The organism is Sphingomonas sp. BLHR8 (assembly GCF_056821725.1).
Window position 1 is genome coordinate 1 of the sequence record NZ_JBPDIM010000001.1, and the last position, 55,663, is coordinate 55,663.

Annotated in this window: 54 protein-coding genes, 2 tRNA genes and 3 pseudogenes (1 of these 59 cut by a window edge); 35 read left to right on the top strand and 24 right to left on the bottom strand. The window is 67.3% G+C overall.

The annotated features are described in order from the left end of the window. From ACRYJK_RS00005 to ACRYJK_RS00050, 10 genes and pseudogenes are all read left to right on the top strand, one after another. Positions 1-577: pseudogene (locus ACRYJK_RS00005) on the top strand (3'-5' exonuclease); the annotation flags it as partial. 81 nt (positions 578-658) lie between these two features. Further along, positions 659-1,504, top strand: a complete 846-nt coding sequence (locus tag ACRYJK_RS00010; protein WP_482665554.1) for a 3'-5' exonuclease family protein — start codon at positions 659-661, stop codon at positions 1,502-1,504. Between the two features lie 61 nt (positions 1,505-1,565). After that, on the top strand, positions 1,566-1,769 hold the full coding sequence (locus tag ACRYJK_RS00015) for a hypothetical protein (protein WP_482665555.1): 204 nt from the start codon (positions 1,566-1,568) through the stop codon (positions 1,767-1,769). A 516-nt stretch (positions 1,770-2,285) separates the two neighbouring features. Then, positions 2,286-2,747, top strand: coding sequence for a hypothetical protein (locus tag ACRYJK_RS00020; protein WP_482665556.1), 462 nt, complete (start codon positions 2,286-2,288; stop codon positions 2,745-2,747). A 203-nt stretch (positions 2,748-2,950) separates the two neighbouring features. Beyond that, the gene (locus ACRYJK_RS00025; protein WP_482665557.1) at positions 2,951-5,974 is read left to right on the top strand and encodes a BPTD_3080 family restriction endonuclease; all 3,024 of its coding nucleotides are present in this window, start codon (positions 2,951-2,953) and stop codon (positions 5,972-5,974) included. Continuing rightward, positions 5,971-6,879, top strand: a complete 909-nt coding sequence (locus ACRYJK_RS00030; protein ID WP_482665558.1) for a hypothetical protein — start codon at positions 5,971-5,973, stop codon at positions 6,877-6,879. Before ACRYJK_RS00025 ends, ACRYJK_RS00030 begins: the two co-directional genes overlap by 4 nt. Next, entirely contained in the window at positions 6,879-7,844 is a 966-nt protein-coding gene (locus tag ACRYJK_RS00035; RefSeq protein WP_482665559.1) for a PGN_0703 family putative restriction endonuclease, read from the top strand. Before ACRYJK_RS00030 ends, ACRYJK_RS00035 begins: the two co-directional genes overlap by 1 nt. Then, the gene (locus ACRYJK_RS00040; RefSeq protein WP_482665560.1) at positions 7,844-10,777 is read left to right on the top strand and encodes a site-specific DNA-methyltransferase; all 2,934 of its coding nucleotides are present in this window, start codon (positions 7,844-7,846) and stop codon (positions 10,775-10,777) included. Before ACRYJK_RS00035 ends, ACRYJK_RS00040 begins: the two co-directional genes overlap by 1 nt. Before the next feature lie 12 nt (positions 10,778-10,789). Beyond that, on the top strand, positions 10,790-11,227 hold the full coding sequence (locus ACRYJK_RS00045; RefSeq protein ID WP_482665561.1) for a hypothetical protein: 438 nt from the start codon (positions 10,790-10,792) through the stop codon (positions 11,225-11,227). Beyond that, the gene (locus ACRYJK_RS00050; protein WP_482665562.1) at positions 11,224-13,284 is read left to right on the top strand and encodes a 3'-5' exonuclease; all 2,061 of its coding nucleotides are present in this window, start codon (positions 11,224-11,226) and stop codon (positions 13,282-13,284) included. Before ACRYJK_RS00045 ends, ACRYJK_RS00050 begins: the two co-directional genes overlap by 4 nt. 269 nt (positions 13,285-13,553) lie before the next feature. On the opposite strand, the gene ACRYJK_RS00055 is transcribed toward ACRYJK_RS00050, so the two are convergent. From ACRYJK_RS00055 to ACRYJK_RS00075, 5 genes are all read right to left on the bottom strand, one after another. Continuing rightward, positions 13,554-14,783, bottom strand: a complete 1,230-nt coding sequence (locus tag ACRYJK_RS00055; protein WP_482665563.1) for a CHAT domain-containing protein — start codon at positions 14,781-14,783, stop codon at positions 13,554-13,556. A gap of 97 nt (positions 14,784-14,880) precedes the next feature. Next, on the bottom strand, positions 14,881-15,453 hold the full coding sequence (locus ACRYJK_RS00060; RefSeq protein WP_482665564.1) for an RNA polymerase sigma factor: 573 nt from the start codon (positions 15,451-15,453) through the stop codon (positions 14,881-14,883). Then, positions 15,450-15,893, bottom strand: a complete 444-nt coding sequence (locus ACRYJK_RS00065; RefSeq protein ID WP_482665565.1) for a periplasmic heavy metal sensor — start codon at positions 15,891-15,893, stop codon at positions 15,450-15,452. Before ACRYJK_RS00065 ends, ACRYJK_RS00060 begins: the two co-directional genes overlap by 4 nt. Next, on the bottom strand, positions 15,890-16,165 hold the full coding sequence (locus ACRYJK_RS00070; protein ID WP_482665566.1) for a hypothetical protein: 276 nt from the start codon (positions 16,163-16,165) through the stop codon (positions 15,890-15,892). Before ACRYJK_RS00070 ends, ACRYJK_RS00065 begins: the two co-directional genes overlap by 4 nt. Positions 16,166-16,316: 151 nt before the next feature. Then, positions 16,317-16,730 carry a four-helix bundle copper-binding protein gene (locus ACRYJK_RS00075; protein WP_482665567.1) on the bottom strand — a complete coding sequence of 138 codons (414 nt, stop codon included), beginning with the start codon at positions 16,728-16,730 and terminating at the stop codon, positions 16,317-16,319. 182 nt (positions 16,731-16,912) lie between these two features. Between ACRYJK_RS00075 and ACRYJK_RS00080 the strand changes: the two genes are divergently transcribed. The 4 genes from ACRYJK_RS00080 (at position 16,913) to ACRYJK_RS00095 (ending at position 19,821) form a co-directional block, all read left to right on the top strand. Further along, positions 16,913-17,461 (top strand): DUF411 domain-containing protein, encoded by a 549-nt coding sequence (locus ACRYJK_RS00080; protein ID WP_482665568.1) that lies wholly within the window; start codon positions 16,913-16,915, stop codon positions 17,459-17,461. A gap of 54 nt (positions 17,462-17,515) precedes the next feature. Then, positions 17,516-18,007 (top strand): DUF305 domain-containing protein, encoded by a 492-nt coding sequence (locus ACRYJK_RS00085; RefSeq protein WP_482665569.1) that lies wholly within the window; start codon positions 17,516-17,518, stop codon positions 18,005-18,007. Between the two features lie 93 nt (positions 18,008-18,100). Next, positions 18,101-18,835 carry a DUF4198 domain-containing protein gene (locus tag ACRYJK_RS00090; RefSeq protein ID WP_482665570.1) on the top strand — a complete coding sequence of 245 codons (735 nt, stop codon included), beginning with the start codon at positions 18,101-18,103 and terminating at the stop codon, positions 18,833-18,835. Positions 18,836-19,140: 305 nt separating this feature from the next. Continuing rightward, positions 19,141-19,821: a hypothetical protein gene (locus tag ACRYJK_RS00095; RefSeq protein ID WP_482665571.1), complete on the top strand. Its 681-nt coding sequence runs from the start codon at positions 19,141-19,143 to the stop codon at positions 19,819-19,821. Between the two features lie 89 nt (positions 19,822-19,910). Here the strand turns inward: ACRYJK_RS00095 and ACRYJK_RS00100 are convergent, their stop codons facing one another. The 8 genes from ACRYJK_RS00100 to ACRYJK_RS00135 form a co-directional block, all read right to left on the bottom strand. Further along, a complete protein-coding gene (locus tag ACRYJK_RS00100; RefSeq protein ID WP_482665572.1) occupies positions 19,911-20,792 on the bottom strand; it encodes a DUF305 domain-containing protein in 882 nt (293 codons plus the stop codon). 49 nt (positions 20,793-20,841) lie between these two features. Then, positions 20,842-21,477 carry a DUF2231 domain-containing protein gene (locus tag ACRYJK_RS00105; protein ID WP_482665573.1) on the bottom strand — a complete coding sequence of 212 codons (636 nt, stop codon included), beginning with the start codon at positions 21,475-21,477 and terminating at the stop codon, positions 20,842-20,844. Beyond that, positions 21,468-22,265 (bottom strand): copper resistance protein B, encoded by a 798-nt coding sequence (locus ACRYJK_RS00110; protein WP_482665574.1) that lies wholly within the window; start codon positions 22,263-22,265, stop codon positions 21,468-21,470. The genes ACRYJK_RS00105 and ACRYJK_RS00110 overlap by 10 nt, the downstream gene beginning before the upstream one ends. A gap of 629 nt (positions 22,266-22,894) precedes the next feature. Further along, on the bottom strand, positions 22,895-24,721 hold the full coding sequence (locus ACRYJK_RS00115) for a copper resistance system multicopper oxidase (protein ID WP_482665575.1): 1,827 nt from the start codon (positions 24,719-24,721) through the stop codon (positions 22,895-22,897). Positions 24,722-24,807: 86 nt separating this feature from the next. Beyond that, positions 24,808-25,173, bottom strand: coding sequence for a hypothetical protein (locus tag ACRYJK_RS00120; protein ID WP_482665576.1), 366 nt, complete (start codon positions 25,171-25,173; stop codon positions 24,808-24,810). A 29-nt stretch (positions 25,174-25,202) separates the two neighbouring features. Next, positions 25,203-25,604, bottom strand: coding sequence for a hypothetical protein (locus tag ACRYJK_RS00125; RefSeq protein WP_482665577.1), 402 nt, complete (start codon positions 25,602-25,604; stop codon positions 25,203-25,205). Next, a complete protein-coding gene (gene cueR, locus ACRYJK_RS00130; RefSeq protein WP_482665578.1) occupies positions 25,597-26,001 on the bottom strand; it encodes a Cu(I)-responsive transcriptional regulator in 405 nt (134 codons plus the stop codon). The genes ACRYJK_RS00125 and cueR overlap by 8 nt, the downstream gene beginning before the upstream one ends. Next, on the bottom strand, positions 25,998-28,466 hold the full coding sequence (locus tag ACRYJK_RS00135) for a heavy metal translocating P-type ATPase (RefSeq protein WP_482665579.1): 2,469 nt from the start codon (positions 28,464-28,466) through the stop codon (positions 25,998-26,000). Before ACRYJK_RS00135 ends, cueR begins: the two co-directional genes overlap by 4 nt. 151 nt (positions 28,467-28,617) lie before the next feature. Here ACRYJK_RS00135 and ACRYJK_RS00140 point away from each other — a divergent pair, with 151 nt between their 5' ends. The 4 genes and pseudogenes from ACRYJK_RS00140 to ACRYJK_RS00155 all read left to right on the top strand — a co-directional run bounded on the left by ACRYJK_RS00140 (position 28,618) and on the right by ACRYJK_RS00155 (position 31,669). Next, complete coding sequence (locus tag ACRYJK_RS00140) at positions 28,618-29,199, top strand: DUF4396 domain-containing protein (protein ID WP_482665580.1); 582 nt, start codon at positions 28,618-28,620, stop codon at positions 29,197-29,199. 380 nt (positions 29,200-29,579) lie between these two features. Then, positions 29,580-29,684, top strand: a complete 105-nt coding sequence (locus ACRYJK_RS00145) for a hypothetical protein (protein ID WP_482667353.1) — start codon at positions 29,580-29,582, stop codon at positions 29,682-29,684. Beyond that, positions 29,675-30,205 (top strand): annotated as a pseudogene (locus ACRYJK_RS00150) (DNA cytosine methyltransferase); the annotation flags it as partial. The gene ACRYJK_RS00145 and the pseudogene ACRYJK_RS00150, both read left to right, overlap by 10 nt. Before the next feature lie 78 nt (positions 30,206-30,283). Continuing rightward, positions 30,284-31,669, top strand: coding sequence for an META domain-containing protein (locus ACRYJK_RS00155; protein ID WP_482665581.1), 1,386 nt, complete (start codon positions 30,284-30,286; stop codon positions 31,667-31,669). A 171-nt stretch (positions 31,670-31,840) separates the two neighbouring features. On the opposite strand, the gene ACRYJK_RS00160 is transcribed toward ACRYJK_RS00155, so the two are convergent. Beyond that, positions 31,841-33,772, bottom strand: a complete 1,932-nt coding sequence (locus tag ACRYJK_RS00160) for an FTR1 family protein (RefSeq protein ID WP_482665582.1) — start codon at positions 33,770-33,772, stop codon at positions 31,841-31,843. After that, a complete protein-coding gene (locus tag ACRYJK_RS00165) occupies positions 33,769-34,407 on the bottom strand; it encodes a cation efflux transmembrane domain-containing protein (protein ID WP_394270821.1) in 639 nt (212 codons plus the stop codon). Before ACRYJK_RS00165 ends, ACRYJK_RS00160 begins: the two co-directional genes overlap by 4 nt. A 48-nt stretch (positions 34,408-34,455) precedes the next feature. Here ACRYJK_RS00165 and ACRYJK_RS00170 point away from each other — a divergent pair, with 48 nt between their 5' ends. Continuing rightward, a complete protein-coding gene (locus ACRYJK_RS00170; RefSeq protein ID WP_066764977.1) occupies positions 34,456-34,863 on the top strand; it encodes a MerR family transcriptional regulator in 408 nt (135 codons plus the stop codon). A 370-nt stretch (positions 34,864-35,233) separates the two neighbouring features. On the opposite strand, the gene ACRYJK_RS00175 is transcribed toward ACRYJK_RS00170, so the two are convergent. The 3 genes from ACRYJK_RS00175 to ACRYJK_RS00185 all read right to left on the bottom strand — a co-directional run bounded on the left by ACRYJK_RS00175 (position 35,234) and on the right by ACRYJK_RS00185 (position 37,480). Continuing rightward, positions 35,234-35,767, bottom strand: a complete 534-nt coding sequence (locus ACRYJK_RS00175; protein WP_482665583.1) for a site-specific integrase — start codon at positions 35,765-35,767, stop codon at positions 35,234-35,236. A gap of 102 nt (positions 35,768-35,869) precedes the next feature. Further along, positions 35,870-37,078, bottom strand: coding sequence for a hypothetical protein (locus ACRYJK_RS00180; RefSeq protein ID WP_482665584.1), 1,209 nt, complete (start codon positions 37,076-37,078; stop codon positions 35,870-35,872). Positions 37,079-37,405: 327 nt separating this feature from the next. Continuing rightward, positions 37,406-37,480 (bottom strand) — tRNA-Gln (locus ACRYJK_RS00185). Positions 37,481-37,570: 90 nt separating this feature from the next. Here ACRYJK_RS00185 and ACRYJK_RS00190 point away from each other — a divergent pair. Further along, the gene (locus ACRYJK_RS00190; protein ID WP_482665585.1) at positions 37,571-38,110 is read left to right on the top strand and encodes a retropepsin-like aspartic protease family protein; all 540 of its coding nucleotides are present in this window, start codon (positions 37,571-37,573) and stop codon (positions 38,108-38,110) included. A gap of 36 nt (positions 38,111-38,146) precedes the next feature. Further along, the gene (locus ACRYJK_RS00195) at positions 38,147-38,833 is read left to right on the top strand and encodes an MBL fold metallo-hydrolase (RefSeq protein ID WP_482665586.1); all 687 of its coding nucleotides are present in this window, start codon (positions 38,147-38,149) and stop codon (positions 38,831-38,833) included. Here the strand turns inward: ACRYJK_RS00195 and ACRYJK_RS00200 are convergent. Next, complete coding sequence (locus ACRYJK_RS00200; RefSeq protein ID WP_482665587.1) at positions 38,830-39,252, bottom strand: MAPEG family protein; 423 nt, start codon at positions 39,250-39,252, stop codon at positions 38,830-38,832. The two genes, ACRYJK_RS00195 and ACRYJK_RS00200, sit on opposite strands and share 4 nt — an antisense overlap. 278 nt (positions 39,253-39,530) lie before the next feature. Here ACRYJK_RS00200 and rpmF point away from each other — a divergent pair, with 278 nt between their 5' ends. The 10 genes and pseudogenes from rpmF to ACRYJK_RS00250 form a co-directional block, all read left to right on the top strand. Then, a complete protein-coding gene (rpmF, locus tag ACRYJK_RS00205; protein WP_482665588.1) occupies positions 39,531-39,710 on the top strand; it encodes a 50S ribosomal protein L32 in 180 nt (59 codons plus the stop codon). Positions 39,711-39,749: 39 nt separating this feature from the next. Then, positions 39,750-40,784 (top strand): phosphate acyltransferase PlsX, encoded by a 1,035-nt coding sequence (gene plsX, locus ACRYJK_RS00210; RefSeq protein WP_482665589.1) that lies wholly within the window; start codon positions 39,750-39,752, stop codon positions 40,782-40,784. Beyond that, positions 40,781-41,794, top strand: a complete 1,014-nt coding sequence (locus ACRYJK_RS00215) for a beta-ketoacyl-ACP synthase III (protein WP_482665590.1) — start codon at positions 40,781-40,783, stop codon at positions 41,792-41,794. The genes plsX and ACRYJK_RS00215 overlap by 4 nt, the downstream gene beginning before the upstream one ends. A gap of 114 nt (positions 41,795-41,908) precedes the next feature. After that, complete coding sequence (locus tag ACRYJK_RS00220) at positions 41,909-42,205, top strand: integration host factor subunit alpha (protein WP_482665591.1); 297 nt, start codon at positions 41,909-41,911, stop codon at positions 42,203-42,205. Beyond that, the gene (locus ACRYJK_RS00225) at positions 42,205-42,660 is read left to right on the top strand and encodes a MerR family transcriptional regulator (RefSeq protein WP_482665592.1); all 456 of its coding nucleotides are present in this window, start codon (positions 42,205-42,207) and stop codon (positions 42,658-42,660) included. Before ACRYJK_RS00220 ends, ACRYJK_RS00225 begins: the two co-directional genes overlap by 1 nt. A 142-nt stretch (positions 42,661-42,802) precedes the next feature. After that, the gene (locus ACRYJK_RS00230; RefSeq protein ID WP_482665593.1) at positions 42,803-42,970 is read left to right on the top strand and encodes a hypothetical protein; all 168 of its coding nucleotides are present in this window, start codon (positions 42,803-42,805) and stop codon (positions 42,968-42,970) included. A gap of 25 nt (positions 42,971-42,995) precedes the next feature. Then, complete coding sequence (locus ACRYJK_RS00235) at positions 42,996-43,538, top strand: hypothetical protein (protein ID WP_482665594.1); 543 nt, start codon at positions 42,996-42,998, stop codon at positions 43,536-43,538. Then, positions 43,492-43,749 (top strand): hypothetical protein, encoded by a 258-nt coding sequence (locus ACRYJK_RS00240; RefSeq protein WP_482665595.1) that lies wholly within the window; start codon positions 43,492-43,494, stop codon positions 43,747-43,749. The genes ACRYJK_RS00235 and ACRYJK_RS00240 overlap by 47 nt, the downstream gene beginning before the upstream one ends. Before the next feature lie 41 nt (positions 43,750-43,790). Then, complete coding sequence (locus ACRYJK_RS00245; protein ID WP_482665596.1) at positions 43,791-44,294, top strand: CarD family transcriptional regulator; 504 nt, start codon at positions 43,791-43,793, stop codon at positions 44,292-44,294. Positions 44,295-44,385: 91 nt separating this feature from the next. Beyond that, positions 44,386-44,751: pseudogene (locus tag ACRYJK_RS00250) on the top strand (DEAD/DEAH box helicase); the annotation flags it as partial. Positions 44,752-44,765: 14 nt separating this feature from the next. Here ACRYJK_RS00250 and ACRYJK_RS00255 read toward each other — a convergent pair. The 3 genes from ACRYJK_RS00255 to ACRYJK_RS00265 form a co-directional block, all read right to left on the bottom strand. Further along, entirely contained in the window at positions 44,766-45,722 is a 957-nt protein-coding gene (locus ACRYJK_RS00255; protein ID WP_482665597.1) for a helicase-related protein, read from the bottom strand. Positions 45,723-45,803: 81 nt separating this feature from the next. Then, the gene (locus tag ACRYJK_RS00260) at positions 45,804-46,343 is read right to left on the bottom strand and encodes a SixA phosphatase family protein (RefSeq protein ID WP_482665598.1); all 540 of its coding nucleotides are present in this window, start codon (positions 46,341-46,343) and stop codon (positions 45,804-45,806) included. Continuing rightward, positions 46,340-49,099: an ATP-dependent DNA helicase gene (locus ACRYJK_RS00265; RefSeq protein ID WP_482665599.1), complete on the bottom strand. Its 2,760-nt coding sequence runs from the start codon at positions 49,097-49,099 to the stop codon at positions 46,340-46,342. Before ACRYJK_RS00265 ends, ACRYJK_RS00260 begins: the two co-directional genes overlap by 4 nt. An 89-nt stretch (positions 49,100-49,188) precedes the next feature. Here ACRYJK_RS00265 and ACRYJK_RS00270 point away from each other — a divergent pair, with 89 nt between their 5' ends. After that, on the top strand, positions 49,189-49,530 hold the full coding sequence (locus tag ACRYJK_RS00270) for a hypothetical protein (protein WP_482665600.1): 342 nt from the start codon (positions 49,189-49,191) through the stop codon (positions 49,528-49,530). Positions 49,531-49,550: 20 nt separating this feature from the next. Here the strand turns inward: ACRYJK_RS00270 and ACRYJK_RS00275 are convergent. Continuing rightward, positions 49,551-49,625: transfer RNA gene (locus ACRYJK_RS00275), tRNA-Gly, on the bottom strand. A gap of 209 nt (positions 49,626-49,834) precedes the next feature. On the opposite strand from ACRYJK_RS00275, the gene ACRYJK_RS00280 reads away from it, so the two are divergent. Next, the gene (locus ACRYJK_RS00280; RefSeq protein ID WP_482665601.1) at positions 49,835-50,746 is read left to right on the top strand and encodes a tetratricopeptide repeat protein; all 912 of its coding nucleotides are present in this window, start codon (positions 49,835-49,837) and stop codon (positions 50,744-50,746) included. Continuing rightward, positions 50,746-51,393, top strand: a complete 648-nt coding sequence (locus ACRYJK_RS00285; protein WP_482665602.1) for an LON peptidase substrate-binding domain-containing protein — start codon at positions 50,746-50,748, stop codon at positions 51,391-51,393. Before ACRYJK_RS00280 ends, ACRYJK_RS00285 begins: the two co-directional genes overlap by 1 nt. 6 nt (positions 51,394-51,399) lie before the next feature. Here ACRYJK_RS00285 and ACRYJK_RS00290 read toward each other — a convergent pair whose 3' ends face one another. After that, the gene (locus tag ACRYJK_RS00290) at positions 51,400-52,680 is read right to left on the bottom strand and encodes an FAD-dependent monooxygenase (RefSeq protein WP_482665603.1); all 1,281 of its coding nucleotides are present in this window, start codon (positions 52,678-52,680) and stop codon (positions 51,400-51,402) included. Positions 52,681-52,793: 113 nt separating this feature from the next. Here ACRYJK_RS00290 and ACRYJK_RS00295 point away from each other — a divergent pair, with 113 nt between their 5' ends. After that, positions 52,794-55,663 carry the 5' portion of a TonB-dependent receptor domain-containing protein gene (locus ACRYJK_RS00295; RefSeq protein ID WP_482665604.1) on the top strand. The gene runs 193 nt beyond the window's last position, so the window shows 2,870 of its 3,063 coding nt (coding positions 1-2,870); the start codon lies at positions 52,794-52,796; the stop codon falls past the right edge of the window.

A 55,663-nucleotide genomic window follows, 5' to 3' on the forward strand; every position in this document is an offset into this window, starting at 1 on the left:
GGCGGGGCAGAAGATCGACGATGATGAGGTCGCCGCGGTGCTCGCCGACGTCGATCTGATCGTGGTGCACAATGCCGCGTACGATCGCCCGATCTTCGAGCGGCGCTTCCCCTCGCTGTTCGGGCGGGCGTGGGCCTGCTCGATGACCTCGATCGACTGGTCGCGGCGAGGGCTAGAAGGTCGACGGCTCGGCGACCTCCTCGCCCAGGTTGGATACTTCACCAACACCCACCGCGCCGGTGACGACGTCTGGGCGCTGATGCACCTGATCTGGGACGCCCAGGCCTGGCCCGAGCTCCTCGCCCGAGCCGAGCAGCCGAGCTACCGGGTTGAGGCAACCGGGGCGCCCTACGCGAAGAAGGACGCGCTGCGCCTCGGCGGCTTCCGCTGGGACGCGCATCGCCGCGTATGGTTCGCGCTGTGCGAGGAGCATGGGCTCGAACCCTTCGTGGCCCGCGCGATCAACGCCGGCTCGCGCGACCCGGCGGTGTTCGAGCTCACCGCCTGCCACCGTTACCGCGAGCTGCGCGAGCACGAGTTCGACAGCCTGCGCGTCCCCGCACCCCGGTTCGACTGATCGAACCCGACCACAGCAACACAACCAACCTCGAAGCGGCCCGCCCTCATCGGCGGGCTGCTTCGTTTCAGGAGCAGTAGAATGAACGACAACAACCTCTTCGACGACGTCTACCAGCAGCTCGAGCGAGACGCCGCCGAGTTCTTTCGCGAGCCGGGCCGTGCGCCAAGCGATGGGCTGCGCTCGTGGACCATCTTCGATCTCGAGTTCGCTTGGGATCGATCGGCGCACGAGGCCTACACGGTCGCCGAGGGCGCCTCGGCTCAACCGGGCCATCCGCGCTGGCCGTTCGACCGGGTTGCCGCGGTCGCCTGGCTCACCCTGACCGAGCAACCGGGAAGGGCGCTGCCGATCGTCACGCCGCCGGTGGTCATGACCGCGGAGCAGCACGACGAACGCGCCATGGTTTCGGCGCTGTTCGATGCGCTTGTCGAACACCGCTCCATCGCCACCACCTGGGGCGGTGAAGCGCGCGACCGTGCCGTGCTGCGGCGGGCAGCGATGCGTCACGGCCTGCTGCTGCCGCCGCAGCTGCGGAACCTGGTGCCCTTCGCTCCCCGCAAGCTCGACCTGTGCCACGCGCTTTCAGTGAAGGCCGGAACGGTGCATCTGCCCGAGCTTGCGGCGGCACTGTCGATCCCGTGCAAGCCCAGCCCCTCGACCAGCATCGGCCGCCTGGTCGAGAACGGCGAGTGGGGCCGTGTGCGCGAGCAGGTGTTGGCGGATATTCTCACCACCACCGTCGTCGCGCTCGAAACCCTGTCCATGACGGGCGAGGTCTCGTGGCAACCGACTGCTTCGACCGCTGAGGTCGCCGACGTCGCAGCTGCAGCGATGCCGCACAGCAGGTTCGTCGCGCAGACGTTCCATCCGTGGGCGACGAACCTTTTCAAGGCCAAGCACGACTTGCAGCGGAAGGCGGCGTGATGAAGTCACGACCGCGCTCAAAGCTGATCAGCCGCTCGCCGACGGCAAACGCGGCTTCGCCATGGTCACCTGCGACCCCAACGAGCTCGTCGCTCCGATCCACCCCAAGGCGATGATCACCGTGCTCGAGCGCGCCGATCACGAACGCTGGATGACCGGTGGCTTAGACGACGTCATCGCGCTCCAGCGACCCTACAACGCCGCGCGGATGACCGTGCGGGGGCCGGAATTTCTGACCCGAAAGGGCGCGAAGGCGCGGGAGTAGTAACACCGTTCCGAGCGTGCGGGCGTAAGGGAGTGTGTGCGATCAGCGGACGGTAACCCTAGAGACGTTTAACCGACAACACACCGTATCTCTCAACGCTTTATCCATCGCTGCCTGCGAGTGCACGTGGCGAGCGTACAAAGCGTGGATCCTCGATCCAGCGTCTGCGGCCCCGGTCTACGGGCGTTCCTGCCGAGAGTGGACGAGCCACGGATTCGGCCCCCCAACAACAATCTGACGACCGAACGCGAAGTCCAACGGACAGCGGGCGATCACAACGCAAGGGCGGCTGACATGTCCGATCGTACCAATCCACCAATGCGCCACAGCAAGAAAATTCGGACATCGTGTCCGAATATGAGCGCCACGGCGCATTGTGCTAATGAAGCCGATGCTGCCGCACGAAACGATCAAGCAACGCTGGCTGTGCTCGAACAGCGCTTTCGCGATCCGACGGGCTTGCGAGCGATGGCGAACCATCACGCACGCCGTTGCGGTGCCGACGCCGATGACCTGTTGAGCGACGCGATGGTACGCGCGCTGCGTTTGCCCAACTGGTCGCATGGCGTCGACAGCCGGCTTGAGGGTGTCCTCTCCAGCGCCGCTTCCGGCATCAACCGCGCACGCGCGCGGCGTCGCGCCGCTGGCATCATCATCGTTCCCGCGAACGATGAAACTGTCCTAGATCGCTGGGCGCCGGTCTCCCGAAACGCAGAGCAGGAGCTCGAGCACGAGGCGCGGCGCGCTGCCGCCGCAGAAGCCCTGGAGGAACTCGCGGGCGGTGATCCCCTCATGACAGCGCTGGTCGATGGTATCGGCAAGGGGCTGTGCGGGTCGGCCCTTCGCTGCGAGTTGGGGGTGAGCGAACTGAAGCTGGCGTCGCTTCGCAGGAAGCTCAAGCGCCGAGCGGCCGCGGTGAGGATCGATCTCGACCTGCATCTCACTGGCACGCTCAAAGGCGGCGGCAACGCGGCCTGACCGCTCGCAAATATTATCGTACCGCCTCTGGATGTCCGATGTAAGGCTTGGAGTGCCAGACCGGGTGGCGTGATGCTGGCTTACGGGCCGGCTGGGGCTGGGGGCACCGCGCGACACCACAGCCGAACTAATCTTCAAACCTGCCACCCTTTGACAAAGCGGCAGCGCGTCGAACATGAAGACGTTCAGGGGAGATGGGGCGCTTGAGTACGAGCTTTTACGGACGGCCGATTCTGAACTCGCCCTACGCGCCGCCGTCTTTGTATCATCGGCTCGACGACACAGGGCAGCCGATCGAAGGAGAGCCGATCAGGGGACGGCGCCCGTCCAAGTTCATCGTGCCGGTGCCAGCGTCGCGGAAGAAGGCCGCCGCCACACAGGCGTCTCTCGATCTCGAGACCTACACCGAGAATGCGAAGATCAACGAAATCCGCGGCTACGTGGATGCGTGGCGTGGTGTGCCTAATCCGACCGACTGGGGCGTGACTCCGGCAACGCAGCGGCTGCTGGAACACTGGCGACGGCCGAAGGAGCAATGGGCCGGGCCCCGCCCCTTCTTCTGCCAGATCGAGGCGGTCGAGACGATGATCTGGCTGACCGAGGTCGCGCCCCGCAGGGCGGCGACGCGGGGACTGCTCGATCAGATCGCCAGGGACAACGAGGAGGCAAATCCGGCGCTGTTCCGCCTTGCCATGAAGATGGCGACGGGCAGCGGCAAGACGACCGTGATGGCGATGCTGATCGCCTGGCAGGCGATCAACGCAGGCCGCAAGGAGACCAAGGACTTCTCACGCGCGTTCCTGATCGTCGCGCCCGGCATCACGATCAAGGACCGGTTGCGGGTGCTTCAGCCGAGCGAACCGGGCAACTACTACGACACCCGCGAGATCGTGCCGCCCGAGATGCTGCCCGAGATCCGCCGGGCCGAGATCGTCATCACCAACTATCACAGCTTCCAGCACCGCGAGACGCTGGCGATGCCGAAGGCGGCCCGCAGCTTCCTCCAGGGCAACGATCCCGAGCCGGTCCGGACGATCGAGACCGACGCACAGATGCTGGACCGGGCGTGCGGCAAGCTGCTGCGGTTCGAGCGCGTCAACGTGATCAACGACGAGGCGCACCATTGCTACCGCCACAAGGTGGGTGGTGATGCCGAGGGCGCGCTGACCGGCGACGAGAAGAAGGAAGCGGAAGCGAACGAGGAGGCGGCCCGGCTGTGGATCAACGGCATCGAGGCGCTCGACCGCCAGCTGAGAAAGGGCAAGCGCACCGGCGGCGTGCGCGCGGTCTATGATCTCTCCGCCACCCCCTTCTTCTTGCGCGGCTCAGGCTATCAGGAGGGGACGCTGTTCCCCTGGGTCGTGTCCGACTTCAGCCTGATGGACGCGATCGAGAGCGGCATCGTCAAGCTGCCGCGGGTGCCGGTCACCGACAACCTCGTCCAGACCGACACGGTCGTCTACCGTGACCTGTGGAAACACATCGGCAAGTCGATGCCGAAGTCGACCGCGAGCGCGAACAAGCTCAGCCCGTTCGACCTCAACCCGCTCCTGCTGACGGCCCTCAACTCGCTCTACAGCCACTATGCCAGCGAGTTTGACCGTTGGCAGAAGGTCGGCATTGGCGTGCCGCCGGTATTCATCGTCGTGTGCCAAAACACCGCCATCTCCAAGCTGGTATTCGAATGGATCGCCGGCTTCGAGCGCGGCGACGCCGAGGCGGGCGAGCGCGCCGCCTTCCACGCCGGCCATCTCGAGCTGTTTCGCAATTACGACGAGCATGGCGGCCGCCTGCCCAAACCGCGTACCTTGCTAATCGATTCCCGTCAGCTCGAAGCGGGCGAGGCGCTCGACAAGGGGTTCAAGGAGGCTGCTTTCGCCGAGATCGAGCAGTTCAAGCGCGAGCTCGCCGCCCGTGAAGGCGCCGGCGCGCTCAAGGGTGACGTTGGCGAAGGTGACCTGCTGCGCGAGGTGATGAACACGGTCGGCCGCCCCGGCCGGCTCGGCGAGCAGATCCGCTGTGTGGTGTCTGTATCCATGCTGACGGAGGGTTGGGATACCAACACGGTCACGCACATCCTGGGCGTCCGCGCCTTCGGCACCCAGCTGCTGTGCGAGCAGGTCGTCGGCCGCGGGCTGCGCCGCCAGTCATACGAGCTCAACAAGGATGGCCTGTTCGACGTCGAGTACGCCGACATCATGGGCATCCCGTTCGACTTCGCGCGTTCGCCGCAGAAGGTCGATCCTAAGCCGCCAAAGCCGGTCACCCGCGTCCACGCCATCGCCGAACGCGCCGATCTGGAAATCCGCTTCCCGCGGGTCAGCGGTTACCGCCGCGAGCTGCCGTCGGAGCGGCTGAACGCCGAGTTCGGCGAGGACAGCCGCCTGGTCATCACGCCCGAGGACATCGGCCCGACGTCGGTGACGATGGAGGGCATCGTCGGTGCCGGCGTCACCATCACGCCCGAGGTGCTGGCCGCCCTGCGTCCGTCCGAGATCAGCTTTAACCTCGCCAAGCACCTGCTCTACACACACTTCCGCGACCAGGACGGCTTCCCCAAGCAGCACCTGTTCCCGCAGATCCAGCGGCTCGCCCGGCGGTGGATCGATGAGGGCCACCTTGTCACCAAGGGCGTGCCGATCGGTGCAATCCTGTATCAGGAGCAGCTGGCTCGCGCGGCCGAGAAGATCGACATCGCCTGCACACGCGGTGGCGGCGGGCACGTCGTGGCCGTCCTCGACCCCTACAATCCGAGCGGCTCGACCCGGCACGTCAACTTCATCACCTCGAAGGAATGCTGGAAGACGGGCGCGCAGCCGCCCCGGTCGCAGATCAGCCACGTGGTGAAGGACTCGAGCTGGGAGGTCGCGCTGGCGCAGGCACTGGAGGGTCACCCGCGTGTGCTCGCCTATGCCAAGAACCAGGCGCTCGGCTTCGAGATCCCCTATCTCGATGGCGGTGCCATGCGGCGCTACCTGCCCGACTTCCTGGTCCGCCTAGACAGCGGCGACGACGCCAACCCGCTCCACCTCGTGCTGGAGATGAAGGGTCAGCGCGACGAGAGCGACAAGGCCAAGGCGCAGACCGCGAGCGACATGTGGGTGCCGGGCGTCAACGCGCTCGGCGGCTACGGGCAATGGGCGTTCGCCGAGTTCACCGACCCCTACACCACGGAGGATGAGCTCGCCGGGCTGGTGACGAAGCTGATCGACGGGGCGACGGCATGACGGAGCCGGTCTTCGCCGCGCTCGCCGACGTGCCGCTGCGCGACGCCTGGGCTCATGAGGCGCACCGCTTCACGCCTTGGCTTGCGGCCAACCTAGACCGGCTGTCCGAAGTGATCGGCATACCGCTGGAACTGGCCGGGACGGAGATCCGGGTCGGCACCTTCAGCGCCGACATCCTCGCGCGCAACGCCGCGGACGACAGCGTCGTGCTGGTCGAGAACCAGCTGGAGGGCTCGGACCACACCCACCTGGGTCAGATCATGACCTATCTGGCGGGGCTGGAGGCGCAGACGATGGTCTGGGTCGCACCCTTTTTCCGAGACGAGCACCTGTCGGCGATCCGCTGGCTGAACGAGCACACGGTTGATCCCTTCGCCTTCTTCGCTGTGCGACTGCGTGTCGTCCGTATCGCCGAATCGCCCTATGCGCCCCTATTCGAGGTGGTGGAGCGGCCCAACAACTGGGATCGCCAAGTTTCCGAGAGGAAGCGGGCGGTCGAGGGCGACCTGACCGAGTTGGGACAGCACCGGCTCGCGTTCTGGACGCACGTCTGTGGCCGTCATCCCCGATTTGGGAAGCCGGACGCGGCGAGCTCGCATTGGGCCGATCTGCCGGGGACGGACGCGGTGGTGGTGCAATACCTGTCCAAGAACGGTGTGGGCGTCTTCGTGCGACCGCGACGGGGCCGCTCCATGGACGAGCTGGCCGGCGAGCTCCAGCCAAGCCTCCAGCAACTTGCGGATGAACTTGGCGCACCGGCCGGTGGGGACAGCAGTTTTCTCTCGCAATCGCTGAAGGCGGACCCGCACGATCCCGCACAATGGGATCGGTTGGCCGACTGGCTGGATGAGCGCACCACCGTATATCAGGCGGCGTTCGCCCGACTTGGCGGGAGCCAGACGTGATGCCCGGCACCTTCGACACACGGCAGCGCACAGAACAGGGTGCCTGGTTCGAGGCGAACCTCGCCCCGCACCATGGCTATCGCGGCGCGGCCTACCGCGTCGCGCCCGAGCACCGCGCCGCCAACCTGGCCCCGGCTATTCGCGACACGGCCGAGCGTCTGTTCGACGCCGACCCGTCCATCCAATGGCACCAGCACGCGAACCACGGGCTCTCCTCGCAGGTCTGCTGTGTCAACTTCCTGCTGCCTTTCGCCGACAAGCCGGCGTTGCTTTCCCGGTGGATCGCGCACGTCACCGGTGATGACGTCGCCGAGGTGCTGCCCGTAGAGCGTGGACGCGCCGGCCAGGACTGGTTCGTCACCTTCGAGTGGATCGGTGAGGTAGACCACCTCAACGAAGCCAAGGTGGGCACGCTTCGCAAGCGCGGAGCGAACGCCACGGCGGCCGACGCGGCCATCCTCTATCGCACAGTCGCGGGCGTCACGAATCTGCTGCTGATCGAGTGGAAGTATACCGAGCGCTACGGCCAGCCGCTCGACCCTAAGGGAAACGACACGCGCCGGGCCCGCTATGACGCGATCTGGCGCGCCCCGAACGGGCCGATCCGCGCGGATGCGGACGTCACGCTCGACGATTTCTTCTGGGAGCCCTTTTACCAGATGCTGCGACAACAGATGCTCGCCTGGCACACCGAGCGAGCCGACTCTGCGGTCGACCGCGCGCGTGTCCTGCACCTCTCGCCTGCCGGCAACACTCCCTTGCACACAGTGACCTCGCCGGCGCTGCGGCGGTTCGGTGACGACGCTTTCGCAGTGTTTCGCAGCCTGCTGACCGACCCAGCCGACTTTCGGTCGATGTCGATCGAGGACGCGTTCGCGCCCTTGGCCGACTGGCCAGAGGCTGAATCGTACCGCTGGCTACGCGACCGCTATCCGACCTTGTGTGCAGTGGCGGAGACCGCCTGATGGCGCGCAAGCCCGGCACCCCCAAGCAGGTCGACGCGCTGCGCCACGGTGATGCGTCGCGGCGGAACATCCCGACGGCGGAATTGCAGTCCTTCTTCCTGCGCGAGGAGGACACGCACCCGCTGCCGCCCAAACACTATCCCCGCGCCCGGCCGCTGGCCGAGGGCGAGACACGAACCGAAGAGGAAGTCAGCGTGCCCGAGATCATCTGGAACGGGGCGCGGATCACGATCACCGAGGCGCAGCAGGCCGAGCTGGCCGAGACCGGCACGCTGACGCTGTCCGACGCGCAGCTCGTCTGGCGCGGCAAGGATCGGCAGGACTGGTCCGATCTCGTCGTCAACGTGCCGCCCCTCTACATCCAGGAGAAGATCCACCCCAAAGCGATCATCGACGACCTGAAGCGCCGGACAGCGCAGTCGCGCGAGGCGACCACCGACGCGCCGGACCTGTTCGCCGACTTCAACGGCATCGAGCCTGATCAGCGCGCCGAATTCTACCAGCACGACCAGCATTGGTCGAACCGGATGATCCTGGGCGACAGCCTGCAGGTGATGGCCAGCCTGTCCGAGCGCGAGAGCCTGAAGGGCAAGGTGCAGTGCATCTATTTCGACCCGCCCTACGGCATCAAGTTCAACTCGAACTGGCAGGTCTCGACTCAGAACCTTGAGGTTAAGGACGGAAAGCAAACAGATATCAGTCGCGAGCCCGAACAGGTTAAGGCGTTTCGCGACACCTGGAAGGACAATATTCACAGCTATCTAACGTATTTGCGTGACCGCCTTACGGCGATGCGAGACCTGTTGACTGAGAGCGGGTCGGTATTTGTGCAAATTGGCGATGAAAACGTTCACCGGGTTCGTGCGGTGATGGACGAGGTTTTCGGAGCAGGAAATTGCGTGAGCGAGATAGTCGTGCAGAAGACATATGGTTTTTCTGCTGACGCAATCTCCAACGTTTCTGACTTTATCCTATGGTATGCAAAGCATAGGCCAAGCCTAAAATGGCGCTCTCTCTATCAACCCAAGCCTTACACGCTTGGAGAAGGCAATGCCACGTGGCTTATGTTACCGGATTTCACATATCGTGGTGTTTCCTCGAGCGAAAAAGTAGCGCAGACGCTCCCCGAAGGCGCCAAGCCATACAACCCTGACAATATGATATCTCAGGGGCGCGCGTCCGAACGCCAGCCCCTATCTTTGCGTGGTGTTCATAGTGATCCTTGGCTTAAGAATTCACACTGGAAGGCCAATTATCCTGTTGGTGTGAACAGGCTGGTTAAAAGCGAACGCGTGCACGTGGCTACGAATAGCTTCCGCTACAGGCGTTTTCACAACGATTTTGCTGTGCAACCGTATTCGAATATCTGGACCGACACCGGCACTGGCAACTTCACGGAAAGTAAGATTTATATTGTCCAGTCTGGCACAAAGACCGTTGAACGCTGTCTCCTGATGGCCACCGATCCAGGTGATCTCGTGCTGGACCCGACCTGCGGCTCTGGAACGACGGCTTTTGTGGCAGAGCAATGGGGTCGCCGCTGGATCACGATCGACACAAGCCGTGTAGCGCTCACTCTGGCTCGAACTCGCCTCGCCGCCGCACGCTATCCTTGGTATATCCTCGCAGACAGCAAGGAGGGTCGAGCCAAGGAAGCAGCACTGACCCAGGCGCCACCTCCGGCGACACCTGTCAATCAAGATATCCGTCAAGGTTTTGTCTACGAACGTGAAGCGCGTGTGACCCTCGGTGACATTGCTCGCAATCCGCTGATCGACGAAATCTGGGAGAAGTGGCAGGCGGTGCTCGAACCGCTGCGCGCCGACCTCAACGCCGCGACCGGAGAGGCGTGGGAGGAATGGCAAATCCCGCGCGAGCTGCCCGCCTCCGCGCAGTCCACCGCCGCCGAGCCGCACGCCAAATGGTGGGAAGCGCGTATCGCCCGGCAGCGCGAGATCGACGCCAGCATCGCCGCGCGCGCCGACGTCGAGTATCTCTACGACAAGCCCTACACCGATCCCGCGCGCGTCCGCGTCGCCGGGCCGTTCACGGTCGAGAGCCTGTCGCCGCACCGCGTCCTCCCCGCCAGCGACGACGAGCTGATCGAGACGCTCGACGCCGCCGACGGCGCGCGCTCGCCCGCCGACGCCGACCTCGCCGGACAGGACTTCGCCGCGATCGTCATCGATTATCTGAAGGCGGAAGGCGTCAGGCAGCAGGCCAAGGGCGATCGCATCACTTTCGAGAGCATTGCGCCCTGGCCCGGCAATTTCGTCGGCGCCGCCGCGACCTTCATCGAAGGGGAGAATGGTCCCGAGCGCCGCGCCGCGATTCTGATTGGCCCCGAATACGGCACCGTCGGCCGGCAGGACCTGGTCGCCGCCGCACGCGAGGCGGTGGACAACCGCTTTGACGTGCTGATCGCCTGCGCCTTCAACTTCGACGCGCATTCGTCCGAGCTCGACAGGCTCGGCAGCCTCACCATCCTGAAGGCGCGCATCAACCCCGACATGCATATGTCGGACGAGCTGAAGAACACCGGCCGCGGCAACATGTTCGTCGTCTTTGGCGAGCCCGACGTCGAGGTGCTGGACGACGGCGGGCCCTGCATCCGCGTGAAGGTGAACGGCGTCGACGTGTTCGATCCCAACACCGGCGACATTCGCTCCAGCGACACCAAAGGCATCGCCGCCTGGTTCATCGACACCGATTACAACGAAGAAAGCTTCTTCGTCCGCCACGCTTATTTCCTCGGCGCGAACGACCCCTACAAAAGCCTCAAGACCGCACTCCGCGCCGAGATCGACGAGGATGCGTGGGCGACACTCTATTCGGACATCTCCCGCCCGTTCGAGCGGCCGGCAGGCGGGAAGATCGCGGTGAAAGTCATCAACCACTTCGGCGACGAGGTGATGAAGGTGTTTGGGGTTTAGGCTGTGGCGGTCTTGGTCGAAGGCATCTCCGTCATCATCCGCGCCGACCGCCTCCTCGAGACGTTTGCCGGCGATTTGGACCGGTTCAAGAGTCTTGTTCCAAACAACACACTCTGCACGGATGGCGAACTGGTTCGCGTCGGCTTTCTGTCACCTTCTGAAACGGAGCGCTTCTGCAACACCTTGGAGCACAGTGGACTATTCCTCAGGGAGGGAGACGGGCAGGCAAAGGACTTCACGGTGTGCGATCAGCAGAAGGGCATGATGGTTCCCACCCGCTGGGCGTCATTCGGTCACATAAGCTGGCAAGGGGCCACCACGAAGAGGGTGGCCGGGTGCCAGCTTGAGGGCAGCTCGTTGAAGCAGCTCGTGACACCCGACGGATGGGTATTTGAAGGTTCACTGACGAAAGATTTCCGTTTCCTCCCGATACCGCCGCGACCCCAATGAACTTCCTGATCGCCGATACATTCACGGCTGCCTTCAATCGCCTGTCCGGGCAGGACCAGAAGGCGGTGAAGGCCAGCGTGTTCGACCTGCAGATGGACCCGACCGGCAATGGGCTTCAGCTGCACCGGATCGACAACAGCAAGGACCCGAACTTCTGGTCCGCGCGGGTCAATCGCGATGTGCGGCTGATCGTCCACAAAACCGGACAGTCAACGCTGGTTGCCTATGTCGATCACCACGACGATGCCTACGCCTGGGCGGAGCGCCGCAGGATCGAGGCTCACCCCCGCACCGGTGCCGTCCAGATCGTCGAGGTGCGTGAGCGGGTCGAGAACGTCGCCCCTCCCGAGCGGTTCGACTTCGTCATGCCCGCCGCCAGCGCGCCGGCCACGACGCCGCCGCAGCTCTTCGCAACACTAGATGACGAGGCCCTGCTGTCTATCGGCGTGCCGACGGACTGGCTCGCCGACGTGCGTGCGGCAACCGAGGAGGGGTTCTTCGTCCTCGCCGAGCATCTGCCGGCCGAGGCTAGCGAGGCGCTGCTGGAGTACGCCGCGACCGGCCGGCTGTCCGCGCCTGCTGCGACGTCCGGCGCCGACCCTTTCACCCACCCCGACGCGCTGCGTCGTATTCGACCGATAGCCGATCAGGAAGAGCTGGAGCAGGCGCTGGCCTTCCCTTGGGAACGCTGGGGGGTGTTCCTCCACCCCTCACAGCGCGACCTGACCGACCGCACATTCGCCGGGCCGGCGCGGGTCGCGGGTTCCGCCGGCACGGGCAAGACGATCGTGGCGATCCACCGAGCGGTTCGGCTCGCGCGCGCGAACCCGGACGCGCGCATCCTGCTCGCCAGCTTCTCGCAGCCGTTGGCGGACGCGATGGCCAAGAAGCTGCTGGTGCTGGCGCCCGAGACAGGAGGCGTGGTCCCGCGCATCACGACCGCCTCATTCCAGGGCGTCGCCGAGCAGCTGTACCAGCTGGAGCACGGTGTTCGCCCCCGCATCGCGACAAATACAATCTTGCGCGATCGGCTTGCCGCATCGGCCAAGTCGGCGCTGCTGAAGGGCTTCTCCGACCGGTTCCTGCTGTCCGAGTGGATCAACGTCATCGACGCCTGGGGCATGACCTCGGCTGAAGCCTATGCGACCGTTCAGCGGATGGGTCGCAAGAGCAGGCTGGGTCCAAACCAGCGTGAGCGGCTTTGGCCGGTGTTCGCCAGCGTTCGCGCGGCGCTGGCGGCCGAGCGATTCACGACCTGGGCGCAGGTCTTCAACGAACTGGCCGACCGGCTTGCCGGCAAGACGCGCAAGCCGTTCGACCACGTCATCCTGGACGAAGCGCAGGACCTCGCGCCGGCCGAGCTGCGCTTCTTCGCAGCGCTGTCGCCCGCTGGCGCCGATGCGCTTTTCCTGGCCGGCGACATGGGTCAGCGCATCTTCCAGCACCCCTTCTCCTGGGCGCAGCTCGGCGTCGACGTGCGCGGCCGCTCGCACACCCTGAAGGTTTGTTACCGCACGTCGCAGCAGATCCGGCGCGCCGCCGACCACCTGCTGCCGCCGGTTCTTCGCGACGTCGACGGCGTCGAGGACGAGCGGCGCGGTATTGTGTCGGTGTTCGACGGCCCCGCGCCCACCGTGACGACCGCCGGCACGGTGGAGGAAGAGGCGAAGACAGTGGCCACCACTGTTGCCAGCTGGCTGGCCGAAGGGATCGCGCCCGCCGAGATCGGCATCTTCGTCCGCACACCGGACCTGGTCGCCCGCGCCCGCGCGGCGCTTGCGGGTATCGGAGACGCCGACATGATCACCACCGCGCCGATGCACCTAGCCAAGGGTCTGGAGTTCCGTGGAGTGGTGGTGATGGCCTGCGACCAAGGCATCCTTCCGCTAGACGTCCGCATCGCTGACGCGGCCGACGAAGCTGAGCTGGACGAAATCTACGAAACCGAGCGCCGCCTGCTCTATGTTGCCGCCACCCGCGCCCGTGAGCATCTTGTTTTGACAGGGGTGTCACCCGAGTCCGAGTACCTTTGTGATTTTCAGCACTGGCATCGGTGATCGGCTAATGGTGGCCGCGGCGGGTGCTTATGAGCCGATTGCGGAATGGCGGCTTGCAGAGTCTAGGTTGGTCGAAGTTGACATGACCGGATTGCGATGCCCGGACGGTTTCGACTTCGCCCAGCAGAAGGCGATGCCGATTGCGGCCAGCCATTCTTTCCGGGTCTGCTGTACATGTCGTGACGAGCGATAGCCGGGGCCTTCTGGCCGGGTGCGCGGTGAAAGATCATGAGCGGCCCGTCGTGTGGCCCGCGGCCCAAGGCGTCCTGCTAATCCCGGCGCAGGCGGGAAATTTGATGGGGATTCAGACCCTTCGTCTGAACACTAAGTATCCTTTCATCATAAGCTTCATCAACCGACCTGCCTGCCGCCACCGCGTCGTAAAAGCCAGTGGCAAAGGCAATTGCCTCCTCGTCATCGATCTCGTCCATCATGCCGACAATGACCGCTGCGAACGGCTCCGTGATGCCTTCCATTGTATGACACGCGTTCAGCAGGACGCACTGGACGGTCTTCTGCCGCCTGATAAGTTCGGCGAGGGGGTCGTAGGTCATCACGACCTCGTTCCCGATTTCGTCCAGCAGGGAAATTCCCTCCAGGTCAGCATGGCCGGCAAAGTGGACGATATCGAAACGCTGGCCGGACAACGCTCTGCGGAAGTCGTCGATGGTCGCCGCCATCAGCGGTTCGACATGAACGCTTCCGGGAGACTGTTTGAACGCCTCGCGGATGGCCCGAATCTCGCGGTCAATCTTGAGGGCCGGTCTAGAGTCCCGCTCCGGATTCGCAGTAACGACGAGAATCCGCTTTTCGAGCAGATGCGAGATATCGCCCGAGGTTTTGCCCTCGTCACGGATTTCCTGCCTCACACCCGTGTCGAGCTCGCCCCATGCCTGCTGCAGCAGGGCCATGACCGGGGTCGCGCCGCCCTCGCGCGACGCCGTGCCGCGTTCGGCGCGTCCGATTTCCGTTGCTTGTCCGCGAAGCAGACCGGCAAGCTCACGGTTGGTCTCGTCAAGGGCATTTGCCAGTCGAAATGACAACTGGGTGGCGCGACATTGAGGTCGCCCCCTGATCTCGAAGGGAACCTCGTCGAGCAGCTCGACGGTGACGATCGGCCGGGGACCGTTGAACCGCTCCTGCGCGATGCGGCGGATGTCCGCTTCGGTCGGCCTCGGGAGGCGCTCGAGGCTGCGGGCGTCCAGCGCCACCTCCCCCTGCGCACCGGCTGCGATGTAGACGTCGCGCCCAAGCACGTGCTGCATCCGCACGCCGGTCGTGCCCGGCACGGCGCGCGCCGCCAGCAGCGGGTCGCCCAGCGCGGCCGCGTCCAGCGACCGAGGCGGCTCCTCGCGGACGAGATGGTCGCCGTGGATGAAGTCCAGGTCGATGGCGACCATGTAGAAGCCTGACAGCGTCCAGACCATCGCCTGAACGCCCACCACGAGGGCGAGCCACTTGTGCAGACGCCGCGCGAGAAGCGGCAACCTGGTCTTCAACTCGCGTCCCCCTTCCGCGCGCAGCCCGATCGCATGTTCGCTCCTGGACCCGGCTCCTGCGCCCGAGCAACGGCGTCGTGGGCCCTTTGCTCGCCCGTTAGTCCACATCCGGTTCGCGCGAACCCGCCAGCTGCCTGCGCGCCCGATAGACTCTCGTCTCCACCGCCTTCTCGCTGATCCGGAGGACCGACGCGACCTCGGCCTGCGACAGTCCGTCGATCGTCCTGAGGATCAGCGGCTCCTTGAGGCTGCGCGGCAGCGCCGCGATGGCCTGCCACAGCCGCTCCAGATCCTGCTTGTCGGCCGCGGCCTTGTCGAGGAGGGGCGCCAGGTCGGGAACCCCGTCCTGATCCGGCATCGGATCCGAGGAGAACAGGTAGCGGCGGACGGCGCGCCGACGCGCCCAGTCTCGGCACTTGTTGATCGCGATGCGGGCCAGCCAGGCGCGCAGCGGCCGCGACTGGTCGTAGCTGTCGAGCCGCCTGTAGGCGGACACGAAGCTCTCCTGGACGAGGTCGAGCGCGTCCTCCGGGTTCCCGACATGGCCCCTGATCATCCGGTAGAGCGGCGCCTGGTGGCGTCTCATGATCTCGGTGAACGCCTCCTGCTTCCCCGCGATGGTGAGGGCGGCCAGCTCGCCGTCGCTGCATTCCGCCGGAACGCACCTCATTCCGCCTCAGCGGTCAGGGTCCTCACCACCGCCTGGTCGAACCTCTCGGCCTGATCCGGCCGCAGCACCGTCCGCATGGCGAAGATGTGCTCCAGCGTCGCCTTCTGGAGCTCGCCCATGATCTGGTGGGACCGCTCGATCTCGGCGGTGACGCGCGGGCCGTAGCCGCGCTCCGCCTGGATGGCGGCGGCGAGGCGGGCGTTCTCGGCGCGGATTTCGGCTTCGAGCGCTCGGCGTCTGGCCGCGAAGGTCGCCTCCAGCTCCTCGATCTGCGCGAGCTGCCGCTCGTCGAGCCCGAGCTCTTCGTGCAGGAGCTCATGCAGCGCGCTCGACTGCTCCGGCGCCCGTTCCGATATTCCGCGCCCGATGAGCACCCCCGCCAGCGCTGCGAGGAAGGCGACCGCGGCGAGGACGAGGAGACGGCGGAGTGCCGGCCTCACGGGCGGCCGACCAGCAGCGTCGACGGCGCAAGGTCCGCGGGCTCGCCGAAGGGAGCGACGCGGGCACTTCCGCGATCGCCCCCCTGCGGCAGCATCCCGCCGGCGAGGCCCATCAGGAGCGCCAACGCTATCGCGCCGGCACGGTAGCGGAGCGGCTCCTGCTCGAAGCTGTGGCCACGGACCCTGTCGAGGACCTTGTCCTCCAAGGTTGAGAGCCGGTCCGGCGCTTGCTCCTCGCCGAGGCGCCGCAACAGATGATCGAGATCAGGCAATTCCCTCTCCTCCCCGCGTGCCGATATACGCGGCAGGTGCGGCCAGCCCTCATGATGAGCGCGGAAGCCACTCGCCCGCAAGCCGGCGGGGAGAAGCCGCGTGGCGGGTCCTGACGGCTCCCGCCACGCGCTCCGGTTCACGCTGGCTGGATCAGGCTCTGGTTCCCGAGCGGGCTCCGGTGCCGATCGACTGGATCGCCTCGCGGCAGGCCTGCTCGCAGCGGCGGCAGGATTCGGCGCAGATGCGGCAGTGCTCGTGCATGCTCGCATGGTGCTCGCACTCCTCGGCGCAGAGCGCGCAGGCCTGCGCGCACGCCTCCAGGGTGGCGAGGATCACCTGCTCGTTGCTGCCGGTCCTGCGGGTGCCGATGGTGCCCGAGGCCAGGCAGATGTCGGCGCAGTCGAGGTTCAGCCGGATGCACTGACGCAGGTCGGCGACCATCTCCTCCGCGAGGCATGCGTCGGCGCAGGACGTGCAGCTTTGGGCGCAGCTGAAGCACTCCTCGATGCAGCGGATGAGCGAATCGTTGGTGTTGCCGCGGACGTCGGGATGTGCGGCGATCATGTCTCGCAAGTGGTGCATATCGGGTCTCCGTGGTCGGTGTCGTGATGCCCCCGCTCCTGGATCTCTACGCACGCGGACCACCTTTCCCTTCACGATGCTCCGGCCATTTCGGGTGAATCGCCCCGATGCTGAGGGGAGGCGCGGTCGCCTGCGTATCGGCAGGGGAGGAGGACGTCCGATCCATGCGCAACGTCCACGTCGGAAGCCTGAGCCGTCGGAGCGTGCTCGCGGGCGGCTGCGCCTTCGCCGGCCTGCTCGTCGCCGGGTGCTCCCGCGACGCGCCGGGCGAGAGCGAACAGCCTGCTGCTCCGGAACGGGCGACCGCCGCCGCGCGTCCGGCGATGGTCGTGCACAAGGACCCGAACTGCGGATGCTGCCAGAGCTGGGCGGACATCGCCCGGCGCGCCGGCTATCCGGTTGAGGTCGTGAACGAGGTGGACATGGCGGCCGTGAAGGCGCGGCTCGGCGTCCCGGAGGAGCTCGGTTCATGCCACACGACGGAGGTGGCCGGGCTGACCGTCGAGGGGCACGTCCCCATTGAGGCCGTCGAGCGGATGCTTCGCGAGCGTCCACAGGGTCTGCGCGGGATCGCCGTTCCCGGCATGCCGGCCGGCTCGCCCGGCATGGAGACCTCTGACGGCCGGCGCGATCCGTTCCAGGTCATGGCCTTCTTCGCTGACGGCCGGACGGCCGTCTACGCATCTTCGCCGCCGAGTGGCGGACCCGCTTGACCCTGACACGGTGTTAAAGGCGACTTGCCTCCGCGACCAAGAGGAGATCACCAGATGACCGATACGCCGACGCCGCACCGCCACGGCGGCCACAAGGCCATGGGCAGGCACTACGTGATGCTCGGCATCAACCTCACGATCAGCACGATCATCATGTATTTTGTGATGTTCAGCATGATCGACGGGACGGGGAGCTTCTTCCACAACATCAACATGTTCTACATGGCGCTGACGATGGTCGCGCCGATGGCGATCCTCATGCTGCTGATGATGGGTAGCATGTATGGCAACAAGCGGCTGAACCTCGTCCTGCACGCCGGCTTCGCCGTCCTGTTCGTCGCCGCGTTCATGGCGATCCGGACGCAGGCCGCAGTCGGCGACGTCCAGTTCGTGCGATCCATGATCCCCCACCATTCCGGCGCCATCCTGATGTGTCAGGAGGCACGGCTGGAAGACGCCGAGCTTCGCCAATTGTGCGGCGAGATCGTCGAGGCGCAGCGCACCGAGATCGAGCAGATGAAGGGCATCTTGGCTCGCCTGGACTGACATGGAGGATGGAAGATGGCTGTTGCAGGACGGGTGCGGACTTCGAGCTGGAGGTTTCCTGGCAGGCGAGTCCGCCTCGCCCTGCTGGCGGGAGTGGTCTCGTGGGCACCGGCCGTCGATGCACACGACTTTTTCCTCCTTCCCGGCAGCTTCGTGACGACCGGAACGCGCGTTCCGACGATCCAGGCGACGGTCGGCTCCTCCTCTGCGGCGGGAGAGACAGCCCTGACTGTCGACCGCATCGAGCGGCTCTACGCGCGCGGCCCGGGCGCACCGCGCCTGCAGGCGGGGGCCGTGGGCGCGAACGCGCTCAACCTGACGTTGACGGGGGCTAGGCCAGGCACCGTCGTCGCCGCGGTCAAGGTGCGCGACCGCGAGGTCGAATATGGCGAGGACCGCATCCCGCTGATCCTCGAGGAGTATCGCGTCAGCCGCGACGCGCAGGCCGCGGTCGAGGCGCTGTCGCGCCCGAGGACGCTGCGCGTCCTGTCCCGCCGGTTCGCCAAGACGATCATGTGCGTGCGCACCTGCAAGAGGAGCTCGGAGGCGGCGCAACCTGTCGGAGTGGCGCTGGAGTTCGTGGCGACCGGGAGTGGACCCGACCGCTACCGGCTCCTCGGCATGGGGCGTCCGCTGCCGGACTATCCCGTCGACGTCGTTACCTCGGACGGACAAAGGCGCCACATGGCCACGGACCGCGCCGGCGTCGTTCACGTGCCGGCCGACGCGCGAGGTCCCACCATGCTGTTCGCGGCGGTGATGACGCCGCCGGCGGATGGCGGGCGGTTCACCCTCGACCTGACCACGCTGACCCTGGCCAGGCAATAGACGGAGAACCGGCGCGAGCCCGGCGCGTCGCCCGGGTTAGGTCCGCAGCTCATCCTCGGCAGCGCTTCGGCCGTCGCGAGGGGCGCCGCCGCCCGCTGCGTATCATGGGCGAAGGGGGCACGGATGATCCTGCACGAGCGTCACTGCGGCCGGCTCCGGACCCGGGCACGGCTGGTCAGCGCGGCGACACGCCGCACGACCCGCCAGATCCTGGATGGCGAATGAGCAGGAGGCGTTCCGCTCCTCCGGGCTCCATCATGTCACGTGCCCTGCGCGCGCTGCGACGCCTCGGTCCAGGCGGCTTCGTGGCGCTCCTGGTCGCCAACCTCCGGCTCCTCGTGTCCGGCCGCTACGGGGAGCACCGCTATGCCTATGACCGCTCATTCGACCGGGAGCACGGCGTCGACACGTCCGGAACGGTTCCGCCGGAGGAGTTCGACGTCCCGGATGGGCTGAAGAGGGGCGCCGTGCGGTATGAGCCGGTCGAGCCCGACTTCTTCGACCACGTGGTCGAGCGCGCGTCCATCGCCGATCGTTCGAAGACGCTCTTCATAGATCTTGGGTCGGGAAAGGGCCGCGGCCTCCTCCTGGCGGCGAGGGCGGGCTTCAGGAAGGTGGTCGGCGTCGAACTGGACCCTCTCCTCGACGCCACGGCCCGTCGCAACATCGACGTGTTCGGCCGCCGCCATCCGGACGTGGAGTTCACGCAGGTGAACGGCGATGCGACGCAGTTCCAGTTCCCGTCCGCTCCGACGGTCCTATTCCTCAACAACCCATTCGACGAGCCGCTCCTGGGCAAGGTGCTCGACAACGCGGAGCGCAGCCACCGGGAGGCGACCGCTGACCTCGTGCTACTCTATCTTCACTCCAACCACGAGCAGATGATCCGCTCGCGCGCCGGGTGGGAGCATGTCGAAAGCGGGACCTTCCGCACCAGGAGGCAATTTTACGCCATCTTCCGGTGGCGCGGCGCGAAGAGGGGCTGACGGCGCCACGGCCCAGCCAGCGCGGGCCGGACGGGTCCGGCCGTCCGACGGCTCCACGCCACCGGCCACCCGGACCACCAGACGCCGCCTCAGCAGTGACCCAGGGCCCGATGCTCGGGCGCGCACGTCGGCGTGGGCGGCGGCGACTGCTTCGGCGCCGACCCGGAGGGAGCCTGCTCGCGCTGCGCGGGCCGCTGCGCCGGGCGCTCCGGCGCTCTCGTCTTGGGAGCGGCATCCGCCTCGCGGGCCGCCGGCGCCGAGCTGTTGCGGGACGCCTCCTTCGGCGCCCCGGCGGGGGCGGAAGGCGCTGCACCAGCCGTGGGCATCGCCTCGCCGCGCAGCATGGCCTCGAGGTGGGCGATCTCGCGGCGCTGATCCTCAGCGGTCTTCCGAGCCATGGCCAGCACCTCGGGATCGCCGCCCTGTCGGATCAGCGTCTCCGACATGTCGATGGCGCCCTGGTGGTGGGCGATCATCTTCCGCGCCCAGGTCTCGGAGATGTTGGCGCCGCTCGCCGCCGTCATCCGCTGATGCATGCCCTGCTCGACCGGTCCGAACGGGTTCGCCTCGCCCGATCCGCCGCTAATGCCGCCCGCGAGCATCCGCTCGAGTTCGCCGATCTCGCGCTGCTGCTTCTCTGCTCCCATCCGCGCCATCTCGACGTAACGCGGCTCGCCGCCCTGCTCGATCAGGATCTGCGACATCGCCACGGCGCCGCGGTGATGCTCGATCATCTTCCTGGTCCAGGTCTCGGACGCGTTGGCTCCCGTGGCGGCCATCATCCGCTCGTTCATCTGCATCTCGGCCTGTGAGAAGGGGCTGGAGGGCATGCTGTGGGCGCTCCCGTTCACCGCCGGCTGCTGGTTGTTCGCCTGAGCCGTCTGGTTGTTGTCGCCGCCTCCGCCGCCGCAGGCGGCGAGAAGTGCCAGGAGCGACGTGCCCAGCAACGTGTGCTTCAGTCTTCGAGTCATTCCATTTTCCTTCGCTTCAGCCGCCCCGCTCGTCCCCCGGAGATGGATTTCAGAACATCATGTGCTCTATGCCGTGCGTCACCGACGCGCCGAGGAAGCCCTGGACGAGAAGCAGCGCGACCACGGCGCCCAGGGCGACGACCATTCCCCGGCCGTGCACCGAAGCCCGCCGCCGCCACGCCCACGTCGCGAGGATGCCGCCGATCACCCCGAGAGCGGTGCCGAGCCATCGGTGCAGCATCAGCACCTGGTCTGCGTCCTGGATGGTCAGTCCGCCGTTGAGCCACCCCAGCGCGGCGGCGATCACCGAGCCGATCCCCGCCACCACGATCAGGGATCGGATCAGCTCCACCGTCTCTCCCCGTCGGCGCGCGAGGACGAGGGCGACGAGGGCAACCGGGAACAGCGCGATCGGGAAGTGGACGGCGAACGGATGCATCCGGCCGAACCAGTCGAACAGCCGCTCGGGGAAGCTCTTGGGCTCCTGAGCCGCCATCTCCTCCATGTGCGCCTCCATCTGCTGCTGCATCTCGGAGGGCGGCAAGGCTCGGCCCGGGGAATGGGCCTGGACTTGGGCGGCCGCGGCCTTCGTCTTCTCGTGGTCCTTGTGCGCCGCTGCCGGCGAGAGGATGGCAAGCGTCGCCAGCGCGCCGAGGAGGATGAGGACGGACCGGATCAGAACCACAGCCTGATACCTGCCAGGAAGCGCACGCCGCCGGCGTCCTCGCCCGCTGCCACCCTGTAGCCCCGGGTTCCGCCCCAAGCCTGCTCATACTCAACCCCAACATAGGGGGCGATGACGGCCGGGCCGCCGTCGGGGAAGAACTCGTAGCGAAGGCGCGCACCGAGCTCCGTCGTGGTGAGGCCCGACCCGAGGCCGAGCTCCGGCACGTCCTGCAGCGAGAAGTTCACCTCCACCAGCGGCTGCAGGATCAGCTGCTGCGTCAGCCGAAGATCGTATTCCGCCTCGAAACGCGCAGTGACCTCGCCCTCGGTGGAAAGGAAGACCGCGCCGTCCACCTCGAACCAGTAGGGAGCGAGCCCCTGCACGCCGAGGACGAGGTGCGTGCGGTCCGGTCCGGCGTTCAGGTCCTGGCGGACGCCCGCCTGCAGGTCGAACCAAGGGTCGATCGCGTGGCTCCACAGCGCCTGGACCTCAGCGCCCTCGAGCTCCTCCCCGAACTCACCTTCCCCTTCGGTCTTCACCCACAACTTGTCGATGTCGCCGCCATACCAGAATTGGGCATCCCAGGCGTAAGCCTCCGGGCCCTCGCCGACCGTTACCTCGAGCTGATCGACGAGGAACTTGTAGGCCTCCATTCCCCCATGCTCTTCCGCAAGTTCGGCGCGCGATCGTGCCGCCTCGGCGGGATTGAAGAACAGGTCCTGGGCATGGGCCGGGCCGCTCAGCGCCTCGAGCGGGGGCGGTCCGACCGGCACCTCGACCGCCGTGGACGGCGTGCAGTGACCCATCGCTGCGTGCTCCGGCGCGCAGGCGGCCGCACTCTGGGGTGCAGCGTGTTGAGCCGACGTCGCGTGACCCGCATGAGGGTCGGCTCCGAACGGCGGAGACGTCGACTGTGCGGGCAAGGTGCAGTGGCCCATAGCGGCATGCTCCGGCGTGCATGTCGCCGCCCGGGTCGGCGAAGGCGCGACCGGCGGGGCGGGGCGCGCAGCCGGCATTTGGCAATGGCCCATCGCGGCGTGTTCGGGGGTGCAGGTCTGCGCTGGAGCCGGACCGGGCGACGGCGTTGGCGTCGCGGTAGCTGCGGGCATGGTGCAGTGGCCCAAGACTGCGTGCTCGGGGGTGCACGTCGTCGCGGGTGCAGGTGCGGGCGCCGGACCTTGAGCCGGTATCGTGCAGTGACCCATGGCAGCGTGTTCCGGCGTGCAGGTCGCCGCGGGCGCGGGCGCAGGTGCGGGAGCTGCGGGTCGAGCCGGCATCGTGCAGTGCCCCATTGCCGCGTGCTCGGGCGTGCAGGTCGCCGCGGGCGCAGCGGGCGCCGTCGCCGTCGGCGCCGCGGCTGGTTGGCCATGGCCGCTATGCTGCGCGAGCGCGGGGGTAGCGGCGGTCGTCGCCAACAAGGCGAGGATCATCCGGTTCATGCTGCGTCTCCATCAAGCGGACGGACCGTGACGACGCGCATCATCCCCGCATGCATGTGGTAGAGAAGGTGGCAGTGGAACGCCCAGTCGCCGGGCGCGTCGGCGGTCAGGTCGAGATCAACGAAGCCGCCGGGCATCACCTTCACCGTATGCTTCATCGGCTGACTGGCGCCATGGCCATTGACGATCTCGAAGAAGTGGCCGTGCAGGTGCATCGGGTGGGTCATCATCGTGTCGTTGATCAGCCTGAGCCGAACCCGCTCGTTGCGCGCGAAGCGATAGGGCTCCGGGTTTTCGCTCAGCTGTTCGCCGTCCATCGACCACATGAACCGCTCCATGTTGCCGGTCAGGTGGATGTCGATCCGCCGCGTCGGCGTGCGCGTGTCGCGGTTGGGGGTCAGCTGGATCATGTCCCTATAGGTGAGCACGCGGTGCCCCACGTTCTCGAGGCCGATGCCCGGGTGCCCGGTGCGGTCGATCGGGTTGGGCGCGATCATGTCGACGCCCACGCCGACCGGGAAATTCACCTTGGACTCGTCGCGCATGTCCATGTTGGAGTGGTCCATGCCCGCCATGCCGCCGGCCGGAGCCCCCGACGGCGTCGACGGCCCGTGCCCCATTGCACTGTGGTCCATGCCAGCCATGCCGCCCGAGGCGGCTCCCGCCGCCGTTCCGGCGCCGGCTCCATGACCCATTGCGCCGTGATCCATGCCGCCCATGCCCATGTCGACCATGTTGAGAGTGGGGCGCTCGCGGAGAGGCGGAACGGCCGAGACCATGCCCATGCGCGGCGCCAGCGTCGCGCGCGCCATGGCCGAACGGTCGATGCTCTCGGCAACGATCGTGTAAGCCTGGTCGGCCGGCTGGACGATGAAGTCGTAGGTCTCGGCGTTTCCAATCTGGAACTCGTCCACCTCCACTGGCCGCATGTTGATCCCATCGGTGGCGACGAACGTCATCGGTAGGCCAGGAATGCGGAAGTTGAAGGTCGTCTGCGCGGCCGCGTTGATGATTCGAAGGCGCACCCGCTCGCCGGGTCGGAACAGGCCAGTCCAGTTCTCCCGGGGACTATGGCCGTTGATCAGCAGCGTGTAGGCCGCCTCGGTCACGTCCGAGATGTCGGTGGGGTCCATCCGCATCCGGGCGAACATCTGCCGGTCTTCCTGGCTCAGCTCCTCGCTGCGCTGGCCGAACAAGGTCTCTTTCTGCCGATTGAAGAAGCCGCCCTCCTGTTTCATCCGCATGAAGATCTGATGCGGGTGGAGGAAGCTCCAGTCGGAAAGCACGATCACATGCTCGCGGTCGTAGGCGACGGGATCGGCACCGGCCGGGTCGATGATCATCGGCCCATAATGGCCGAGCTGCTCCTGCAGCCCCGAGTGGCTGTGATACCAATAGGTGCCCGACTGCCTGAGCGGGAACTCGTAGGTGAAGGTCGAACGCGCGCGGATGCCGGGAAAACTGATACCCGGCACGCCGTCCATCTGAAAGGGCACGATCAGGCCATGCCAGTGGATGGACGTGTCCTCGTCGAGCGTGTTCTCAACAATGAGGCGCACGTTCTGACCTTCGCGCAAACGGATCAGCGGCGCGGGGATGGTCCCGTTGATGGCCAGCGCGTGGCCGTTACGACCGTCGATGTCGAACATGGTGTTCGCCACGCGCAGCCGGATTTCCTCGCCCGTGAGGGTGGCGCCGGCCTTGCTGGCGAGGCCGTGGCTGCCATTCTGGGCCCACGCCGGGAACAAGCCCGACAGTCCCACGCCCGCGGCGCCGAGTGCGCCGGCCTTGAGCAGGGAACGCCGGCCGATAATCTGGTTCATTGAGAATTCCTTCGGGCGGGGCATGCGCCACCGCCATCGTCTCGACAGGTCGGGAGACGGCGCTGGGCGTCGCCTCCCTCCTGAGCTCAGTTCTGGTTAGGTCCGTGCCCCGCATGAGCGCCACCGCTCATGTCGTGGCCGGCATGCGGGTCGGCCGCCTGGCCTTGCTGACGCTGCCCGGCACAGCAGCCGCGGCCGTTGCCGCTCGCCATGCCCTCGCAACAGGCCATTCGCCCGTTGGCGTCACGACGGCAGCAGTCCGCCATGGCGTGACCGGCGTGCGGATCGGCCTGGCCGGACTGGGCCGTCGGAGCGCCGTGCCCGGCGTGCTGGCCCTGGGCCTGCTGGGCCGAGTGCCCGGCATGGCTCGTGTGGGTATTGGCGGGGGCCGCGGTCTGCGCGACCGCGGGAGCAGCGGTCGCCATCGCGACCGCAATGAGAAACAGCTTCATCATTGATCTCCAGAAATCTCGAGTTCGCGTCAGATCTCTGGACGAATACGCGGCGGGGGCGTCTCTCCCTCAGGGTGAATGCCGGAAAGGAGCTGATCGCCGAGCAAGGCCGGCGGCAGGACATCGTGCGGCAGCCGTTCCGCACTGAACGGCTCCGTCGCGGGAACGGCGGCGCAGGCGACGGCGCAGCCCGCCTCCATTCCGGGCGCGCTTTTCTCGTGCTCGGTCGCCGGAGCCTTCTCGGTGCAATGGCCAGCCGCCGGCGCCGCCTGCGGGGTCGCGGCATGCGCCGGACCGACGCCGCCGATCATGGCCAGCGGCGAAAGCAGCAGGGCAAACGCCAGAAGCAGGGAGGACAGAAGCCGGGGCATGCGCCGCCAGACATAGTGCGAGCCGGATCGACCGGCAATGAACGGTGCCCTGTCACGCATGGCTTGCGTCCTCCGCCGCGAGATCGGCCAAGATCGGGCAATCGGGACGGTCGTCGCCGTGACAATGGCGGGCAAGGTCCTCGAGCGTCCTGCGCATCGCGCGGATCTCGTCCTCCTTGCGCTTCAGCTCTTCGGCGCGTGCGGTGGCAAGGGCCTTGACGTCGGCGCTGGCGCGGCTCCGGTCCTGCCACAGCGCCAGCAGCCGGCCGATCTCCTCGATCGGAAAGCCGAGGTCGCGCGCGCGGCGGATGAAGCGCAGCGTGTGGACGTCGCGGTCGTCGTAATCGCGGTAGCCGGAGTCGCGCCGCGCCGCCTTCGGGATTAGCCCTATGCCCTCATAGTGGCGGATCATTCGCTGGCTGACGCCGCTGCGCTTGGAGGCTTGGCCGATGTTCATGGCTCCAGGCTCACACTCGCAGCGGGGCGCCAGCGGCGCAAGGTAAGAGCGTTGCCAACCACACTGACGCTGGAGAGCGCCATGGCGGCGCCCGCTATCACGGGGCTGAGGTAGCCGAGCGCGGCCAGCGGGATGCCGATCACGTTGTAGATGAACGCCCAGAACAGCCCCTGGCGGATCTTGGAATAGGTCCGCCTGGAGATCTCCACGGCATCTGCGACGAGACGGGGGTCACCCCGCATCAGCGTGACGCCCGCCGTGTGCATCGCGACGTCGGTGCCGGTCGACATGGCGATGCCGACATCGGCCGCCGCGAGAGCTGGCGCGTCGTTCACCCCATCGCCGACCATCGCGACCGTGCCGCCCTCGTGCCTAAGGCGGGACACCGCCTGAGCCTTGTCCTCTGGCAGAATGTTGGCGATCGCCTCGTCGATGCCGAGGCGGCGAGCGACGGCGTTTGCGCTCCCTTCATTGTCGCCGGTCAGCATGACCGTGCGAATGCCACGGGCGTGTAGAGCCTTAACGGCGGCCTCGGCGGCCGGCTTGGGCTCGTCGCCAAAGCCCATCAGCCCGAGCAGGCGCTTGTCGTCGCCAGTCTGCGCAATCCATGACACGGACCGGCCATCATGCTCCAGTTCGCGAGCTCGGCGATGAAGCGCCGTCAGCCCAATACCGTTCTCCTCCATCAGCCGCGTGCTGCCGAGGATGAGGCTGCGGCCCTCGACCGTTGCGGCGATGCCGCGGCCTGGCAGGGCGCGAAGGTCGGCGGCGGGACGGGCGCGGACCGACTGCTCCTCGGCCGCCGTGACAACGGCGCGGGCCAGCGGATGCTCGCTTCCGCTCTGCAGGGCCGCCGCCAGCGCGAGCAGTTCATCATCCCCGACACCCTCGGCCGGCACGGAGGCAACCAGCCTCGGCTTGCCCTCCGTTAGGGTCCCAGTCTTGTCGAACGCCACTGTGTCGATCCGGTGAGCGGTCTCGAGTGCCTCGGCGTCCTTGATCAGGACCCCGGCGCGGGCGGCCACGCCCGTGCCGGCCATGATGGCGGTCGGCGTCGCCAGGCCGAGGGCGCAGGGGCAGGCGATCACCATGACCGCGACCGCGTTCAGCACGGCGACCTCGAAACTGCCACCCACGGCCAGCCAGCCCACGAAGGTGAGCAGGGCGATCGCGAGCACGACGGGCACGAAGACGGCGCTCACCCTGTCGACGAGCCGCTGGATGGAGGCCTTGGCGCCCTGGGCGCTCTCCACCAGACGCACGATGCGGGCGAGTGTGGTCTCCGCGCCAACCGCGCTCGTCTCGATGAGGATCAAGCCCTCACCGTTGATCGAACCGCCGGTCACCTTGTCACCGAGCGCTTTCGCCACCGGCATGCTCTCGCCAGTGAGCATGGACTCGTCCACGCTGCTCGCGCCTTCGCGCAGCAGACCATCGACCGGAATGCGCTCGCCGGGCCGCACCCGCACGAGATCGCCCACCCGGACCTGATCCAGGGCGACCTCGCGTTCGGAGCCGTTGGCATCGATGACTCGGGCGCGGTCAGGACGCAGCGCCATGAGCGCGCGAATGGCCGCGCCGGTCTGCCGCTTCGCGCGCCCCTCCAGCCACTTCCCGAGCAGGATCAGCGTGATCACCACCGCCGAGGCCTCGAAGTAGAAGTGGCCGGCCATGCCGTGGTCCATCCCCGGGACGACCAGCTGATACAGGCTGAGGCCGTAGGCGGCGGACGTGCCGAGCGCGACCAGCAGGTCCATGTTGCCGGTGCCTGCACGGGCGGCCTTCCAGCCGGCGCGGTAGAAGCGGGCGCCGAGCCAGAACTGGACGGGCGTGGCCAGCAGGAGCTGGACCCAGCCGGGCACGACGAAGTCGACTCCGAGCGGCGCCAGCAGCATGGGCAGGACGAGGGGGAGCGACAGCAGCGCCGCGATGATCACGTGCCGAAGCTCGCGTGCGGCGACGGCGGAACGCCTGGCTTCCTCCTCGTCCGCGGCGGTCGTGGCGGACGAGGCCTCCCGCAACGAGGCAGAATAGCCCGCCTTCTCCGCGGCCTTCACTAGCGCCTCGGGCGAGGTGGAGACCGTCTCGACGCTGGCGGTCTCGGTGGCGAGGTTGACGCTCGCCTTCACGACGCCCGGCACCTTCAGCAGCGCCTTCTCGACGCGGCCGACGCAGGAGGCGCAGGTCATGCCGGTGACGTTCAGCTCGACCGTGCGTTTTGCGGGCATGTAGCCCGCCTTGAAGATCGCGTCCGCGACGGCGGATGCGTCGCCCCGGCCGTTCTCGAACGAGACCTCCGCCCGCTCCGCGGCTAGGTTGACCGACACGTCGGCGACGCCGGGCACCTGCCGGATGGCGCGCTCGACGCGCCCGACGCAGGAGGCGCAGGTCATCCCCTCCACGGGTATGGCGATGGTCTCGCCCTGCTCTTCCGTCCGCTCCCGAACGGCGACTGCCGCATCCATTTTCCGTCTCCTCTCATGCCGAGTCGACGATGGATATGGTCCTTGACACAATGGCAGGGTCAAGCACGGAAAAATTCCATGCCAGGTCCTTGACCCTGACACGGCGTCAAACTCCACCTTGCCTCCACATCGAAGTGAAACCGAGGACAAGATGCTGGCTTATCAGGTGAACGGCATGACCTGCGGCGGATGCGCCCGCGCCGTCACGAACGCGGTCAAGACAGTCGACGAATCCGCCATCGTCCAGGTCGACCTCGCCTCCAGCTGTGCGGTCGGCGAGGTCCTCGGCCTTGCCATCGGCACGGCACTCGGCTGGGCCACCGTGCCCACGATCGCCCTCGCCGTCGGCCTGGCCTTCCTCTTCGGCTACGCGTTCACGATGTTCCCGCTGCTGCGCGCGGGGCTCGCCTTCGGCGCGGTGCTGAAGCTCGCGCTTGCCGCGGACACCATCTCCATCCTCATCATGGAGGTGGTCGACAACGCGATCATGCTCGCCATTCCCGGCGCCATGGACGCCGGGCTCGGAAGCCTGCTGTTCTGGGGCAGCCTGGCCGTCGCGCTGCTGATCGCCGGCGCATTCGCCTTTCCGGTGAACCGCTGGCTGATCGCCAGGGGCAGGGGCACGCGGTCGTGCACCAGCAGCACGCGCACTGACGCCGCGGGTCCGATCAGCGCGACCATAGCCCGCGGAAGTGGGCCGAGTGCTCCTCGATCGCATCGAGGACGAGCATGATGGCGGATCCAGGTGACTGCAGAATCTCCTCCGCCGTCATCGCCGGGATCAACGAGAGCAGCTCTGTCAATCCTGGCTCAGGTGCAGCGAACGCCTGACCACCACCCGCGCGTTTGACGAACCAAGGGAGGAGCGTTGCCCGTCAGCCAAGTGTGGTACGTGAAGCCCGAGGCTTTCGACCAGCCGCGTTTCACAAGGGGCGTTGGTGCCACCCGTTATTACACAGTGGAACGTCGCCCAAACTCGGCCAGTCCCTCATAACAGTCGACAAAAGCGTCAATGCCCACCTATTGCCATGATTCTGATCCGGGCCGCGTAGTGTCTGACGGGGGGGTAGTACGATTGGAAAGCGGGGGCATCCTGCACTGAGGTGCGTCGATCTGTTTGCCGGTGCCGGTGGTTTCTCACTGGCTGCCCGGCAAGCAGGTTTCGAGGTGTCGCTCGCGATCGAACATGATGCCATGCTGCCGCTACCTATCGCCTAAACTTGGTGAGTGGCCAGCGCCCGACGCGGCTGATCGAGGCTGATATCCGTACTCTCGACCCCGGCCTCCTCGCCCGGCAGACCCTGAAGAGGCGTGGTCCTGTCCATGTGATGCTGGGCGGTCCGCCTTACCAGGGCTTCTCGAGCCATCGCGCGAACGGTGCTGGCGTAAGCGATCAGCGCAACGATCTGATCCACACCTATTTTGACTTCGTCAGGGCCTTCGCGCCGCGCGCATTCCTTATGGAGAATGTACCGGGAATGTTGTGGCCACGGCACAGCGCGGCCCTCGCCCGCTTCTACAACGAGGGCATGGCCGCTGGATACCGGAAGCGGTCTGGCGGCTTTAAGACGTCGACGACCGCGAAGCAGACACCCAACGGCCGACCCTCTCGGTGTAAACGAGATGCTCTGCCATTCGGCCTAAGGACCCCGTGTGGAAGGACCGGGTTGCGGTGCACGCCGGTCGCGGCCGTTAAGGTGCCGTTCGGGCGGGCTCGGGCGATATGCGCTCATGTATAGGATTGCCCCTCTGCTGCTCGCTGCCGCTGCTCGTCCGCCTCGTCACCACCAGCGGAGCCAGAGCCGGCGCCGACCAGCATGCTGGGCCAGTGGCGGATTGTCGCGCTGGACGGGCGCCCGCCGATCGTGGGACGCGATGGCCGACCGCCTGTCCTGACCTTCGATGAGCATGGCTATGGCGGCTATGCCGGCTGTAACGGGTTCGGCGGGCAGGGGCTCGCGCACGAGGGCCGCTTCTACGGCGGCTTCGCAATGTCCACGGCCATGGCCTGCGGCGCGCCGTTCGACGGGCAGGAGACGGGCGTTCAGCGCCTGCTGGCCAGCGCCCCGCGGATTGAATGGCTTGGGGCCGACCGGATCGCTCTTGCCGCGCCTGGTCAGCGCCTGGAGCTTGAACGCACCGGGGCGCTGCCGGCCGACCGGCTCGTTGTCGCGCCCACTCCATTCATCGGCACCGCGTGGAGCTTCGGCGCGCTCGACGGCAAGGCAATCGAGATGCCGGGCGCACGCTCCGGGCCGACCTTGACGGTAGAAGGCGACCGCTTCACCTTGGAGACGCCTTGCCTCACCTTGGAAGGCAGTTGGACTCAGGCTGGGACGGGGGCGGTCACCCTGAGCCCCGGCAGCCGGACCGCGCGCACTTGCAACCCCGCGTCTCGCGGGCAGAGCGAGGCGTGGGCGCAGGCGATGCGCGGGGCCTTGCGCTACAGCAATGGTCCGAACGGCGAGATCCTGCTCGCCGGCGGCGGCCACTGGATGGTCGGCGATCTCGTGCGCCGGGGTAGCAGTGAGGGCGGAGCGATCGCGGGGCGCTACGCGGTCGAGGGCGGTCGTACTGCCGCCCAGCGTAACGGTGCCAAGCCTGCCGAGCTCATCCTCACGCGCAATGCTTATTATCTGTGGGACGGTTGCAACCACACCGAGGGGCTCGCCATTCCATTCGAGCGGCAGTTGTTCCTGCACGGTAGCGGGGTCACCACGCTCGCCAATTGCACGGCGGGCAGCGAGGATGCCCGCTTCAAGAACATCGTCCTTGCCGAGCCGCGGATCGGCCGCATCCCCGGTGGTCTTATCCTGTCATCCCAGTCAGGTGCGATCCGTCTGCGCCGCGCCGGCGTTGCACCGCCGGGTACGGGCGGCGTCACCACCAGCTTGGTGCCAGGCATGCGCTTCACCCTGCTCGGCGAGGGCGGCGGCACGCTAGCCATCCTGCCGGGGAGTCGCTTCCGGCTGACCCAGCCGTGCGGCGTCACCGAAGGGCGCTGGCGGGCAGCTCCCCGTGAGCTGGACGGTGCTGTTCGCTTCGCTCCGGAGAGGCCGGCCGAGGCCTGCGAGGGCGATCCGGAGGCGCGTCCGTTGCAGCGCATATTCCTCGGCAATGTCGATGTCGCAATTGGACCCAACCGGGATATCGCCTTGTTCGCTGGGCGTTTTGGCGCGGTACGCGCCCGGCTGGAGCGCTGAGGCAAAGACTGGGCCGTTAGCTGCCAGTCTGAAATGGAGCGACTCCAGGCGATAGCCGACGGTCCGCTTCGCGTCCCGCTAACATCGCGCTCGCCTCATCATTAGCGAGGACGTTGTCAGTTTCCGGCATTCCAGCCCGCGTTTTGCCTCCTCTACCTCAAGCGGCACATGCTAGGCTGCCCTCGCTGTCTGCGCTGCCCGCCAATTCAGCCAGAACCCGGCTGTAAGGGCGGCGGCCGTGAGTATTTGCGCAATCACCGTTTCCCTCGTCGGGATCAGGCCAAGCATGTCGACGTGTGGAACGGCGAGGAACGGGGTGACATCGATGATCCCGCCTTCCTGCAGTCCCCCGATGCCCTTCCCGGCGAGCACCACGGCGAGGATCGCAATGAGGATCGAGCTGTAGGTGAAGAACGTCGAGATCGGCAGCTGCCGGCTGTAGCGCAGCATGGCGACCGCAATGATGGCCAGAAGAACGGTCGCCGCCACCGCGCCGCCGGCAACGGCGCCGCCGTTTCCGTCTGTCCAGAGCGCGGTGTAGAAGAGGATGGTCTCAAACACCTCGCGATAGACCACGACGAACGTCAGGCCGAACAGGAACCACAATGACCGCTGGGATAGGGCGGCGCTCATGCGTTCGGCAATGTAGCGCTGCCATGCACCCGCCTGTGCCTTGCCGTGCATCCAGATGCCCACCGAGAGGAGGACAATGGCCGCGAACAGGGAGCCGAACCCTTCCGTGAGCTCCCGGCTCGCCCCGCTGATGCTGATCAGGTAGGTCGCTGCGAGCCAGGTGGCGGCGCCCGCCAAGAGAGCAGCGATCCACCCGCCATGAACGTAGCGCATGGCGTCCTGCCGCTCGGCCTTCCTGAGGAAGGCCACCATGGCGATGACGATGAGCAAGGCCTCGAGACCTTCGCGAAGCAAAACCGTGAAGGCCCCGATGAAGGACGACGCTGAACTGGCGTTTTCCGGCGCCATTTCCGTCTCGGCGTCGTCTAGCAGCCGCAGGACTTCGTCCACCTGCTGACGCACATTGCTCACCGGCTGCTGATCGTCGATCCTCGAGCGCAGCTCGGCCATTGCGGCTTCGATCGAGCGCATCAGTGCCCCGTTGCGCGCGGTCAGGATCGGCTCCACCGGCTCGAAGCCGTCGAGATACGCGGCGAGGGCGAGATCCTCGGCGCTGGAGAAATGACCCACTTCGTATGCAGCCAAGGCCTCTTGCAGCCGGTCCCGCGCAATACCGAGTGAGCGTTCCGCGCCGCTGCCAAGGACTTGCGGCTTTCCGCGAAGGAATGCCGTGAGGGCAGTGCCCTCAGCCGAACCGAGGCTTTGCTCGAGTTGCGCTGTTGTGAGGCTGACGAGCGCTCGCATGTCAGGCACGGCCGCTTGCGCCCGAGGGTTGGCCCAGACCTGCTGGCCACGGGCGGCGAGTTGCTCGGGGTAGGCATACCGCCCCACGTGGAAGGCCAAAGCCCAGCGGTCCTCCACCGGAAGATGGGCAAAGGACTCCATGGCGGTGCCCTCAAGCCCCTGTTCGATCACCTGGTAGAGCGCGAACACGCTCCGCTCTCGCGCCCGCGCCCGATCTGTAAAGTCGATCGGCGGCGGGTCCATGCCTGCCGACTCCAGCCCGCGGCCGTTCCCGCTTGCACCATGGCAACTCGAGCAGTGCTCCGCATAAAGGGCCGCGCCCCGGGCGAGATCTGGCGCCCCGGGAGGGGCAAGGGGCACCGGATAAGCTGCGAGGAGATCGCGCCCGAGCGCGCGTGCCGAGATGGCCACCTGAAGTGGAGGCGCTTTGGCGGCGATGATGTCCTGTAGTGTCTCGGCCTCGCTGACGAGCGACGCACGTGCTGTCGTGGGCGGGAGTTGCGCCAGCCGCTGCCGCACACTGGCCGAGAACTCGACCATCTCGACATACTCGGCCTCGTTGATGACACGGCCCTGCGCAACGGCTCCGGAGTAATCGACCGCGATGTAGTCGAGCAGCCGCCAGATGGTTTGCGCAGGGGCGGTCTGTGCATGGGCCGGCGAGACTGCGGCAAACGCAAGCAGAACCATCAGGAACGCCTGGCGCAGGAAGCTCGCCGGCTTCATCGCGGCTCGCTCAGCTCCTTGCGAGCATCGCCGATGATCTCCCAGGCCGAATGGAGGAACACGACCGCGATCGCGGCCGCAACGAGGAGGTCCGGCCAGGCGCTTTCGAGCCAGAACACCAGCCCGGCCGCGATGATCACGGCCACGTTGTTGATCGCGTCATTGCGCGAGAACAGCCAGATCGCCCGCGCCTGTGCGTCGCCGCCTTCACGGAACTTCGCGAGGACCAGCGCCGCTGTGACGTTCACGGCCAGAGCCGCGATGCCGATGCCCCCCATCAGTTCGGCTTCCGGCGGCACCGCGTTCATCGCCCGCCACACGGCCATGCCAAGCACCCACACGCCGAGTAGCGCCAGGAAGATGCCCTGGGTGAGCGCGACCTTGGCCCGGGTCCTTTCAGCCCACGAGAGCGCGAGCAGACCGACGAAGGTGATCGAGCCGTCGCCGAGGAAGTCGAGGGAATCTGCCTTCAGCGCCTGACTGTCGGCGAGGAAGCCGCCGACCAGCTCGATCAGGCCGAAGCCCACATTGAGGATGACGACGATCCATAGCGCCCGGCGATAGGCCGGATCTCTCGCTGCTTTCTGCGTGTCGCCATGACAGCCGCAGCCGGATTCCTGGTTCGAATCACTCATGCGGGAGCCTATAGAACCTCCAGTCACTGGAGGATCAAGGGCGAGGCGATGGCGAGGCTGATGATTGGGGACCTGGCACGGCGGACGGGGACCAAGATCAACACGATCCGTTTCTACGAAGAGATTGCGCTGATGCCTCGGGCAACCCGGACCGATTCTGGCCGCCGCACCTATGATGAAGACGATGTCCGGCGGCTCGGCTTCATTCGCAATGGGCGGGAGCTCGGCTTCTCGACCGACGAGCTGCGGTCCCTGATCTCACTATCCGAGCAACCGGAGAGGGACTGCGGCGCCGCTGCTGCGATCGCTCGAAACCACCTCGCCGACGTCGACGCGCGGATTGCAAGGCTCCTCCGACTGCGGGAGGAGCTGCAGCAAGTCGCGACCACCTGCGAGGGGGGCCGAATGGCCGATTGCCGTGTTATCGATGGGATCGCTGATGGTGGCGTCTCTTGAGCTCGCCGCGGGTTCAGGAGAACGGGCGAGTATGATCGTTCTGCTGCGACTGGGTGCAGACCTGCCTCAACGGGACGACCACTTACCCACAGCAGACACTCACAGCTTTCGTTGTCGGCTGCTTCTGAACCGCGCGATTTAGCGACCGAATGTCGCACTTGGGCGCAAAGCTTCCGTTGGCGAGGCCGTCAACTACCTGACCGAATAATTGTTTTCGCCTGCTGTGAGAACGTACCGCTAGGTCTATCAAGCGCTCTGGCTCAGCGGCAAAATCATCGACCAACGACTCCAACGGGCCAAGCCCGTTCACGCCGGCACCATAGACTGTGCGACACGACCATGGTGAAAGTTCCCGCCAATAAGCGGTAGTTCATTTCTCGCTATCGTGGACGCCCCTTTGACGCGAGGGGCGGGGCTTACGATACTCTTTCGGCAAAAGAATGGACTCCGTGCAAGTCGGCAGATGATCGGTGATGACGGGCACCAGGTCCAAATGCGATCGCATGATTTCCACGTTAAGGGCTCCCGGATATCGTTCGGCGCCCTCCCCAAGCCCCTTCTGACTATGCCCAAGGATGTCGTTCCGATCCTCGAGTGCAATGCCATTGTTTCTTAGAGCACCCGCGACCGTGTGGCGGACCGCGTGGAGGCCTTGACCCGGCTTTAAGTCCGGAATGTGCTTTTTGAGTTCGGACCACCACATACGAAAGAAAACGTCACCAATGGTGCGCTTTGTGCCCGGTGCAGGATACAACTCGGGGAACAGCAAAGTTTCTCCTTGCGAACTCATCTTCTCAACGAAGCGACTGAAACCAAGACGCAAAATTTCTGCGTGGAGTGGGACAGTGCGCCGAGAATTTGATGACTTGACGCGACCTGTTCGGTGTTCCGGAACATAATGCATGCCGTACCACCGTTTATTTTAATGTCGCTCAACATCAACTTGCAGACTTCTTCGCGCCTTGCGCCGGTGTACCAGACAAGCAGAGGGACCCAGTAGAGACCGTCATGAATTATATGGGGTCCTGGTTCGAGGCGCCGCTTCGCCTGCGCATCCCGTCCAAGGAGGGAGGCTGAAGAGCGCGATGCCCTGGTCAACCGTCAGGGGATCTCGAGCCTCGCGTGCCGACTTGTCGTCAGGGGTGATGAACCTCGCGAAGTCTAACTCGGAGACGGTGGGCACGTTCTGACGGAGGTAGTCGTGCAGTCGCGCGAGACTGTGCCAATGCTTGTTCGTGGTCGCGACGCTGAGGCCGACTTTTTCGGAATCTAGCGACCCTGCTGCGACGCTTTCCTCCGCCTCCTTTTTGACCTGTTCTAGGGTGAGGCTGGCACGGCGATCTCTCACCGATTTGCCGAATGAAATCGGGATTGTGTCGAACAGACGATCTAAGTTGACGAGATCATTCAAGGAGACTTCGGCGAACGGCTTCGGCTGGTCGAGGGATTTCTGAAGGAGCAGCGCCGCCCACTTGAAATCGCGATACGTCGAGTCGCCGACGGTCCTAGCCGGACGTTTGCTGCCCGACCGGTGATCAAGATGCCCGTACGCCGTCGCTAGGTATCGCTCTGCCACGGCAGTCGGCGACATTTTGGCAAATTCCTGTTGATCGGGCGTGAGCTTTGATCGCGTAAGGGGGCCAGCCTGCGGCAACACATTCGCCATCGTTGCGCTTGCACTCGCAAAGGGGTCAACGGTCGCCCACCGGTCCACGGCATGGCTTTCGTTGAGTGGGAAACGGCTCCTAAGAAGGTCCGGAGCATCCCCGTCAGCTTGTAACTGTTTCGCCGCCTCTGCGCGCGCTCGCGCGATGGTGCGCTGTACGACGGCCAAACGGAGCGGTGTCTCTCGCTCTCCCATCCGCTGGAGACACTGAATAGCATCCGCTTCGAGCCCGGTCGCAAGTGCGTCGCCGCGACGCAAAAGGCCTTTGATGCCGGCGCGTGTCTCCTCGTCGAATTCCGCGCAGTGCCGCTCGACGAATTGTTGCGGGCTGACGCCGGCAAACCCGTGCTCCGCAACGCCGGACCATATCTTGTGGTACGCCAACAAATCGCGGTCGCGGTCATTGACGGCGCCCCATTCGGGCGTGGTCGCCCAAGCGGCTTCGAGATGAATGAGAAGCGTGTGATATGCGCGCATCTCCTCGGCAAGCAGCTTCGCGACGGCTTGCTGTTCCAGCCCTTCCGTCAAAACCCGGGATCGGAAACTCATTCTCACTCTCTCACTATACGCGGTGAGGGCCGAGGCCCGTTCGCGTGCACAGCGCGCCTCCTTCGTTCGGAGGCTCAGTTCGAGTGTTATGGGATGAAGCTTCGACGGCGCCAAACCCGGTACCGTGACCACGCGCCTCCACCAGTAGACGGAGCCCCGGCGTCGGGTGTTTGCGATCGTGCTCGTGGCCATCCGGCAAGGTCCATTTGGCGCCCGTCTCCACCCGCCGTGGGGACAGTTGCTAGGGACAGTTACTGGGGACATCTGGGGCAGGAACAAGGCCGCGTAACACGTAAGCCATTGTTTTGCCGAGGTTCGTCTGGGGCTTGGCTGGGGCGGCAGGATTCGAACCTGCGCATGCCGGTACCAAAAACCGGTGCCTTACCGCTTGGCTACGCCCCAGCAGACGCGGCGGGCGGGTAGGCGATTTGGTTTCGTTTGAAAAGTGCCTGGTCGCGTTGTCGTCGCACGTGCGTTCGCTACATACGCCTGATGGTCCGTCTCGCCATCCTGCTATTCGGCGTTGTCGCCTTCCTGGCGATGTTCGCGCCCCATGTGCTGGAGGGCGGGCCAAGCAAGGCGGTGGAAACCGTGCGCGCCGACGGCGGCATAGCGCTTCGCCTGCCGCAACCGGCCGCGAGCGAGCCGATGGCGACCGCGACCGGCGACGGTGCCCGCTTGCGCCGGGATCGTTCCGGCCACTTCCGCACGCAGGTTCAGGTCAACGGCCAGGCCATGCCGATGCTGGTCGACACGGGTGCGAGCGTCGTTGTGATCGACATCGCAACCGCGCGGAAGCTCGGCATCACGCCGTTGCCGCGCGCGTTCACCGGCCTCGCGCAGACCGTGTCGGGGACGGTGCGCGTGGCGCCGGTGACGCTCGACAGCGTGGCGATCGGCAGCGTGCGGCTGCAGCGCGTGAGCGCAGCGGTGGTCGAGGGCGATAGTCTGCCGATCCCGCTGCTGGGGCAGAGTTTCCTGCGCAGGCTCAACGAAGTCACGATCCGCGGCGACGAGATGATCCTGCGCTGACTTGTCCGAGGGCGCCGGGCGCGGCACAGCATGACCATGACCCAGCCTTCCCAGCCCGCGCCGCCTGCCGCACAGCCGCCGATGCGGGTCGCGGTCATCCCGGTCACGCCGCTGCAGCAGAACTGCTCGCTGATCTGGTGCACTTGGACCATGCGCGGTGCGTTGGTGGACCCTGGCGGTGATCTCCCGCGGCTGCGCGACGCCATCACCAGGACCGGTGTCTCGATCGAGAAGATCCTGCTCACTCACGGCCATATCGATCATTGCGGAGAGGCGGGCACGCTGGCGAAGGAACTCGGGGTGCCGATCGAAGGGCCGCACGAGGCGGACCGTTTCTGGATCGCGCGGCTGGAGGAGGATGGACGCAGCTACGGCATCGCCGCGACGGGGTTCGAGCCCGATCGCTGGTTGGTCGAGGGCGACCCGGTGACTGTCGGCGATCTGGTACTCGATGTGTGGCACTGTCCGGGGCACACGCCCGGCCACGTCGTATTTCACCACCCGCCGTCGCAACTGGCGCTGGTCGGCGATGTCCTGTTTCAGGGATCGATCGGGCGGACCGACTTTCCGCTGGGCGATCACGACGCGCTGATTGCCGCCATCCGCACCAAGCTGTGGCCGCTGGGCGATGCGACGCGGTTCGTTCCGGGGCATGGGCCGATGTCCGATTTCGGACGCGAGCGGCGCTCCAATCCGTTCGTGGCGGACGCGCTGTTCGCCTAGCCGCGTGCGCTGCCGAGCGGGATGACACCGTAGGCGGCAAGCACCCCCAGCACCACCAGCGCCAGCGCGACGAGCATCGTGGCGACCACGCCCAGCATTCGCGCTTTGCTGCCCGTGTCGGCATCCATGCCGAAACCGTGGGCGATGCGCGCCAGCACGAGCGTCGCGGCGAGCGCCGCCAGCCAGCTGCGGTTCACGCCGCTGACCTCGAGCAACGCCACCAGCACGACCAGCAGAGGGACGTTCTCGGCAAAGTTGAGCTGCGCACGCATGCGTCTCGCCAGCAGCGGATGGCCGCCATCGCCATGGCTGACGCGGTTCGTCATGCGCAGCCGCCCGATGCGCATCGCCAGCCAGAGATTGACCAGCACGCAGGCCGCGGCAAGCGTCAGGGCTATGGTCGGTATCAGCGGTGTCATCGGCGTGGTCCCCCCGGTGTTGTTCGTGGGCGTCACCTTGCCCGGGTCCGGTGCGGCGGGGAAGGGGGCGACAGCGAGGCGGCGGCGACTTGATCGAATCGTCAAAATCGCTATGGGCTGCGGCGATCGGTCGACCGTCGGCCCGTCTCTCTTGTCCGGATATGCCCCGGTGAAGCGGCTGCCCATGCTGGGCGGACGCCGCTTGTCCGTTGTGGCATGTGGGTCGGGGGAGCCTTGACGGGGTTCGACCCTCCGACACAAGAAGATCAGGTGATACGATGGCCGTCCCCAAGCGAAAGACCACTCCGTCCCGTCGTGGCATGCGCCGCAGCCACGATGCGCTGCAGGTCGAAGCGCATCAGGAATGCCCGAACTGCGGCGATCTCAAGCGTCCGCACCACCTCTGCAACCACTGCGGCCACTACAACGGCCGTGAGGTTTTGGCGGAGCGAGCCTGATCTCGCCGGGCTGCGCGCCATGATCGAAGGCGTGCAGGCATGAAGCAGCGCATTGCGATCGACGCCATGGGCGGCGACGTCGGCGCGCCGGTGATGATCGCCGGCGCGGCGCTGGCGCATGAGCGTCACCCGTCGCTGCGTTTCCTGTTTGCTGGTGACGAGTCGGCGATCGGCGCGGCGCTCGCCGCGCATCCCGCGCTGCGTTCGGCGTCCGACATCGCGCACACCGACCTCGTCGTGTCGGGCGACGACAAACCGAGCCAGGCCTTGCGCAAGGGGCGCGGCTCGTCGATGGCGCTCGCGATCGACGCGGTGAAGCGGGGCGATGCCGGTGCGGCGCTCTCCGCCGGCAACACCGGCGCGCTGATGGCGATGGCCAAGCTCGCGCTGCGGACGATGCCGGGGATCGACCGACCGGCGCTGGCGGCGCTGATCCCGACGCTTGGCGACAATGATGTGGTGATGCTCGACCTCGGCGCGAATGCGGAGTGCGATGCCACCAACCTCGAACAATTCGCGCTGATGGGCGCCGCCTATGCCCGCACCGCGCTGGGCGTGGCACGCCCGCGCGTCGCGCTGCTAAATATCGGCACCGAAGAGCAGAAGGGCATCGACAGCGTGCGCGAAGCCGCCGAAGTGCTGCGCGCCGCCACCGCCTTGCCGTTCGAATTCACCGGCTTCATCGAAGGCGATAAATTGTCGCGCGGGGAGGTCGACGTGATCGTGCACGACGGCTTTTCCGGCAACATCGCATTGAAGACGCTGGAGGGCACCGCGCGTTTCGTCACCGACCTTTTAAAGCGCGCCTTTACCAGTTCGGTGCGGTCGAAGATCGGCTTTCTGATTTCGCGCCCGGCGACCGAACTGCTGCGCTACCACCTCGATCCCAACAATCACAACGGGGCGGTCTTCCTTGGCCTCAACGGCGTGGTGCTGAAAAGCCATGGCAGCGCCAATGACAAGGGCGTCGCCAACGCGGTGCATGTCTGCGCCAACCTGATCGAACAGGACATCGTCGCGCTCGTCCAGCAGGACCTCGAACGGCTGCGCGAAACCGCGCCAAGCGCTGCGTGAACCCGGCCGGGATCGACCGCGGGCAGCGCCGGCGCATCCGCATCGCGGGCACCGGCAGCGCGCTTCCGGCGCGCTGCGTGTCGAATGCCGAACTCGCGGCGAAGGTCGACAGCAGCGACGAATGGATCGTTGAGCGCACCGGGATCCGCCAGCGCTATATCGCGGGTGAGGGGGAGACGACGGTCACGCTCGCCACGCAAGCGGCGCGCGCTGCGCTCGACGCGGCGGGCGTGGCGGCGGCGGACGTCGACCTGCTGATCCTGGCGACGGCGACTCCGGACCAGACCTTTCCCGCCAGCGCGACACGGGTGCAGGCGGCGCTCAACGTCGGCGATGCGGTAGCGTTCGACGTCGCCGCCGTCTGTTCGGGCTTCATCTACGCGATCGGGGTCGCCGAACCGATGCTGCGCTGCGGCCCGTTCCGCAACGCGCTGGTGATCGGTGCGGAGACCTTCAGCCGCATCCTCGACTGGGAGGATCGGACCACCTGCGTGCTGTTCGGCGACGGCGCGGGCGCGGTGCTGTTGACGGTCGAAGAGGATGAAACGGGAGCTGAGGCGGAGCGCGCGAAATCCGACATCCTCGCCACCCGCATGCATGCCGACGGCCGCCACGGCGATCTCCTTTATGTTGACGGCGGCCCCTCCAGCACCGGCACGGTCGGGCATGTGCGCATGTCCGGGCGCGAGGTGTTTCGGCATGCGGTGACCAATCTCCACGCGATCGTCGGCGAGGTGTGCACGGTCGCCGGTGTCCAGCCTGCGGCGATCGACTGGGTTGTCCCGCACCAGGCCAATGCCCGCATCATCGATGCGACCGCCAAGAAACTGGGGCTGCGGCCGGAGCAGGTGGTGGTGACCGTCGACCGTCACGCCAATACCTCCGCGGCGTCGGTGCCGCTTGCGCTCGACGCGGCGGTGCGGGACGGGCGGATCGCGCGCGGCGACCTCGTCATGCTCGAGGCGATGGGCGGCGGATTCACCTGGGGCGCGAGTCTGCTCCGCTATTGAACGGCTTGCCTTTGCCGGGGCGCGCCCATAGCTTTGCGCGCGGGATGGGTGCCAAGCGCTGACGGTGTACGCGGCGCAGGACGATAAGGGATGTGAGTGAGCGAAACGGGATCGATGACGCGCGCCGGTCTGGCGCGCGCGGTGCATGATCGTGTCGGACTCCCCCAAGCGGAGAGCGCCAGACTGGTGGACGAAGTGCTGCGCACCATCGCCGATGCGCTGGTCGCTGGCGAAGAGGTGAAGCTCACCGGTTTCGGCACCTTCACCCTGCGCGACAAGCGCGAACGGATGGGTCGCAATCCCAAGACCGGCGTGGCCGTTCCCGTCACCCCGCGGCGGGTGGTCGGATTCCGCGCCAGCCAGATGGTCCGCGACCGTATCGCACAAGCGCCGCGTCGCCGCACGGGCTGATGGAGCCGCCCGAACTGCCTATGCCCGGCGTCGACGGCGGGCCAGTGCGTCCCACGGCGCCGCGCGCCAAGGCGGACGGCGCGCTGCTGAGCATCGGCGAGGTAACCCGGCGCACCGGCGTCGCGCCCCATATCCTCCGCTATTGGGAACGGCATGTGCCCGCGCTTCGGCCGCTGCGGCGTGCTGGTGCACGGCGCTACTATCGGCCCGAAGACGTCGCTCTGATCGAACGATTGCAGCGGCTGGTGCGGGAGGAGCGCTACACGCTCGACGGGGCGGCGCGCGCCGTCGGTTCCCGCACGGCCGGGCGGGGCGAGCCCACGCCGCCGACGGCGGACATGGTCGCGGCGACGATCGAAACAGATGGAACGCCACCCTCCATCGACCGCGCGGCGATCGCGCACCTCCGCGATCGGCTCGCCGCGGCGCTCGTCGCGAGTGAGGCGGACGTCTGACCGCGACTCGCGCTCGGAGGCCGTAAAGAATTTTCTTGTCGGGTTGATGACTTAGAACGCGGAACCGCATCGCGTCGTCACGGCTTATCGGCCTCACCCGAGCGCTCTGCTCGGCGCTTCCTTTCCAGGACAGATATTGCCCATGATCCGCATGGCCGATGCCCTGCTTTCGCTCGCGTCGCATGTCGGGTCGCGGCCTATCCTCGTTCTGCTTGGGTCCGACCACGGTGCGGAGCGGCTGGCACTGCTGGCGGGACAGGCCTTTCCCAACACGCCGGTGTTGCCCGGCGACCGACGCGCTGCCCGGTGATGCGATCTCCGCGTCTGCCGCCAACATGGGGCAACGCGCCGCCGCGCTGCATGGGGTCGGTGCATCCCTCTCGCGCGGAGAGGCGCCGCTGCTCATCGTCGGAGCGGAGGCAACGGTTCCGCTTTACCCCGCGCCCAGCGCATTCAAATCCGAACCGCCCGTGCTCCGGCGCGGGCAGGACGTCGACCTCGCGGCATTTCGCGAGCAGTTGATTACGCTCGGCTACCGCGCTGATGAACGGATCGACGAGCCGGGGGAGGTCGGGGAAGCGGGGGTCGTCCTCGACATTTTCCCGGTCGACAGTGCGGTACCGGTGCGAGTTGAGGTCGAATTTGGCGCGGTGCGCTCAATCCGCCACTATGACGCGCTGACCCAAGCGAGCAGCGAGGAGGTTGAGCGCGCGGCGTTCGGTATCGCCGCTGAACCGCCGCTTGGCGCGGACGCGGTTCCGCTGCCGCAGCACATTCCGGGAGCGCTGTGGCTGGTCGACCCGGCGTTTGCGAAAGCGCGCGCGCCAGCTGGTGCTTCAGGACGAGCTTGGCGGCAGCGACCGCATGCCGGTGGTTGACGCCGACGACTGGTCTGCCGAGGAAGGTTGCGCGGTCGCGAACGACACCATCGCCGAGCGTGCAGCCACCCCGACCTTTGCCGTAAAGCGCCGCGCGACCGCGCTGTTCCGCGACTTCCTGTGCGCCGAGGCCGACGCGGGGCGGCGCGTGATTGTCGCAGGGTCGGAGCGCGACACCCGCTTCTTCGCTCGCCGTCTGCGAAAGCGCTAAAGACGCCGGAGCCGCCACGGTTCGACGCGCTCGACGAAGCGATGCAGGCGGACGCGCCGCTTGCGCTCACCACCCTGCCGCTCGACGGCGGCGCGGTGGGCGACGACGTGACCCTGCTTGCCGCAGCCGATCTGCTGGGCTCGCGCGCGGAGGGGGAGCATGTGCTGGCGAGCGTCGCCGGGACCGACCCGCTCGCGGTCACGCTGCGGCTGGGCGACGCGGTGGTGCACGGCCGCTACGGCGTCGGCGTTCTGCGCGGCCTCGCGCCCTTCGACGCGCCCGATGGCGGGGCGAGCGAAACGATCACCGTCGAATATGCCAAGGGCGCGATGCGGCAGGTGCCGGTCATCGAAGCGGGCAAGCTGTGGCGGTACGGGGCGAGGGCGAGGCGGTCAAACGCGACACGCTCGACGGCAAGAGCTGGGAAAAGCGCCGCGCCGAGATCGACGCGTCGATCGTCGAAACGGCGCGGCACCTGCGCAAGCTTGCCAAGGAGCGGGCGAAGCGACTGCGCCCGAGTTGGTCGCCGACGCCGCCGCTTATGAGCGGTTCGTCGACGGCTTTCCCTATTCGGAGATCGCCGATCAGCGCCGCGCGTTCGAGGCGGTGCGCGCGGATCTCGCCGCGGGGAAGCTGATGGACCGATTGGTCATCGGCGACGTCGGCTTCGGCAAGACCGAGGTTGCGCAGCGCGCGGCGGCGATTGCCGCGCTGGCGGGACGGCAGGTGGCGCTGGTCGCGCCGACCACGCTGCTCGCGCGCCAGCATTTCGAGGAGTTCACCCGCCGCTTCAAGCGCGTCGGGATCAAGGTCGTGTCGCTGTCGCGCGCCAGCAGCGCTGCCGAGCAAAAGGCCGCCCGCGCCGCGCTCGCCGATGGCAGCGCCAGGATCGTTGTCGGCACCAGCGCCATCGCCGCCAAATCGACCGTGTTTCAGGATCTCGCGGTCGTCATTATCGACGAGGAGCAGCGCTTTGGCGCGGCGCAGAAGGCCAAGCTCGAGGGGTTGAGCGAGGGTCACGTCCTGCGCCTCAGCGCGACGCCGATCCCGCGCACGTTGCAGTCCGCGCTGGTCGGCCTCAACAGCCTGTCCTTGCTCATCACCCCGCCTGCGCGCCGCGTCCCCATCCAGACCGCGCTCGGCGATTGGGACGAAGAGGCGGTGCGCGCTGCGCCGCTGCGCGAACACGCTCGCCGGGGCCAGTCCGGCGGCAGCACGCCGTAGCGGTCCTCCAGTTCATCGGCGAACTCGTCGAGATCGCCCGGCTCGGCGATCCGCGCCAGCCGGACGTAGGCGGCAATGCGCGCTTCGCCGTCCACGATCCAGTCCGCCGGAAACAGCGCATCGCCGCCGCAGTCGATGCGCGGCAGCGGCGGGCGCTCCGCCTCCCCGTTGAGGTGCCGCAGCGTTTCGGTGAGCAAATGCTGGTAGAGCTCGAGCCCGATCAGCTTGAGGTGCCCCGACTGATCGTCGCTGGTGAGATCGCCCGCACCGCGCATGTCGAGGTCGTTGGCTGCGACCGCGAAGCCCGCCCCCAGCGCCGACTGCGCCACCAGCTGGTTGAGCCGTGCGCGCGTCTTGTCGTTAAGCGTGGCACCCGGCGCGCTCAGGATCAGCACATGGCCACGCCGCGACGAACGACCGACGCGGCCGCGCAGCTGATGCAGCTGACCGACGCCAAAGCGATCGCAGCCGGCGATGATCATCGTGTTGGCGCGCGGCACGTCGAGCCCCGTTTCGATAATGCTCGTCGCCAGCAGCACCTGCCCCTCGCCCCGGGCGAAGCGGATGAGCGCCTCGTCTGCTTCGGCACTGACCATCTTGCCGTGCACCGTCAGCACCTCGAACTCGGGCAGCTGTTTGGCGAGAAAAGCCTGCGCATCCAGGTCGGGCCCGGCAGCGATTGCGCTGACCGCGCGTCCGGGTGCCAAACTCAAGCCCGCCGACAACGCCCGCGTCAGCAACGACCGCATCCTGGCGCCGCGCGACGTGGCGGTGGACGCGGTCGAGGATGCCAGCAATGCGATCTACGAGCTGGTCGAAGCCAACTCGACCTAGCGCGCGTCGGGGCCGAGCGCGGGGTCAAGCTCGCGTGGGAGGATCAGCCGTTCGATTGTCGCTTTCGTGGTTGGCATGTCCGACCAGCGATCGATCGCGAACACGAGCGTTGCCAACGCGGCGGTCGGATATTTGTCCTCGACCGTCGCGCGGTGCGGGTCGCCGGCCTGCGTGAGGTCGAGGATCAGGTCCTCCAACCCCGGGTTATGCCCGCTCATGAGCGCATGGTCGGCGCTGTCGGGCAACTCGCTCGCCACGTCGATCAGCGTCGCGCCGCTGGCGAGGTAGATGCGCCGGTCCCAATGCGGCTCGATTTCGTCGAGCCCTGCGGCGGGCAGGAACGCATCCAGCGTCTCCACCACCCGCACCGCGGGGGAGGCGATGATGTAGTCGATGCCGAGACCGATCGTCGCCGCGTGCTTGCCCACCGTCACCGCCGCGCGCTGTCCGCGCCCGTTCAGCGGGCGGTCGAAATCGCGCGCGACGGGGTCGTCCCAGTCGGACTTGGCGTGGCGCAGCAGCGTGAGGCGTTTCATGCGCCGGCTGTGCCCGATCGCACCGGCGCCGTGAAGGGGTCAGGCGTATCGGTGCCGCCGCGCACCGGCCGCGCCTCGACCCGCGCGATCGCCGTGTCGAGCGTGCAGCGGATGATCGGCGTGCCCGGCGGAAAGGCATTGAGCAGCCGCGACGGAACCGCGCTCGACAGCAGGATGAAGCGCCCCGCATCGTCGGCGCGGCGGATCAGCCGCCCGAACGCCTGCGCGAGGCGCGTGCGGATCAATTCATCGTCATAGGCCGAGCCACCGTTGGCGAGCCGACGTGCGGCGTGGACGACGCTCGGCTTCACCCACGGCACCCCCTCCATGATCACCTGCCGCAGCGAATCGCCGGGCACGTCGACGCCGTCGCGCAGCGCATCGGTGCCGAGCAGGGTCGCGCGCGGGTCGTCGCGGAATACGTCGACCAGCGTGCCGACGTCGATCGGATCGACATGTTGCGCGTAGAGTGCCAGCCCCGCCCGCGCGAGATGATCGGCGATCCGCGCATGCACGCTGCGCAAGCGGCGGATGGCGGTAAAAAGCCCGAGCGTGCCACCGTCGTTGGCGACGATCAGCCGCGCATAGGCCTGCGCCAGCCCCGCGAGGTCGCCACGGCGGATGTCGGTGATGATCAGCACCTCCGCGCGGCTGGCATAGTCAAACGGACTCTCCGCCGCGAAATGCTGCGGCGGGGCGGGGAGGTGGAGCGCCCCCGTCCGCCGGTCCGCGCGGTCCCAGTCGCCGAGAGCGAGCGTCGCCGACGCCACCGTCACGCCATGCGCGGGGCTGAGCACCGTCTCCGCCAGCGGCAGCGTCGGGTCGAGCCAGCGGCGGTGCAGCCCGACGTCGATCTCGCGCCCGTCGATGCGGTCGACGCTCAGCCAGTCGATGAAGCGTTCGTCCGCCGGACCGCCCACGCGCGCCACCAGCCCGAGCCAGGCGGAGAGCGTTTCGCGCCGCCAGGAAAGGCTCGACAGCGCCCCGTCGATGCGCGCGCGCGTCGCGCCATCGAGCCAGTCGGGCGCCTCCTCGACCAGCGCCTCCAGTCGCCGGGCCAGCACGTCGAGCGGGCGGATCAGCGCCTCGATCGCCACCGCCGCCTCCGCCGCCGCCTCGACCAGCGCCGGGTCGGGATCGGCGAGCTCGGCTTCCAAGCCGTAGCCTGCATCACCATCGGGGCGGTCGCTCGACGCATCGCGCACAAACACCTGCGCGCGCACCGCGGCGAGCAGTGCCTCGATCGGCCCTGCAGGCGTCCCCTCCACCAGCCGCGCCAGCCAGCCATCGCCGGGCAGCGCCATCGCCGCCAGCTGCGCCGCGTCGATCGCCGCCGCACCCGCCTCATCCTCCGCCACGACGTCGGCGAGTCGCGCGGAAAGGCCACGCCGCCGCCCGCGGCTGCGCCCCTCCGGCCCGACGATCCAGCGGCGAAGCTCGATCCCCTCCTGCCCCGACAGCGCCACGGCGAACACGCTGTCGGCGGCATCGAACAGGTGGTGCCCTTCATCGAACACCAGCCGCGTCGGCGGGTGGTCGCCGGTGCGCCCGCGCGCGGCGTTGATCATCGTCAGAGCATGGTTGGCGACGACGATGCTCGCCTGCTCCGCCGAGCGGGCCGAGCGTTCGATGAAGCAGCGCTTCCAGTGCGGGCAGGCGGCGTAGATGCACTCGCCGCGCCGGTCGGTGAGCGCGGTCGCGCCCGCGCGCCGGAACAGCGTCGGCAGCCAGCCCGGCAGGTCGCCGCCGACCATGTCGCCGTCGCGGCTGTACATCGCCCAGCGCGCCACCAGCCGCGCCAGCACCGCCGCGCGCCCCTGAAACGCGCCCTGCACGGCGTCCTCCAGGTTGAGCAGGCAAAGGTAATTTTCGCGCCCCTTGCGCACCGCGACCGCCTGGCGATGCTCGCCTTCGCCGGGGTAGAGCCGCCGCGTCTCGCGCGCGAGCTGTCGCTGCAGCGCCTTGGTGTAGGTGGAGATGTGCACCGTCCCCCCCGACGCGCGGCTCCACAGGTCGGCGGGGGCGAGGTAGGCGAGCGTCTTGCCGATGCCCGTCCCCGCTTCGGCGAGCAGCAGGTTGGGCGCGCCTTTCGTGCGGCGTGGGGCGTAGGTCGCCGCCACCGCCGCCGCCATCGCGCGCTGTCCCTCGCGCGGTTCGGCGCCTTCGCCGGTCAGCGTAGCGAGGTGGGCGACCGCGCTCTCGCCACGCACCTGCACGGGGCGCGGCTGCGGGCGCGGTGGCGCCTCCTCCCATTCGGGGAGCGCGAGGAAGACGCTGCGCTCATGCTTGGTCGGCGGGGTCAGCCGCGCGCCCACCGCCGCCGCCCACGGCCAGCGCATGCGCGCGAGCGCGCTCGCCGCATCGAAGGCGCCGCGGCGCTTGGGCCAATCCGGATCGTCGAGCGTCGCCAGCAGCCGCGCTGCGCAGGCGAGCAGCAGCCGCGGCACGCCCCCATCCCCCGCCGCCTCGTCAACATGCACGCCGAGCGCGCGCGCCAGCCCCGCCGGCGTCGGCACCGCAAACTCCGCCGGATGGACGAAAGCGAACAGCTCGAGGAGGTCGAGCCCCGAAATATCCGCATACCCCAACCGCTGCCCCACCAGCGGCGCCGCCAGCAGAATCACCGGCGTCTCCCCCACCACCCGCACCGCCTCCGACCGCGAAAGGGCGCGTGTGTCCCCATCCGGCGAGGCAAACCAGACGCCGGCGTGCGAAGCATGCAGCGCAGGGTAGGGGAGTGGCTGGGCGGGGCTCACCAACCCGCGTTATCGCGATCGGAACGTAAGGGAAACAGCGCGGCGCGATTTCGCTTGCGCGTGGGATGACGATGCGATGTCATGCGCTCATGACACAGACCAGCATCGCGCTCACCATCGCCACAGTGACCGTCGCCGCGCTGATCGTAATGTCGTGGCGAGCCGCGCCCCGTCTCAGCGCGCTCGAACGCCTGCCGATGCAGTGGGGCCTCCACGGCCAACCGACCTGGACCGCCCCGCGCCGACTTGGGCTGGCACTGATGCCGACGCTCGGAGCAATCGTCATGCCCATCGTTGCGGCAATGTCTCCGCGTCCGGGCCAGGAGGCGTGGCAGGTTCCAGCGACCTTGCTGTGCGCGGCCGCGTTCTTGGGCACGCACGCATACATGCTGCACCGCCAACACCGCGCAGTTGATGCCATGTCCACTTAGTCTGTAGTGACTTGAACGTCTGGAGCGGGCGAAGGGATTCGAACCCTCGACCCCAACCTTGGCAAGGTTGTGCTCTACCCCTGAGCTACGCCCGCTCTGGCGACCTGGGGACGGTGCGCTTGGCGCGGCCGTCCGGGGCAGGGCGCGCCTCTAACCGGGTGCGGGGCGGGGGGCAAGGGGTTTGTTTGTCTCTGGCGCCTGCTGCGGCATCGGGGTGTGGTGGCGGGTTGGAAGCGCGCCGCCGCTGCCCCATATGGCGCGCACGACATCAGCGACACGAACATAGCGACAGGGGACGAAATCGGTGGCGACTCTCGGCTTGAGCGCGGACGAACAGGCGGCGGTGCAGAAATTCCGCGAGGCGGTGGTCGAACCGTCGATGACCAGCCTCGTCATCCTCGATTTCTGGGCCGAATGGTGCGGCCCCTGCAAACAGCTGACGCCGATCCTCGAAAAGGTCGCCGCCGATTATACGGGCAAGGGCGTCAAGCTGGTCAAGGTGAACGTCGACGAGGAAGGCTTCATCGCCTCGCAGTTCCGCGTGCAGTCGATCCCCACCGTCTATGCCATGTTCCAGGGCCAGCCGGTCGCCGACCTGACCCCCGCACGTACTGAAAGTGCGCTCAAATCGATGCTCGACCAGATCCTGCGCCAGCTGCCGATCGAGGGCGATGACGCGCGCGCCGAGCATGAGGTCGAGCCGCTGCTGGCGATGGGCGAGGAGGTGCTGAGGTCGGGCGATGCCGAGCGCGCGGCGAGCATCTTCGCCCAAATCACCGAGATCGCACCGCACAGCGCCGCCGCCTTTGCCGGCCTCGCGCGGGCGCGGGTGGCGCTCGGTGAGCTCGACGCGGCGGAGGCGGCGATCGCCGGGCTGGACGAGGAGGGCGCGAAGGACCCCGCGGTGGCGCAGGTGCGCTCGGCGCTCGCGCTCGCCCGCAACGCCCCGCCGCCAGGCGCGCTGGCGGAGCTCGAGGCGCGCGTCGTTGCGGACGCAAACGATTATCAGGCGCGCTACGATCTCGCCGCCGCGATGGCGGCGAGCGGGAATCGCGACGGCGCGGCGGATGCGCTGCTGCACATTGTCGCTGCCGACCGTGACTGGAACGACGGCGCCGCGCGCGCGAAACTGCTCGAGCTGATCGAAGCGGTCGGGCTCGAGGATCCGTGGGCGCGCACGACGCGGCGGCGCTTGTCGGACATCCTGTTCGGCTGATGGCGGGCGATCCGCCCCCCGCCAAGACGCGCGTGTCGCTGTTTCCGTTGCCGGGGGCGCTGCTGTTTCCGGGGCTGCAGCTGCCGCTGCATATCTTCGAGCCGCGCTATCGCGCGCTCGTCAGCGACGCGCTCGCGCGCGACCGGCGCATCGCGCTGATCCAGCCGCGCGAGCCGGAGGTGAAGGGCGCGCCGCCACCCGCGCTCTACGGGGTCGGCGGGCTGGGGCGGATCGTCGAGGTGCAGGCGCTGGAGGACGGGCGCTTCAACCTGATCGTCGAAGGCATCGGTCTGTTCCGGCTGGTGCGCGAGCTGGATACCGCGACCGCGTTTCGTCAGGCGGAAGTGCGGCTCATGGCGGTGCCGGAGATCGAGGCGATCCCGTCGATCCTGCGCGTGGCGCTGCTCGACGAGGCCAAGGAGTTTGCGCGCTGGCTCGGCTATACCGTCGATTGGGGCGGGGTGGAGGAACTCGACGACGCGACGCTGGTCAACGCGATGGCGCAGATCGCGCCGTTCGACCCGGCCGCGAAACAGGCGCTGCTCGAAGCACCCGACCTCCAGTCGCGCGCCGACCTGATCATGCAGCTGATGCGCTTCGCCGTCAGCCGGCCGCGCCCCGGCGAGGACGAGACCCCGCTGCAATGAAGCGCGTCAGACGCGCAGGCCTTGCAGTAGTTTGGGGAGGTCACCCAACTCGCCGCGCGCTTCCTGCATGAAGAAGCGGCGCGCCATGTCGCTGCGCTGGACGAGGCCGAGGCCGAAACGTCGCACGGCGCTGGCGGCGCGGCCCGGGACGCCGAACAGCCGCGTCAGCGTATCGGTCGCCGCCGACACCGACAGCGCGTCGATCCCGCGCCAGCGGTCGTAGCGCTTCAAAAGCTGCGCGTCGCCGAGGTCGAGTCCCAGCCGGTCGCCCTCGACCAGCACCTCCACCAGCGTCGCGACGTCGCGCAGGCCGAGGTTGAAGCCCTGCCCGGCGATGGGGTGGATGCCGTGCGCGGCGTCGCCGACCAGCACGACTCGGTCGTCGATCATTCGCCCGGCATGGTGGAACGACAGCGGATACATCGACCGTGGCGCGATCTCCGCAATGTCGCCGAAGATCCCGCCCATGCGCTGCTGCAGCTCGTGAGCGAAACCGCGCTTGCCGAGCTTGAGGTATGCGGCGGCGTCCCCCTCGCGCATCGACCAAACGAACGCGCAGCGATGGCGATAAGGAGCCTCGCCCTCGGCGAGATCGTTGAGGGGCAGCAAAGCGAATGGACCCGCGGGGTAGAAGATTTCGTAGGCGGTGCCCTCGTGCGGCAGTTCGTGCGCGATGGCGCCGACGATCGCTTCGTGATGATAGCCCCAGCGCGCAGCGCCGATGCCCAGCTCTTCGCGCGTGGGGGAGCGGCGCCCCTCCGCCACGATCAGCAGCGGCGCGCGCACGCGGGCGCCGTCGCTCAGCGTCAGCGTCACGCCGTGCGCGTCGCGCTCCATCGCGGTGCGGCGGTTGGGCGCGCGCAGGTCGATGCGCGGTTCGGCGGCGACGGCCTCCGCAAGCTTTGCACGCAGTCGAAAATTCTCGAGCATATAGCCAAGGGCGCCGTCGTCGCTCTTCGGTTCGAAGCTCAGTTCGCCGGGCTCGAGCTGATCGCTGACCCAGATGCGGTCGATCGCGCAGGCGTTTGGGCGGAGGTCGTCGGCGAGCCCGATCGCCTTCAGCATCCGCCAGCTGGCCGAAGCGATGGCGGAGGCGCGACCGTCGAAGCCGATGCCCTGCTGCAATGCAGGCGGGGCGGGGTCGATGACGATGCTGGACAGCTCATGCGCCGCCAGCGCCAGCGCGAGCGTCTGCCCGATCAGCCCGCCCCCGGAGATGATGACGTCGGCGGTGGCCGTTGCGGCGTGATGGGCGGGGTGCGGGTCGGCGAAAGTCATGACGGTCATGGTTCCCGCTTTTGCGCCGTCGCGGGGCCAAGCTCAAGCGTTCGTGGCTGCCGTTGCGGGGACCGGCAACAAAGCTCTTTCGCGAAAACGCCCGGGGTGTTTATGTCATCTCCATGACGGCGCGCGAAAATGCGTCGCCCTCGGGGGAGGATCACATCATGATGGCACGGGCGACGATCCGCGCAGCGCTTTTCGGAGGCGCGGCGCTTGCGGCACTGGCGGCCGCTCCGGCCTATGCACAGGCCGGCAATGTTCAGGGTGAAGCCGATCCGGCCAGCGCCCCGCAAGGCGACCCGACCGTCCAGTCAGGTGTCCGCACGGACCAGCCGGCGGTGGAGTCGGGCGACATCCTGGTGACCGGCTCGCGCATCCGGCGCGATCCCAACGACATCGCGGTGCCGCTGCAGGTGGTGACGCAGGCCGATCTCGTCCGCGAGGGGATTTCGAGCCCTGAACAGTTCGTCCAGTACCTCTCGACCAACGGTTCGGGTGCGGACAATCTCGCCTCCAACGCCGACGTGACGAGCGGGGCGCAGCGCGGCACCAACGGCCTCTCCGCTGCAAACCTGCGCGGGCAGGGGCCGGGGGCGACGCTGATCCTGCTTAATGGGCGGCGCGTCGCGGCGCACGGGCTCACCGGCAGCGCGGTCGACGTCAACCAGATTCCCTTCGCCGCGATCGAGCGGATCGAAGTGCTGAAGGACGGCGCTTCGGCGATCTATGGCACCGACGCCGTGGGCGGGGTGATCAACTACATCACCCGCACCGACTATCAGGGGATCGGGGTCGAAGCCTTTGCCGACGTGACCGAACAAGGCGGCGGCAACATCTATCGCATTTCGACCATCGGCGGCTTCGGCGATCTCGACCGTCAGGGCTGGAACGTGATGGGCGCCATTGCCTACCGCTGGAACGAGGCGCTGCGCGGCGATCAGCGCGACTTCGTCAACGGCAACCAGCCCAACCGCGGGCTGTCGATCGACACGCGCGGCACGCCGATCGCCACCGCGTTCCCGCTGAGCCCCAACGCGCTTTATTTCGCACAAGGGACGCTGCTCGGCGGAACGACCGCGGCCAACCGGCTCAGCAATCTGTTCATTCCGGGCACGACCACGCTTGCCAATGGCGGGATCAACATCCTCGACTTGCCGGGCGGCGCGGGCTGCGAGAGCATGGACGGGGGCATGCCCTATGACGAGGCGCTGTGGGCGAACCCCAGCGCCGCCTATGCCTGCGCGTGGGACACGGGCCGTGCGGCGGTGATCCAGCAGCCGATCGAAACGCTGACCTACTATGCGCGCGGGACGCTCCGCATCGCCGACGGGCATCAGGCCTATGTCGAGGTGACGGGGTCGGACGCGATCAGCGCCAAGCGTTTCTCCAACGCGCAGATCAGCGGCAACACGACCAACCTGCCCGTCGCCTACCCGCGCAATGCGCTGACTGCGCCCACCTATGATGCGGTCTATAACGCGATCGTCCGCACCTTCCCGGCGGTCGCCGCAAACTATGGCCGACCCATCGGCTATCGCTGGCGCTGCGTCGCCTGCGGCCCGCGCGAATATACGACGAGCAGCGAGACGTTCCGCGTCGCCGGCGGGGTCGACGGCGAACTGTGGTCGGGCTGGGACTATCGCATCGGCGCGAGCTACGCGCAGTCGGAGACGAGTTCGCTGCTCGGCTCGGGCTATTTCTTCCGCGGCACGCTCGCCAACGGCGCGCCCGATCCCGCAGCACCGATCGCGCCGGGGGCGACCTCTCCCGGGCTCGTCGGGCTGCTCAATTCGGGCCTTATCAACCCGTTCAGCCTGGAGCAGAGTCCGGCGGCGCTCGCCGGCCTCGCAGCGATCTCTGCTGCGGGCACGACGCTTTACGGCGGCCGCTACCAGACGCAGCAATATGACGCGAGCGTGTCGGGCAGCCTGTTCGATATCTGGGGCGGCGCCGTGCGCGCGGCGTTCGGGGTCGACTATCGGCGCGAGACCTATGAATTCAACGGCAGCCCGGCGGGCGCTCTCACCGCTCCGGTGATCTTCCTCGCCGCGTTCGACAATGTGAACGCGCTGACGCCGAAGAGCCGCAACATCCTCGCCGCCTATGCCGAAGTGCTGTTCCCGATCACCGACACGCTCGAACTGACGCTGGCGGGACGCATCGACGATTACACGGGCTTCGGCACGACGACGAACCCCAAGGTTACCGCGCGCTGGCGGCCGATCCCGGAACTGATGTTCCGCGGCAGCTACAATACCAGTTTCCGCGCGCCGACCTTCAACCAAGTTTTCAACGGCATCACCGAAAGCCCGTATGCGGGCCGTGACCTGGCCGATCCGCTGAACTGTCCGGGCGGAATCCCGAATGCAGCCAATCCTGCCTGCGCCATCATTCAGCCCAATGTGCTCACCGGCGGCACGCTCGATCTACGGCCGGAAACGGCAGAGCAGGCCAGCGCGGGCGTCGTGTTCGAACCCGCTGCGGGCTGGAGCCTGTCGGTCGACTGGTGGATGATCAACGTTGACGACGCCATCACCATCCTTACCGAACGGCAGCTGGTCGACAATGCGAACCTGTTCCCCGACCGCTTCGTGCGCGATGCGAGTGGGGTGGTCACCGCGCTCGATCGCACCTGGCTCAACGCCGGCGGCCGGCGGACGCAGGGGCTGGAGATTGCCGCGCGCGGTGGGTTCGAGCTCGGCAATGGCCGGATCGGGCTTGGCCTCGACGGGAGCTACCTCCTCAAGAAGCGGGAGCGGCTGACCGCCAATTCCGAGTTCGGGCCGAGCCTGATCGGCCTGTTCACCTTCGCCGGCGACCTCGGCCTGCGCTGGAAGCATAATGCGTGGGTCAACTGGTCCAACGACACGGTCAGCCTCTCGCTCTCGCAGATCTTCCGTTCGGGTTACACCAACCAGGCGCTGCCCGGCATCGCCAACGGATCGGTCACCCGGCCCGACTTCAACGAGCGCGTCGACGATTACGTCAT

Excerpts from the sequence above, each read along its gene's own strand:
- ACRYJK_RS00010 (WP_482665554.1), top strand. The coding sequence starts at position 659 with ATGAACGACAACAACCTCTTCGACGACGTCTACCAGCAGCTCGAGCGA.
- ACRYJK_RS00015 (WP_482665555.1), top strand. The coding sequence starts at position 1,566 with ATGGTCACCTGCGACCCCAACGAGCTCGTCGCTCCGATCCACCCCAAG.
- ACRYJK_RS00030 (WP_482665558.1), top strand. The coding sequence starts at position 5,971 with ATGACGGAGCCGGTCTTCGCCGCGCTCGCCGACGTGCCGCTGCGCGAC.
- ACRYJK_RS00035 (WP_482665559.1), top strand. The coding sequence starts at position 6,879 with ATGCCCGGCACCTTCGACACACGGCAGCGCACAGAACAGGGTGCCTGG.
- ACRYJK_RS00040 (WP_482665560.1), top strand. The coding sequence starts at position 7,844 with ATGGCGCGCAAGCCCGGCACCCCCAAGCAGGTCGACGCGCTGCGCCAC.
- ACRYJK_RS00050 (WP_482665562.1), top strand. The coding sequence starts at position 11,224 with ATGAACTTCCTGATCGCCGATACATTCACGGCTGCCTTCAATCGCCTG.
- ACRYJK_RS00060 (WP_482665564.1), bottom strand. The coding sequence starts at position 15,453 with ATGAGGTGCGTTCCGGCGGAATGCAGCGACGGCGAGCTGGCCGCCCTC.
- ACRYJK_RS00075 (WP_482665567.1), bottom strand. The coding sequence starts at position 16,730 with ATGATCGCCGCACATCCCGACGTCCGCGGCAACACCAACGATTCGCTC.
- ACRYJK_RS00080 (WP_482665568.1), top strand. The coding sequence starts at position 16,913 with ATGCGCAACGTCCACGTCGGAAGCCTGAGCCGTCGGAGCGTGCTCGCG.
- ACRYJK_RS00085 (WP_482665569.1), top strand. The coding sequence starts at position 17,516 with ATGACCGATACGCCGACGCCGCACCGCCACGGCGGCCACAAGGCCATG.
- ACRYJK_RS00100 (WP_482665572.1), bottom strand. The coding sequence starts at position 20,792 with ATGACTCGAAGACTGAAGCACACGTTGCTGGGCACGTCGCTCCTGGCA.
- ACRYJK_RS00110 (WP_482665574.1), bottom strand. The coding sequence starts at position 22,265 with ATGGGTCACTGCACGCCGTCCACGGCGGTCGAGGTGCCGGTCGGACCG.
- ACRYJK_RS00115 (WP_482665575.1), bottom strand. The coding sequence starts at position 24,721 with ATGAACCAGATTATCGGCCGGCGTTCCCTGCTCAAGGCCGGCGCACTC.
- ACRYJK_RS00120 (WP_482665576.1), bottom strand. The coding sequence starts at position 25,173 with ATGAAGCTGTTTCTCATTGCGGTCGCGATGGCGACCGCTGCTCCCGCG.
- ACRYJK_RS00125 (WP_482665577.1), bottom strand. The coding sequence starts at position 25,604 with ATGCGTGACAGGGCACCGTTCATTGCCGGTCGATCCGGCTCGCACTAT.
- cueR (WP_482665578.1), bottom strand. The coding sequence starts at position 26,001 with ATGAACATCGGCCAAGCCTCCAAGCGCAGCGGCGTCAGCCAGCGAATG.
- ACRYJK_RS00135 (WP_482665579.1), bottom strand. The coding sequence starts at position 28,466 with ATGGATGCGGCAGTCGCCGTTCGGGAGCGGACGGAAGAGCAGGGCGAG.
- ACRYJK_RS00140 (WP_482665580.1), top strand. The coding sequence starts at position 28,618 with ATGCTGGCTTATCAGGTGAACGGCATGACCTGCGGCGGATGCGCCCGC.
- ACRYJK_RS00155 (WP_482665581.1), top strand. The coding sequence starts at position 30,284 with ATGCTGGGCCAGTGGCGGATTGTCGCGCTGGACGGGCGCCCGCCGATC.
- ACRYJK_RS00160 (WP_482665582.1), bottom strand. The coding sequence starts at position 33,772 with ATGAAGCCGGCGAGCTTCCTGCGCCAGGCGTTCCTGATGGTTCTGCTT.
- ACRYJK_RS00165 (WP_394270821.1), bottom strand. The coding sequence starts at position 34,407 with ATGAGTGATTCGAACCAGGAATCCGGCTGCGGCTGTCATGGCGACACG.
- ACRYJK_RS00170 (WP_066764977.1), top strand. The coding sequence starts at position 34,456 with ATGGCGAGGCTGATGATTGGGGACCTGGCACGGCGGACGGGGACCAAG.
- ACRYJK_RS00175 (WP_482665583.1), bottom strand. The coding sequence starts at position 35,767 with ATGCATTATGTTCCGGAACACCGAACAGGTCGCGTCAAGTCATCAAAT.
- ACRYJK_RS00180 (WP_482665584.1), bottom strand. The coding sequence starts at position 37,078 with ATGAGTTTCCGATCCCGGGTTTTGACGGAAGGGCTGGAACAGCAAGCC.
- ACRYJK_RS00190 (WP_482665585.1), top strand. The coding sequence starts at position 37,571 with ATGGTCCGTCTCGCCATCCTGCTATTCGGCGTTGTCGCCTTCCTGGCG.
- ACRYJK_RS00195 (WP_482665586.1), top strand. The coding sequence starts at position 38,147 with ATGACCCAGCCTTCCCAGCCCGCGCCGCCTGCCGCACAGCCGCCGATG.
- ACRYJK_RS00200 (WP_482665587.1), bottom strand. The coding sequence starts at position 39,252 with ATGACACCGCTGATACCGACCATAGCCCTGACGCTTGCCGCGGCCTGC.
- rpmF (WP_482665588.1), top strand. The coding sequence starts at position 39,531 with ATGGCCGTCCCCAAGCGAAAGACCACTCCGTCCCGTCGTGGCATGCGC.
- plsX (WP_482665589.1), top strand. The coding sequence starts at position 39,750 with ATGAAGCAGCGCATTGCGATCGACGCCATGGGCGGCGACGTCGGCGCG.
- ACRYJK_RS00220 (WP_482665591.1), top strand. The coding sequence starts at position 41,909 with ATGACGCGCGCCGGTCTGGCGCGCGCGGTGCATGATCGTGTCGGACTC.
- ACRYJK_RS00225 (WP_482665592.1), top strand. The coding sequence starts at position 42,205 with ATGGAGCCGCCCGAACTGCCTATGCCCGGCGTCGACGGCGGGCCAGTG.
- ACRYJK_RS00230 (WP_482665593.1), top strand. The coding sequence starts at position 42,803 with ATGATCCGCATGGCCGATGCCCTGCTTTCGCTCGCGTCGCATGTCGGG.
- ACRYJK_RS00235 (WP_482665594.1), top strand. The coding sequence starts at position 42,996 with ATGGGGCAACGCGCCGCCGCGCTGCATGGGGTCGGTGCATCCCTCTCG.
- ACRYJK_RS00245 (WP_482665596.1), top strand. The coding sequence starts at position 43,791 with ATGCAGGCGGACGCGCCGCTTGCGCTCACCACCCTGCCGCTCGACGGC.
- ACRYJK_RS00255 (WP_482665597.1), bottom strand. The coding sequence starts at position 45,722 with ATGCGGTCGTTGCTGACGCGGGCGTTGTCGGCGGGCTTGAGTTTGGCA.
- ACRYJK_RS00260 (WP_482665598.1), bottom strand. The coding sequence starts at position 46,343 with ATGAAACGCCTCACGCTGCTGCGCCACGCCAAGTCCGACTGGGACGAC.
- ACRYJK_RS00270 (WP_482665600.1), top strand. The coding sequence starts at position 49,189 with ATGACACAGACCAGCATCGCGCTCACCATCGCCACAGTGACCGTCGCC.
- ACRYJK_RS00285 (WP_482665602.1), top strand. The coding sequence starts at position 50,746 with ATGGCGGGCGATCCGCCCCCCGCCAAGACGCGCGTGTCGCTGTTTCCG.
- ACRYJK_RS00290 (WP_482665603.1), bottom strand. The coding sequence starts at position 52,680 with ATGACCGTCATGACTTTCGCCGACCCGCACCCCGCCCATCACGCCGCA.